Consider the following 57,671-nt stretch of genomic DNA (forward strand, 5'->3'; position numbering starts at 1 on the left):
GTTCCGGGCTCAACATCAAACCAGTTGCCCCACTCATCTACGGAAAGGCCAACCTTCTTCTCGGGATCGTACTTATCCATAATGGCAACGTGTCCCTTGATATACTGATCCATAAGATAAGCCTTGCCAAGGGTTGTATACCAGCAGTCCTCATCAAACTGTGTTGCGCTTCCCTTGTTGTTCCATCCGCCGGGGAATACGTAGTAGTGAAGGGAAATAAGATCCATGAAGCCGTGCTGCTCTTTCTGGCAGCGGTCAAAACAGGTCTTCATGACCTTGTCTGTCCAGTCATAGTCATCATTGTTGGGGCCGCAGGCAATCTTTCTAACGGGCTTTTCGGGATTGTACTGGCGGATATAGGTCTGATACTGACGGTACAGATGTCCGTAGTACTCAGGGTGCATGTTTCCGCCGCATCCCCAGTTCTCATTGCCCACAGCAAAGTAATCAACCTTAAAGGGCTTTTCTCTTCCGTTGGCCTTTCTAAGGTCAGCCATGGGAGATACTCCGTCAAAGGTCATGTACTCAACCCACTGGCTCATCTCCTGAACAGTGCCGCTTCCAAGGTTTCCGTTTACATAGGTCTTGCAGCCAAGCTGCTCGCACAGCTCCATAAACTCGTGGGTACCGAAGCTGTTGTCTTCCATAACTCCGCCCCAGTGAGTATTGATCATCTTCTTGCGCTTTGACTTCTCACCGATTCCATCCATCCAGTGATACTCATCAGCAAAGCATCCGCCGGGCCAGCGAAGCACCGGCACATTGATCTCCTTAAGGGCCTCCACCACATCTTTTCTCATGCCCTTAACATTGGGAATATCGGAATCCTCCCCGACATAAAGTCCCTCATATATGCATCTTCCCAGGTGCTCGGAAAAATGTCCGTAAACTTCAGGCTCTATCCTGCCAAGGGTGTGCTTTTCGTTAATTACCAGCTTCATCGCTGCTCTCCTTCCCGGCCATGTAGTGAACCGCCCATACAGAGTGGTTGTTGTCACCAACGGCGCTTATGCAAAATGTATTGTTTCCGGCTTCATCTGTCATATTTATCATAACACCCTTATAGGTTACTTCTCCGATCTTAAGGGTGATGAAATTCGTTCCGTCCTTAACCTCATAGGTTCCCGAGGCCCCTCCGGAAATGACACCATCAGCAAAATCGCACTCCACCGGCTCATTTACCAGATTGTTAACCTCAAGACCATGGTCCACAAGATAGAACTTTCCTGACACATCTAAAGCGCTGTAACCCTCTGTCAAAAGGCTCTCGCCACTTGTTGCAAAAGGGAAAATGCAGGGCCAGCCATCCTCATTCATGGCCATCTGATGAACCCTTACTGCATGAAACTCCCCGTTATTCTTGAATCTCTGATGATAGACAACATAGAGCTTACCGTCACGGTCCTCAAAGGTTGACTGTCCTCCGGGAGCCATGTAGGTAACATTGAGACTGGGCAGGGTATAATTGCCCATGAGCTTGGTACCGTAATCAGCAAAAGCATCGCAGTCTCCCTTTATTCCAAGGCTCTTGCCGGTAACATCGGTGTAGGTTCCGTCCGGCTTGTCGGATCTGAGAACCCTCATCTGGTATCCGCCGTCAGTCTGCAGATTTCCATAGGATAAAAAGAGATAGTAATATCCCGTATTCTTATCGTAGTGAATATACGGTCCCTCTATAGGATGATGGAAGCCGCCGATGAGGCGCTTTCCGTAGTACTTATCCACCTCATTCTCATCGTCGGTCTCAGGATGGATAGGCTCTCCCGTCTCCTGATCCAGTTCAAGTATGAAGATGCCCCCCGACCAGGATCCGTAAACCATCCAAAGTCTGTCATCGGCATCGTAAAACATTGCGGGATCTATGGCATTGGGCCAGAGCTGGTTATTGAATGCTCCGCCGGAGATGTAACGCTGTCTGGTCTTTACATCTTCTCCCATGATCTCCTCGAAGTTTGTGAGCTCTAAGTCCGACTTGGTAAATCCGGAATATATAATGGTCTTCTCGTAATGAAAAGGTCCGCCTATATTGTCCGATGTAGCAAGACAGATGTTTGACTTGATATATGAAGACGTAGTACAGAAGTACATCATGTACTTACCTGTCTTCTTGTTGTATATTACGCTGGGCGCCCATACAGAGTAGCCGTTCTGCTCATTCTTCCCCACAAAGGAAAAGGCATCGAAGGGCTCTTCCAACAGGTTGTCAAAGATCTTATTTGAGCTGTTGACCCCGTCCCCCCAGGTCTTCCATTTTATAAGATCCTGTGAAGTTGCCGCAGTCATGTGGGTTCCGTAGCAGTAATAGGTGCCGTCATCTCCCACAATAATCTGAGGATCATGAAGCGATCCGCTTGAACTAACCGATCCAACTGCAATTTCTTCCACCGAAACCTCCTTGGGAAGCGCCGATACAGCGGCAGCTTCGTCGTCTTTGTTTCCGCCATCCGTTCCGCAGGCGGAAACCACAAGTCCCAGCGCCATAAAAAGCGCTGTAACCCCTAGTAATCTCTTTTGCATGAAATACTCCTTAACCCCTTACTGATCATTCATAGGAAAAGACAGGTCGGCCCTGCGAATCCCATCTTACAGGCATAAGTCTTGCGTGCCTTCCCGGATTGTAAAGGGGATCACCTTCTATATTCTCCTCGCCTCTTGCGTGATAGACACAGATGTCGTTTCCGTTTTCATCAATGGTAAAGCTGTTGTGGCCGGGGCCGAATATCTCCCTGGACTCGTCACTGGCAAGAACCGGGTAACGCTCCTTGGTCCAGGACTTTGGATCCAGAAGATCACTGCCCTCATCCGCTGTCAGCATACCCATGCAGTAAGCCTTTCCGGTCTCACTGGCTGAGTATGTAAGGAATATCTTACCGCCATGCCTGATAACAGCAGGGCCCTCATTCACCCAAAAGCCCACTCTCTCCCAGTCGTAATCAGGGGTTGTGAGCATAACCTGAACTGTTGCCAGCTTCCATGGCTTCTCCATCCTTGCTATGTAAAGGTTGCTGATCTGTTTTCCAACACCAACCTTCTCAGCCCAGACGTAGTACCGTTCTCCATTGCTCTCAAAGACCGTTCCGTCAAGGGAGAAGGCCTCAAAAGAGAACTCGTCGTCATCGGCTCTTTGCATCTTGCCAAGCTCTCTCCAGGTTCCTGTGATGGGATCCTCATCTTTGCACTCAAGAACGTAGGGCCTTATATCCCAGATGGCATCCCTGTCTCCGCCGGCATAGTAGATATACCAGGCTCCGTCAAGGAAGTGGAGTTCCGGTGCCCAGATATGAATGCTCATAGGGCCGCTCTCATGCTTATGCCAGACCTCCGTCTCAGGCGCATCCTTAAGTCCCTGAAGGCTGTCGGCCTTCCTTATGCAGATACCGTCGTAAGCAGGGACGGAAGCTGTAAAATAGTAGGTCCCGTCTGTATGTCTGTACACGTAAGGATCTGCCCTTTGGGTTATCCAGGGCTCATTGTATTTGATATTTTCCATTCCACTCATAACATTTTCCCTCAGTCTATCAATATCATAAATAAATTTTATTGCCCTGAAAGTTGAGTGTCAACGAATATTTTAGTTTTAAATGAAGTATTTTAGATATTTGTATGATTGAACAAAAACAGAACATTTCTTTGTGCATATTTCTAAGGGTTTATCACAAAAAAAGAGCATCAATCATTGGTCATTCTGCCAACAATTTGATGCTCTTCAAAATCTCTTTAGATTTATCTATATGTTATTTCAGTCTCTCTATAAATCTCTCCAGACGCTCCATGGCTGCCTTGAGATTCTCAAGAGAATAGGCGTAGGAGATACGGATGTAACCCTCTCCGCAGTCGCCGAAAGCATTTCCCGGAACCACGGCAAGCTTTTCTTCCTTAAGAAGCCTGGTACAGAACTCGTCGCTGGTCATTCCGAACTGCTTGATGCTGGGGAACACATAGAAGGCTCCGAAGGGCTCAAAGCAGGTAAGTCCTATACGCTTAAATTCATTCAGAAGGTATCTTCTGCGGTGGTTGTACTGCTCCCTCATCATTGCAACATCATCATCGCCGTTCTTAAGGGCCTCAACAGCCGCATACTGGCTGGTGGTGGGAGCGCACATGATAGCAAACTGGTGTATCTTCACCATCTGCTCCATAATCTCCTTAGGTCCGCAGGCATAGCCCAGTCTCCATCCGGTCATGGCATAGGCCTTGGAGAAACCGTTGATAAGAATTGTCCTCTCCTTCATGCCGGGCAGAGATACGATGGACACGTGCTTGCCGCTGTAGGTGAGCTCGCTGTAGATTTCATCTGAAATGACATAGAGGTCTTTCTCTATGACAACCTTGGCGATGGCCTCCAGGTCCTCTTTCTCCATAACAGCCCCTGTGGGGTTGTTGGGGAAAGGAAGCACCAGAATCTTGGTCTTGTCAGTAACCTTATCAAGAACCTCCTGAGCTGTAAGCCTGAACTGATTCTCCTCTTTGAGTTCGATGATAACGGGCACTGCATCCGCAAGTATGGCGCAGGGCTCGTAGGAAACATAGCTTGGCTGAGGGATCAGAACCTCATCTCCCTCATCAACCATGGCGCGAAGAGCAAGGTCAATGGCCTCAGAACCGCCCACGGTTATAAATATCTCTTTTATCGGGTCGTAAGTAACGCCCTGTGTTCTGTTAATGTAGTTGGATACCTCCTGCCTAAGCTCCTTGAGTCCGGAGTTGGAGGTGTAGAAGGTTCTTCCCTTTTCCAGGGAGTAGATGCCCTCATCTCTTATGTGCCAGGGAGTGTCAAAATCCGGCTCGCCCACACCAAGGGATATGGCTCCTTCAGTCTCCTGAACGATGTCAAAGAACTTTCTGATCCCCGAAGGCTTGATATCCACTACTTTTTTGCCGATCGGATTTCTCATGGTGTGATTATCTCCCTTGTATCTTCATACTTCTTAGCCAGAATGGTGCCGTGATCCTTGTATTTCTTAAGGATGAAATGTGTTGCGGTTGAAAGCACCGTATCCAGTGTTGAGAGCTTGTTGCTGACAAATCCGGCAACCTCCTGCAGTGTCTTGCCCTCTAGAATTACCATGAGGTCAAAGCCGCCGCTCATAAGATATACGCTGGTAACCTCAGGATACTTGTAGATCCTCTCTGCTATGCTGTCAAAGCCAAGGCCTCTCTGAGGAGTAACCTTCACCTCAATAAGTGCGTTAACCTTCTCTATATCGGTCTTGGACCAGTCGATCATGGTATGGTAACCGCAGATTATTCCCTCTTCCTCCATGGCCTTAAGCTCATTGGCCACAACTATCTCTTCCGCCCCGAGAAGGACGCTGAGTTCATGAACGTCAATGCGGCTGTTCTTCTCAATGATATTAAGTATCTCTTGTCTTGTGCTCATACAGGTTCTCCCCTTCTATCTATCGCTTTACTTCGACATATTATATCTATGATATCACAATATTGCACCGGTTACCCGAGAATTCTCAGCACCTCGTCTGCCTGGGGCCTCTCCAGGAATCTGCTCTCATCGCCGTTTATGATGAGTCTGTCATTTCCCTTTTGGAACCGGCCTATGACTCCGGCATGAATTCCATCCTTCGCAAGAGTCTGCACAAACGCCTCGCCGTCTTTTGCAGCGCACATAAGAGCTCCGGAGGACAAAAGAAAATACGGGTTAACCTCAAAAAACTCGCAGACCTCGATAGTCTGCTGCTTTATCGGGATGCTCTTTAAATCTACCTGCATCCCGCATCCCGCTCGTTCAGCCATCTCCCACAAAGCAGCAAATATACCGCCAAAGGAGCAGTCGTGGATAGCTTCGGCTCCGGCCTCAATGGCCGCCCGTGATGCCTCTTTTACACTGACAAGGCTCCTGAAATTCTCCGCCTCCTCAACAAAAGGCACCGGATACCTCGTCGAAAGTTCGCCCTTTCTCTCCCGGGCCAGCATGGCGCTACCCTCAAGGGCAATGTGACCGGTCACCACAAGATCCGCTCCGGCAGAAGCCTTTTTATCAAACAGGGATACGCCTTCTGCCATGTGGCCAACAGCTGTGGCGGTGACAACGGCTCTTTTCACTGCGGTAGTAACCTCTGTGTGGCCGCCGGCGTAAACCGTCCCGGAAATCTTAGCACCTTCGATGGCTCCCTTTACAATCTCCTTAAGGAATGGCTCCTCCGCATCCTCCGGAAGAAGTATGGCCACCGTAACATGGTCAATTTCTATTCCCTGGGAAAAAAGTCCGTTGCAGGCATTTACAACACTGTAGTAGCCAAGGTCTGCCCCGCCAAGGCTCAGCGCCAGGGGCGAAGTTGCCGAAAAGACCTTTTCTTTTTCAGAAAAAGCGCAGTCTGACCCTACAGCTGCGCTTTTAACATTCTTAAATTCAGTTTTTATCTGCTTAAGCACGGAGCGCTTAAGAGCGTTCTCCGTAATCTTGCCGATTCTCATAGGCACTCCATATTCCGGCATCAGCCTGTGGTTATGGCCTCCGCATCGCCGCCCTCCTGGGGAGGTGCCGGCTGCTGTTGCTGCATGAGCTGGGCGTTGGCTGCATTAACCGCATCATTCACCGCCTGTCCGGCCGCTTCGGCACCCTCGGTACCCGCTGCAGCTCTGGCTGCTCCAAGAGCTCCGGCCACTGACTTAACGGTCGCCACATCCCCTGTAGCAATGGCAGTCTGAAGCTGTGCCATAGCTGTAGGATCCGCTCCTGCCGTTCCCACGGTAACAATCTTGGGAACCATCTTGTAAGTACTGCTGTTGACCTGCTCAGTGGTGCTCTGACCGTTCTCAGTCACAGTCTTCCAAAGCTGTGCCTTGTATCCAAGGTGCGCGGACTGAACACCCACGTATCCGATCCCCTGTGAAGGGTCTGTAACGAACTGATCTGCAGAAGCAGGTGTGGTCTCAAGTACCTTGCTCTCAAAGGAGATCTTTCTGCCTGCCGGTCTTGTCTCTACGCCATAAACAGTAAAGGTGATGTGCTTGTCGGAGGTGGTGTAGCCCTCGATATATATAGGTGATTCAAGGTTATTTACAAACTTGAAGTTCTTGCCGCCGGACTCTGCGATAGCCGCATCTGCCGAGGGCTCAACATAGGTAACGATCATTGAGTGGTTGTGCCTCTCGGTAACCTCCAGCTCTGCAAGAAGAACTGCGTTATAGAGGGTTGTGGAAACCTGACAGATACCGCCGCCGACGCTCTCAACAACCAGACCGTTAAGATAGGATCCCGCCGGAAAATATCCGTTGGCCTCTGTGAAAGGAGTGATGGTATCAAGAACTGAGAACTCCTCTCCGGGATAAATGGTAGCTCCGTTGATAAGGGAGCAGCCGTTGGCCACATTTGCACTTCTGGCCGCACCCGAAGACTTGTAGCTGGTGGTATAGGTGCCAAGGACATCCCTTACCTTTGAAAGCTCCTCAGCGCTTCCCTTAGGCGGGTCAGCCTTCACCGACAGATCAACGATATTGTCTCCGCCTCCCAGGCCCTCGCTCAAATAGCTCTTAATGATATTCACCGACTGAGCCTGATCCACAAGATATCCTGTCTGGCCCTCAGTAACCTGAAATCCGTCGGCAGTCTTTGTAAGCTTGCAGTTTATTGTTTCCTGGTCAAAAGAGTCAGCACATTTCGCCACGTATCCGGCAATGGCCTCCTCATCATATCCGTACACCAGATCAAAGGTGTGATTGTTGCGCTCAAGATCCTTGAGTTCCTTGTATCTCTTGATGATGTTTCCCTCATGGCCGAGAGCATATGCCTCTTCAACCACTCCGGTGTTGCTCCAGTAAAGGCCAAGATCAAGACCTGTTATCTCCATCTGCTTGTCAGGTCCTGCCGACAGCACAATGGTCTGTTGCTCAATCTCATTGACATAAGCAGTAACCGCATCTTCCGCTTCAGTCACTCCCATGCCGGAAACGTCTACAGGGCCAATGAAAACGCCCTTGGCAATCTGTCTTGAATCCGATGCCATAACCTTTGTTCCCGGGGCAATAACCGCCATGGAAAGGACCAGCATCAGTCCCACAAAAAATTTTTTCATAATGCTTCCTCTGTGCTATTATGTAAATAATAATCCACGATTTTCTGAAAGGATATTATAGATGATATTCCCCTTTTTAGCAACCTTCATACTGATAGCCGTTCTGTTCAACATCAGCAGTCGCCGGGTCTCCAGGAAGACCGAAGAAAGGGAGGAGAACTTCTGGAAAAAAGAGCTTGAGGCCAACAATGTCAGAAAGAAAAGCCTCGACACTCTTGAGTATATTCACATCCCCATCGACCTTTTACCCTTCGAAACCGCAGAAGATGACGAGTACCTTCAGACCTGTGAAAATGAGGTTCTCGCCCTCAAGGACGAGAAGATCGTAAATCTCACCGGAATCTCCAACACCGACCTCAAACTGGAGTACGGAACCGCCAATATCACGGCTCTTTCCCAGTATGATCAGAACTACACCGTCCTGGTGTGCGGGCTTCAAAAATGGGGCCAGGCACTTTACGACAGGGGCCGCTACGAAGATGCAGAAAAGGTCCTTGAGTTTGCTGCCAAAACCCGCTCCGACATAACCGCCACTTACAGGACACTGGCAGATCTTTACAGAACAAAGCTGGGTTACAGTGAAGACGAGATCAAAAAGAAGATCGACGGTCTCATCCCCATTGCAAAGAATTTAAATGCTCTGAGTAAATCGTCTATTCTCAAGATCTTAGAGCCTGAGCCAAAAGAAGAAACCCCGTGAATATCACAAGCCGGAAAGCAGATGCTTTCCGGCTTTTTACGTCAAAGTGTCGCAACGAATCTGTCGAAGGCTGCCTGTCCCTCAGGGGTGCGCTTATAAACACCTGCATCCTCAAGAACATGCATGAATACTTCTCCGATCTCATTCTGAACTATCTCGTCGATATTGTCCTTTGTAATACTGTCATACTTCTTGCTGAAGGCATCAACCCAGTCTGCGTGTTTCTCAAGAACCTCGTCGGCCCTTAAATCCCTGCCTGCAAGAATGGCATCCTTAAGCTGTGCCATCTCATCCTTAAGTCTTGCGGGAAGAACAGCAAGTCCCATAACCTCGATAAGGCCGATGTTCTCCTTCTTGATGTGATGAAGCTCTGCGTGGGGGTGATATACCCCGAGAGGGTGCTCATCGGTAGTGATATTGTTTCGAAGAACCAGATCCAGCTCGTAGTTGTCTCCCCGCTTTCTTGCAATGGGAGTTATGGTGTTATGAGGTGTTCCGTCAGTTTCTGCAAAGATGAAAGCAGCTTCGTCGGTGTAGCCTCTCCACTTCTCAAGGATAACATCAGCAAGGGCAATGATCCTGTCATAATCTGGAGCTGAGAGCCTTATTACGGACATGGGCCACTTAACAATGCCGCTTTCAACGTCCTCAAAGCCCTTTACTGTAAAGGTTCTCTCCACGGGAGCCTTGGCCATGGCAAAGGTGTAGTGTCCGCCCTGGAAATGATCATGACTTAAGATTGAGCCGCCAACAATGGGAAGGTCTGCGTTGGATCCCACAAAGTAGTGGGGGAACTGCTTTACAAAATCAAAGAGCTTGCAGAAGGTTCCGTGCTCAATCTTCATGGGAATGTGCCTGGAGTTGAAAACGATGCAGTGCTCATTGTAATAAACATAGGGTGAATACTGGAATCCCCACTTGGAATCCTGAATGGTAACAGGGATGATCCTGTGGTTCTCCCTTGCGGGATGGTCAACTCTTCCGGAGTATCCTTCATTCTCCCAGCAAAGCTGGCACTTGGGGTATCCGCTCTGCTTTGCATTTCTTGCGGCTGCGATAGCCTTAGGATCCTTCTCAGGCTTTGATAAGTTGATGGTGATATCAAGATCGCCATACTCTGTGGGAGCGATCCACTTCATATCCTTGGCAATCCTGTAACGCCTGATATAATCTGTATTCTTGGAGAAATTATAATAAAAGTCCGTGGCTGTTTCAGGGCTCTTTGCATACTCTTCGTTAAATCTTCCGATGATCTCACTCGGTCTTGCCACCATGGTTCCCATCAGCTTTGTATCAAAAAGATCTCTGTACACCACGCTGTCGTTCTCAATAAGACCGTTTGCAGCGGCGTAGTCATCAAGTTCTTTTAAAACAGACTCCAGGTAAGATGACAGCTCTTTTTCCTCTGTGGGAACTTCTTCTGCCAGCTTCTCGATGTCTACGGCTTCATACTCGGCTGCATCCAGGCCAAGCTGAATGAGAAGAGAGTTTACTGTGTAGATGATGTCCTCTTTCTCAATAAGGCCGGTACTAAGGCCATAGGCCACAAGTTTGTTGATTGCATTCATTAGATCACCTCCGGGCCGCCACCGATCTCTACTGTATAGAATGTGGCGTCGTAACCGATTTTCTTTTTGTAGTTCTCTCCAACAGTCTTCTTGAAGTTCTCGATAGCCTCGTCCTTTACGATGGAAACCGTGCATCCGCCGAATCCGCCGCCGGTCATTCTTGAGCCGATGACACCGGGGATCTTCCAGGCTTCCTCAGCCAGAGTATCCAGCTCAATGCCTGTAACATCATAGTCATCCCTCAGGGACTCGTGGGACTGTCTCATTAGCTTACCGAAGTGCTCAAGGTCGCCGTCCTTAAGTGCCTTAACCGCCTCGATGGTCCTCTGGTTCTCGTAAACGGCGTGTTTAGCCTTTCTCTGCATGTCGGGATCTGTGAGCTGATCCTTGATCTTCTCGAACTCCTCGATGGACAGGTCTCCAAGGCCCTTGATATCAGTGGTCTTCTGTAGTATTGCAAGCGCTGCCTCGCACATGCTGCGTCTTGCATTGTACTGGGAATCCGTGAGCTTATGCTTCTTGTTGGTATTTGCAATTATGATCTTGGCACCCTCGAGCTTAATAGGTGCATATTCAAAAGAAAGATCGGCAGTATCCAGGAAAATGGCATTGTTCTCCTTGCCCATGGCAACAGCGAACTGATCCATAATGCCGCAGTTGCAGCCGTTGAAGTTGTTCTCGGAATACTGTCCGATAAGTGCAAGGTTCTTATTGTCGGTATCAAATCCGTAAAGATCCCTCAATATAAAGCCTGTGAGCACCTCCAGGGATGCCGAGGATGAAAGGCCTGAACCGTTGGGGATATTGCCGTAGATCACCATATCAAAGCCCTTATCCAGCTTCATGCCTCTCTTTTCAAAGGCCCATACAACTCCCTTGGGGTAGTTGGTCCAACCAGCCTTGTCGCTGGGCTTTAAGTCATCCAGTGAACTCTCGATGACTCCCACTCTGTTCTGGTTAACGGAATAGAAACGAAGCTTGTTGTCGTCTCTTTTGGCTGCTGCGCCGTAAGTTCCGATGGTAAGGGCACAGGGGAAAACGTGTCCTCCGTTATAGTCTGTATGTTCACCTATAAGATTTACTCTTCCCGGTGCAAAATAGGCTTTTACATCATCTCTTTTTCCAAATGCCTTTTCGAAGTTCTCTAAAACCGCCTTCTTCATCTCCTGATCGATCATATAACCCTCCTAAATAAAAAACGAAACGTGTTATCTTGTGTATTAATCATAATAAAAGAGGCATGGATTTTCCATGCCTCTTTGTTTATATAACCTGTCAAAATGTTAAATCATTCCGAAATCAGTTCTTAGCTGCCTCAATGAGCTTATCCCTGAGCTGGGTCTCGATCTGAGCAAGTTCAGCCTCTGCCTCGCGGCGCTTCTGCTTACCTTCTGTCTGGATCTTAAGAACCTCGTCAAGAGTCGTGATAAGGGACTCGTTGGTGTGCTTCAGGGTCTCGATATCAACAATTCCTCTCTCAGCCTCTTTCGCACTCTCGATGGTTGCAACCTTAAGAGCATCGGCGTTCTTGCGAAGGAGCTTGTTGGTCATATCATTGACCTCACGCTCAGCCTTTGCAGCCTGTGTAGCGTGCTCAATGCCCATTGCGATAACCATCTGGTTCTTCCACAGAGGAATGGTGTTAACGATGGTTGACTGGATCTTCTCAGCCATTACTGTATCAGAGCTCTGTACCATACGGATCTGAGGACCTGTCTGCATTGCGATGGTCCTTGTAAGCTCAAGGTCATAGATCTTCTTCTCAAATCTGTCGCACTTGTTGGCAAAGTCCTTGGCTGCCTCTGCATCCTCGGGAAGTCCTGAAGCCTCGGCCTTTTTCTGAAGCTCTACCAGCGTTGTTGCGCGCTCCTCTTCAAGTCTTTTCTTGCCGGCAAGGATGTACATTGTCAGCTCCTTGAAATAGTTAAGGTTCAGCTCGTACATCTTGTCCAGAAGCTCAACGTCCTTAAGGAGAGTAACCTGGTGCTTCTCAAGCTCATTGCTGATGGTCTGTACATTGGTCTCTGCCTTGCTGTACTTAACCTTAAGAGCCTCAAGTCTGTTGGCGCTCTTCTTGAAAAGAGCCTTCAGACCCTTGTCGTCCTCGTCAATCTCAAAGCTCTTGAGCTGGGTAACAAGATCAGTGATCATGTCACCAACTTCGCCCATGTCCTTGGTCCTGACATTCTCAATGGCCTTCTCGGAGAAATCAGCCAGCTTCTTCTGAGTACCTACACCGTAGTTCATAACTCCGGCGGAGTTTGCAATATCGATCTGCTTACTGAACTCCTCAACCTGCTTGAGCTCTTCCTCTGTAAGCTGTGCCTCCATGGCGAGATTGCCGTTGTCCTTAGCTGCTTCAGGTGCTGCCTGCGCCTGTGGCTGAGCCTGTGCTGCCTCTGTTCCAAAGCTGAGTGTAGGTGCTGCGGGTGCTGCACCGAATTCTAAATCTACTCCCATAACGTCCTCCTGTATCATTTCTATTATTTAGGCTGTGTCTGAGTAGCCGCTGCCGCAGCTGCCGAGGCAAAACCCTGTCCCTCTTCTGTAAGTCCGTCCTGTGCCATCATAGTCTTCATAACCGAGATATCCGAAGAGATATCCCAGGCCATATCCTGGAAAAGACTGTCAAGGAGGTTCTCAAACGCTCCGTTGATGGTATCCATGGCCGCATCTATCTGTTCCTTGGTCTTTGTAATGTTATCTCCGACTTCCGGCTGCTTGTCCAGTTCCACATAGGCTCCCAGAAGCTTCTTGGTGGTCGGCAGATAATAGGTCATAAGCTTATGAAGATCGTCCGCACTGGAGGGATCTTTTTTGACCTGCATGAAGATCCTGTTCATGATCTCCTCAAGTCTGTAAAGCTTATTGGACATATCCTCCGTATCCGGGATCATATCATTGACCTGTCTTACATAGGTGACATATTCATCACCCTCAACAAGGATATCCCTAACCTTCTGAGGATACTGGGCATATGCTGCCTGTTTGGCCTTGTCTGCCTGCCTGATGGTCTGAGCAGCTTCCTTCTCCCTGGCCTCTCTGGCGATCCTGTCATTCTCAGCGCCTTCATACATCCTGTAGGCTTCGTCGGTGATCATACAGGTGGTCTCGGTCCGGTCAAGCCTTGCCCTTGGCAGGAATCCCCGGCTGATCATATCCTTGATATCCTTAAGAACTTCCTTGTCACTCTTAAGAAGCACCTTGGCAAGATCCGATATGGAGAAGTACTGAGCCTCCTTGAGAATGTTGCCGTACTGATAATATTTATTTGCAAGTTTGTATTTCCTGAGTCCGTTGAAAAAAGCCGCCGCACAAAGGGCTGAAATCACGCCCATCGCTATGGAGCCAGCAACCGAGCCGCTCACCAGAGCTCCCAAAAGAGCCATAATAAAGATCGCTCCAAGGGCTCCTCCGAAGAACATCTCCGGCACACCCAGATATCTGCTGACCTTCTTCTGCAAAAAAGGAATGAAAGCGGCTTTGGGTCTTCCTACCGGTCTTGCTGTTCCATTTATTGTCTGGGCCTGTCTGGCACTGGAGTAGGTGGTCCTTGGTGCCACGGAAACCGACTTGATAACCTTGGAGATATCCGCGCCAAGATGACTGTAATCGTTCTTGTCAATGGCGATGGTTACGCTGTCCAGTATCTCTTTTCCGGCCTTTATAAATTCATCTCTATCGTTAGCCAATTTGATCTGTTCCTTTCACATTTTGTACATTATACAAAATGCAACTTACATTTTACAGTAAAAATGGCGAAAAAACAATTATCCTAAGCCCCTAAAAACCGCGAATGATTGCACTTGAAATCCCCGTTAGCCGCATATTACAATTATTTTGTATAAAAAGAAGCGTCTTTGAGAGGTCAATTCATGGAAAAAGCCTATAAACTGCTGTTTAATACCGAGGAATCAGACGACCTGTATGTATACTGCTGCGGGCTCTCCCAGACTCTGCCGGGACACAGCTTCGGCCCTGCCCTTAAGCCCCATTTCATGATCCACTATGTGCTTAGTGGCAAAGGCTCTTTTAACATAGGAGGCAAAACCTACCCTCTGCGGGAAGGCTACGGCTTTCTTATCGTTCCCGACGAACTGGCCTACTACGTGGCTGATGATGCGGATCCCTGGACCTACGCCTGGGTTGGATTCGGCGGCAAAAGAGCTGAGGCCATCGTTTCACAGCTTGGCCTGTCCCTGGTACAGCCTGTTTTCAAAAGTGATGCACAGCAGACCATCTATGATCTCATCAAGGACATGATGGACCACAATACCTTCAGCGTAGAGGACGTTCTTAGGAGAAACGGCCTTCTTTCCATGTTCCTGTCAGTTATCGCATCAGGGATCAGCGTATCCCAAAGAAGCGACAGCGGCAGTGCCAACGACTATGTAAACAGAGCCCAGGCTTATATCCGCAGCAACTACTGCAATCCCATCAAGGTCACGGATATCGCCAACTATGTCTGCATCAACAGAAGCTACCTCTATACTCTTTTCCAAAAGACCCTTGGCATCTCTCCCCAGCAGTATCTGACCAGCTACCGCATCGCCAAGGCCACGGAGCTTTTGCAGCTCACCCAGCTCCCCATCGAATCCATAGCCATATCCTGTGGCTACTCGGATCCTTTGGTTTTCTCCAAGGCCTTTCGTCAGGAGAAAAAAATATCGCCCTCGGGATACAGAAAAACTCTGCCCAAGAGCGATACCAATGCCGGTAGTAAGGAGCATTTAAAGCAGGTGGAAAAGCTCATCGAGGAGCGTCACTTGGAATCCAACGATCCCAATTAAAGCTCAAGCTTATCCAAATGCCATACTTCATCCACGTATTCCTGGATGGTTCTGTCTGATGAGAACTTGCCGCAGCATGCGGTGTTCATCATGGACATCTTTGCCCAGCGCTTCTTGTCTGCGTAGGCGTCTGAAATCTTTCTCTGAGCCTCAAGATAGGCCTCGAAATCCTTAAGAATAAAGTACTGGTCTGCCTTGTTGGAATTTATTGTGTTAAGAAGGCAGTTATAAAGCGGTCTGAACAGCTCTCTGTCCTGAGAGAAGGTTCCGTCCACCAGTTTGTCAAGAACGGTCTTCACATTAGGATTGCTGTTGTAGATATCCATGGGATTATAGCCGCCGTGTTTCTCGAAGTCCATAACCTCCTGAGAGGTAAGACCGAAGATAAATGCGTTCTCCTCGCCAACCTCATTGACGATCTCCACATTGGCACCGTCCAGTGTTCCCAGTGTAACCGCACCGTTAAGCATCATCTTCATGTTTCCGGTTCCGGAAGCCTCTTTACTTGCTGTTGAGATCTGCTCGGAGATATCAGCTGCAGCAAAGATCAGCTCTGCGTTGGAAACCTTATAATCCTCGATAAATACAACCTTGAGCTTGCCGTTGATGTCGGGATCGTTGTTAACCACATCAGCCACAGAGTTAATGAGCTTGATGGTTAGCTTGGCTGTGAGATATCCGGCTGCTGCCTTTGCTCCGAAGATGTAGGTCTTGGGATAGAAGTCGTTGTCCGGATGTGTCTTGATCTCGTTGTACTTGTGGATAACCTGAAGTATGTTAAGGAGCTGTCTCTTGTACTCGTGAAGTCTCTTTACCTGTACATCGAAGATGGACTTGGGGTCAACCTCGACACCGTTGTGCTCAAGGATGTAGGCTGCAAGGCGCTTCTTGTTCTTAAGCTTTATTTCCATGAACTCAGCCTGAGCCTTCTTGTCGTCCACGAACTGTTTGAGCTTGCTCATCTCGGAGAGGTCTGTGATCCAGCCGTCGCCGATTTTCTCTGTAACCCAGTCTGCCAGAAGAGGATTTGCATGCATAAGGAATCTTCTCTGGGTGATACCGTTGGTCTTATTGTTGAACTTCTCGGGCATCATCTCGTAGAAATCCTTAAGCTCTCTCTTTTCCAGGATCTCTGTGTGAAGTCTTGCAACACCGTTTACGGAATGTCCGCCAACAATTGCAAGGTGAGCCATCTTCACCTGGTTATCATAGAGGATAGCCATGCTTCTGATCTTGGCCTGAACATCGATTCCTGCGGAGCCGGTGTACTGGCGCATGATCTGGTCAACAAATCTTCTGTTGATCTCATCTACGATCTGATAAATTCTGGGAAGCAGCCTCTGGAAAAGATCTACCGGCCACTTCTCAAGGGCTTCGGCCATGATGGTGTGGTTGGTGTAGCAGCAGGTCTTGGTTGTTACATCCCAGGCCTCGTCCCAGGTGAGGTAATATTCATCCATGAGAATGCGCATAAGCTCTGCAACAGCTACCGTAGGGTGGGTATCGTTGAGCTGGAATACTGCCTTCTCATAGAACTTTCTTATGTCGTCATGTTTCTTAAGATATCTCTTTATAGCGGTCTGAACAGAAGCGGAGATAAAGAAATACTGCTGTTTGAGTCTCAGCTCTTTTCCCGCGATATGATTGTCGTTGGGGTAGAGGACCTCGCAGAGCTGGCTTGCAAGATTCTCCTGCTCAACAGCCTTCTGATAGTCGCCCTTGTCAAAGGAATCCAGCTGGAAGCACTGAACAGGCTCCGCATCCCAGATCCTTAAGGTGTTTACCACGCCGTTGCCGTAGCCGATAACGGGAAGATCGTAGGGAATAGCCTTAACAACCTGATATCCCTCCTGCTTGAACACGGTTCTTCCGCGCTCGTCGGTATACATATTTACATAGCCGCCAAACTTAACTTCCTTGGCGTACTCATTTCTTCTAAGTTCAAAGGGGTTTCCGTTCTCAAGCCAGGTATCGGGAACCTCAACCTGGTAGCCGTCCTTGATCTTCTGGCGGAACATTCCGTATTTGTAACGGATTCCGCAGCCATAGGCCATATATCCCAGAGTTGAAAGGGAATCAAGGAAACATGCGGCAAGTCTTCCAAGACCACCGTTGCCAAGGGCGGGATCGGGCTCCTGATCCTCGATCATGTTTACATCTATTCCCAGCTCATCAAGGGCTTCCTTGACGGGTTTGTAGGCCTGAAGATTGATCAGGTTGTTGCCGAAGGCTCTTCCCATAAGGAATTCCATGGACATGTAGTACACGATCTTGGGATCCTGCTCCGCTGCTGCCTTCTGGGTTGTCATCCAGTGATCCACAATGGCGTCCTTGATTGCATAGGCTGCTGCCTGATACATCTCCTGGGGAGTAGCCTCATCCATGGTCTTTCTGTAAAGAGTCTTTACGTTGTACTGTACGCTTCTCTTAAACAGATCTTTGTCAAAAGATAGTTTTTTCTTCTTCATATATCCTCCTGGTGATTGGTTCACTCTCTGTTATTTCATAAAAAAAGAAAAGAACACTATTTCATTCTACCGCAAAATAGTGCACTTTTCTATAAACAATACGTAAATTAGCTCATTTCACGCGGTCTACAGCACTTTTTTACTGTAGAAGTGCAAGAACACCCTCATTTGTCTGGTTGGCCTGAGCCAGCATTGACTGTCCTGCCTGGGCCAGAATGTTATTGTTGGAGTATTTCACCATCTCTCTTGCCATATCCGTGTCACGGATCAGGGACTCTGCGCTTTGTGTGTTTTCAACAACGTTATCCAGATTCTTTATGGCATGCTCCATACGATTCTGATAGGCGCCGAATACGCCGCGCTGCTCATCCACAATCTGAGCAGCCTTTTTTACCTTATCAAGACCATCAATAGCATTATCTCTGGTAAGAGTATTAAGAGCGTTGATTCCCAGTGAATGGTTGTTGAGAACATCATAGATAAGGGGAATTATGTTGTCATCGCCGCTCTCGGAACCTGCCTGTATGTTCAGCTTCATTGTTCCTGCGTAGATGTTTGCTTCGAAATCGTTGGCGCTGTAATTGAGCATCTGCATGGAGTTCATGCTACTTCTGGTCATATCCGCACCGGAAATATTGGCTATTCTTGTAATGATATCTGCCGCAGTTTCAGACTCGTCAACATTCATGTGAAGGGTAAAACTTCCGATAGTGCCTGTTACATCCGTTCCGTCATTTGTATATTTCAGAGTATCCGAAGTGGTAAGTGCAAAATTTATATGAAGTTGTCCGCCTACAGTACTGGAGTTTATAAGCGAATTATTGGCTGTTGTTCCGTTGAGGGCATTGTTAATTGCTGTTTCGAGGTCGGCATTATTGAAAGACATATTTCTGGAGTATTTGTTCCCATTATAGTAATACCACCAGACCCCTTCTGTTTCTGCACTTCTCTCTCCTGATGATGTATATACGGAGCCGCTGTACTTTGCTGTAACATCAAAAGTAGCAGGGGTTGAGGGCTGTGTGTTTGCGTTTTTTCCAAAGTCGAAATCAAAACTCATCGTTGAAGTATCCGATGCGTTTTTTCTGTTGTCGGGGTCATTCCCGTCGGGATTGATATAATCTTCGCTCCCGTTTGCAGCGTTTCTGCTGATAATTCCGGCCGGGTAGGTCATACTTCCGGAAATACTTGAGCGGCTGTCGCCGCGGACCGTACCTGATAATGAATATCCTGAGCTGGTTCCTACAGCTTTATTGTTGAGCTCTGAAACCAGCTGTGCCATCGTGGCATCGCTGTCCAGGGTAAGCCGCAGATTGGGAGAAATGCCCTGAGCTGAAGGATAGGTTGAATAATCCATGGTAGAGCTGTCCAGTTTTATGGTAAATCCTTCTTTAAGGGCGTCCTCAGAAGGCCAGGCAATCTCGTTACTGGTGTAATTGATGCCGTCATAACCGTTCCACTTTACCTTTACTCCGCTGCCTGTTGCTTCAAAGCGGAATGCACCATCGCTGGGCCATGCAGCCTTATTTGTTTCGGTGACCGTGCCGCTGTACCAACTATTCTGAATTCCCCAGGTAAATATCGGTCTCTGCTCCGTTCCTATAGATTTCCTGTCTGTTGTATTCTCATCCCAGATAAGCTTTTCGTTGAAAGAAGTAGTATGGAAAGTTTTGTTACATTCAACCTTAAGCTGCTGTATCTCGGAATCGATATATTCTCTGTCTTCGGGGGTAAGGGTGTCGTTGGATGCCTTGACGCAGAGCTCCGTCATACGGGCAAGCATATCATCGATCTCTGCGAGAGCCGCATCCGCAACCTGGACATAAGAAACACCGTCCTGGACGTTCCTTGAAGCCTGATCCAGTCCGCGTATCTGTCTTCTCATTTTTTCACTGATAGCAAGACCTGCAGCATCATCTGCAGCACGATTGATTCTATAACCTGAAGACAGCTTTTCAGACGACTTGGCCTGGAGGCCAGTCGTTATTCCGAGCTGTCTGTTTGAATTCATCGCTAAGAGATTGTGCTGTATTACCATGGTAAAAGATCCTTCTTAAGTTGCCTGAAGTCCCTTGTCAGGCGGGGGTCTTAAAAGGCGTCCTTGCAGGTTATCAGCCACATCCCTTTGGCTATTATTTATATCGGCCTATTTACGCTATTCATTAAGACAATATTAAAAGCACCCCCATCTTTAGAGGATGGAGGTGCTCATCTATCGCATGATTTCAGTCATTTAGCTCTTTTGCGGGTCATCAGACTTTCTCAACACCGATGGTTACCTTCTCGCCGTTGATATCCCACTCTTTAGCATTGGCTACATCTGATCCGTAAACCACTTCGTTGGCCAGAACCTTGGTTGCAATGCTGTTTTCATTGGCCTTTACAATGCCGGCAAGCTTCTCATTGCCGTTAAGGGATACCTTGATGTGATCCATAACTTCAAAGCCGGAATCCTTACGCATGGTCTGAACCTTACTGATAACCTCAAGGACAAATCCCTCGTTGATAAGCTCCTCAGTGAGGTTGGTATCAAGGACAACAGTGATTCCCCAGTTCTCCTGTGATACGAAGCCTTCCTTCTGAGCCATCTCGATAAGAAGGTCTTCCTTAACAAGCTCAACATCAACATCATTTACTGTGAACCTGATGTTTCCGTTGGTATTAAGCTCGTCCATGGTGGCATTTCCGTCAAGTCCCTCAAGGTAAGCCTTGATGGCTCCGATATTCTTGCCGTACTTAGGTCCCAGAGTCTTAAGCTGAGGCTTGAAGCTGTAGCTTGTAAAGTCTCTTACATCATCTGTGAAGGCAACGTTCTTGACGTTGAGCTCCTCTCTGATGATATCTGTATAGAACTCGCCTACAGTCTGCTCAGCCTTTACATACATCTGGCCGATAGGCTGACGGTTCTTGATATTTGCTGCATTTCTTGCTGCTCTTCCAAGGACTACGATGTCGAGAACCTCTTCCATGTCCTTCTCAAGCTTAGTATCGATCATGGACTCATCCACAACAGGGAAGTCGCAAAGGTGGATACTCTCAGGAGCATCTGCAAAGCTGTTCCTTACAATATTCTGGTAGATCTCCTCTGTCATGAAAGGAACCATGGGAGCTGCTGCCTTGGCAACAGTAACAAGTGCTGTGTAAAGAGTCATGTAAGCAGAGATCTTGTCCTGCTCCATTCCCTTAGCCCAGAAACGCTCACGGGATCTTCTTACATACCAGTTGGACATCTCGTCAACGAAGTTGTCCAGAGCCTTACCTGCCTCAGGGATCCTGTAGTTATTAAGATTCTCATCAACGGCCTTTACGCAGCTGTTAAGCTTTGAAAGAAGCCACTTATCCATAACGGTAAGCTTATCTGTCTCAAGCTTGTAATTGGCGGCATCGAATCCGTCGATATTTGCGTAAAGTGTAAAGAACGCATATGTGTTCCAAAGTGTTCCCAGGAACTTGCGCTGTCCTTCCATAACCGCATCACCTGAGAATCTTGAAGGAAGCCAGGGTGCCGAGTTTGTGTAGAAGTACCATCTGATGGCATCTGCGCCGTATTTCTCAAGGGCCTCGAAAGGATCTACCGCGTTGCCCTTTGACTTACTCATCTTCTGTCCGTTCTCATCCTGCACAAGGCCGAGTACTATAACATTTTTGAATGCAGGCTTGTTGAAAAGAAGTGTTGCCTCTGCGTGAAGTGAGTAGAACCATCCTCTAGTCTGGTCTACAGCCTCAGAGATGAACTCTGCGGGGAACTGCTTCTCGAAGAGCTCCTTGTTCTCAAAAGGATAGTGGAGCTGTGCAAAAGGCATTGCTCCTGAGTCGAACCAGCAGTCGATAACCTCTTTTACCCTGTGCATCTTCTTGCCGCACTTAGGGCAGGTGATCTCATACTGATCGATATAAGGTCTGTGAAGCTCGCAGGTCTCTGCTGAAGGATCTCCGGAGAGCTCAGCAAGCTCTTTTCTTGAACCAACGGAGAGCTGGTGACCGCAGTCATCGCACTCCCAGATATTAAGAGGTGTTCCCCAGTATCTGTCACGGGAGATACCCCAGTCCTGGATATTCTCAAGCCAGTCGCCGAATCTTCCCTTACCGATGGACTCGGGAACCCAGTTGATCTCTTTGTTGTTGCGGATAAGGTCGTCTTTAACCTCTGTAACCTTGATGAACCATGAGGAACGAGCATAGTAAAGAAGGGGTGTTCCGCATCTCCAGCAGTGAGGATAATCATGCTCCATCTTAGGTGCTGAGAACAGAAGGCTTCTGCCATCGAGGTCCTTAAGTACCTCGGGATCCGCACTTACTGCGCCTTCATCCATTTCCTTCTGAGTGGGCTTACATCTGTAGCCCGCAAAAGGAGTCTCGGGTTTAAGTCTACCCTCTGAATCAACCATCTGTACAAGAGGAGCGTCATACTTACGACCAACTCTTGCGTCGTCTTCACCAAATGCAGGAGCGATATGTACGATACCGGTACCGTCTGACATGGTTACGTAGTTGTCGCAGTAGATGAAGAAGGCTTTCTTGTGCTGCTTGTCAGCCTCATCCTTGGCACACTGGTAAAGAGGCTCGTACTCCTTGTACTCGAGGTCTGTTCCCTTGTAGGTCTCAAGCACCTCGTAGGCTGCCTGTCCCTCTTCTTTTGCAAGAGAGCCAAGAACAGTGTCTGCAAGAGCCTGTGCCAGATAATATGTATAACCGTCTGCTGCCTTAACCTTTACATAAGTCTCGTCAGGGTTTACGCAGAGGCCGATGTTTGAAGGAAGTGTCCAGGGTGTGGTTGTCCATGCAAGGAAGTAAGCATCTTCACCAGCAACCTTGAAGCGAACAACGGCTGTGCGCTCTTTGAGAGTCTTATAGCCCTGTGCTACCTCGTGGGATGAAAGAGGAGTTCCGCAGCGAGGGCAGTAAGGAACTACCTTGAAGCCCTTGTAGAGAAGACCCTTCTTCCAGATCTCATTGAGAGCCCACCACTCGGACTCGATGAAATTGTCATCATAGGTGATGTAGGGGTGCTCCATATCAGCCCAGAAACCAACGGTTCCGGAGAAGTCCTCCCACATTCCCTTATATTTCCATACGGATTCCTTACACTTCTTGATGAAAGGCTCCATTCCGTACTCTTCGATCTGTTCCTTGCCGTCGAGACCAAGCATCTTCTCAACCTCAAGCTCAACAGGAAGACCGTGGGTATCCCAGCCTGCCTTACGGGGAACGGTATATCCCTTCATGGTGCGGTATCTGGGGATCATATCCTTGATGGCACGGGTTAAAACGTGTCCGATGTGAGGCTTGCCGTTAGCTGTGGGCGGGCCGTCATAGAACATATACATCTCACCCTGGCTGCGGGTATCAACACTCTTCTGGAAGATGTCTTCTTTTTTCCAGAACTCTTCGATCTTCTTTTCTCTTCCGACAAAGTTCATGTCGGTTTCGACTTTTTGGTACATTTTGGACTCCTTTCTTGATAAAAAAGAAGCCCCCGTCCTTTGTAAAAAGGACGAGGGCAAATAATATACACTCGTTATACCACCTGTTTACACATACGCGCCGGACAAGCATCCGGTTGAATACGCCTCCCTGTAACGCTGGGATTCACGTCAGGCTCTACTCACGTTTCCTTTTCGATCCTGAAGCTCGGAAGTGATTTTCGGTCATCTCTTACTCGCACTGCCTCTCACCAACCGGCAGCTCTCTGGGGCTTTCAAAAGAGCCTACTGTCTTCGTCATAGCTTTTTTATTCGATTTAATGCACACATTCTACTACCTTATCAGAAAATATGCAAGATGATTCTTTTCCGGGATCCATCTTATCCGCGAATGCCCTGCTTAGCTTATCTCTTACAGATATTTCATCAGTGTATCAAGTTCATCCCTTGTTGTGGCCCAGTCTGTGGCAAGCCTTATGACCGTGCGGTTGTCATCGTACTTCTCCCAGAAGCTGTATACCACATTTTCATCAAGCTCCTTGAGCTTGTCATTGTCTACAATGATGAACTGCTGGTTTGTGGGAGAATCCAGGAAAAATTCGTAGCCCTTGTCCTTAAGCCTTCCCTTGAGATCCTCAGCCATATCGATGGCATTTTTGCTGATGTTAAGGTACAGGTCATCGGTGAACAGCGTATCGAACTGCACTCCAAGAAGCCAGCCCTTTGCAAGAAGCGCGCCGTGCTGTTTGATGATGGGAACGTGGTGCTTTGGCTTTCCGCCCTTAGTGAACACCACAGCCTCGCCGAACATGGCTCCCACCTTGGTTCCTCCGATGTAAAAGACATCTGTCAGCTGCGCAATGTCACTCAGGGTAACGTCGGTTCTTTTACTCATAAGACCGTATCCCAGCCTTGCTCCGTCCAGGAAAAGAGGTATCTCATATTCCCTGCAGACTTCTGAAATGTCCGAAAGCTCCTTCTTTGTATAGAGGGTTCCGTACTCCGTGGGGTGTGAGATGTAAACAGCCCCCGGGAATACCATGTGCTCGTGATTGTCGTCTCCAAAGAAGGTGGCAAGATAAGCCTTAAGGTCTTTAGCGGAAATCTTTCCAATATTTGAGCCGTATTTCTCTGTGTCTGTCTCTTCACCGGTTGCGGGAAGTGTAAGGACCTTGTGTCCCGAAAATTCAACGGCTCCCGCCTCGTGGGCTGCTATGTGTCCTGTCCGGGCAGCAACAACGCCCTCGTAGGGCTTAAGTAGCATATCTATAATGGTCTGATTGGTCTGGGTTCCTCCCACCAGGAAGAACACCTCAGCCCCGGGGCAATCACAGGCCTTTTTGATCTTCCCTGCTGCGCTTTCGCAGATAGGATCGGTTCCGTAGCCAACGTTCTGCTCAAAGCCCATATCCGTCAGCCTCTTAAGAATGGCAGGATGAGCGTTTCTTGTATAATCACTGGAAAAAGATATTTTCTGTCCCATGTTATTCTCCGTTTCTGCGTTAGATTGTTTCAAGATCCATTGCTTCCTCAAGGGTACGTACAAACAGCTCAAGACCCTCCTTGTCAGCCTCATCAAACCTGTTAAGGCTCGGGCTGTCGATATCAAGAACTGCCACCACTTCGCTTCCTCTGTGTATGGGCACAACGATCTCTGAATTGGATGCACTGTCGCAGGCGATGTGTCCCGGGAATTCGTGGACATTTTTTACCAGCTGGGTCTTATCCTCAGCCACTGCGGTACCGCAGACACCCTTTCCCACCTCGATCCTGATGCAGGCAACCTTTCCCTGGAAGGGTCCCAGCATAAGTGAGCCCTTGTTCATAAGGTAGAAGCCGGCCCAGTTAAGGTCCTCCATGTTGTCATATAAAAGAGCGGACGCATTGGACATCACGGGAATGTAATTAGGCTCGTCCGCTGCCAGTGCTTTTATCTGTGCTGCAAGCAGCTTGTAATCTGTCATCATTCTGTTCTCCTATCGGGAACTGTTGCTCCCGCAATATAAAAATAGTTGATGCAGGCTCTTTTGCCCACATCAACTATACTATCACGCGTTTATCTTGCGTACAATCTATTTTTTCTATGTTACTGCAGCTTGGCACACTTCCCATACCAGCGACTTCTTTTGAAGCTCATACATATACGCATACTTTCCATCCAATTCCATAAGCTCGCTGTGGCAGCCTCTCTCTCTAATTTCCCCATGATCCAAAACGATTATTTCATCAGCGTTTTTGATATTTCTCAGAGTGTGGGCAATGACTATTACAGTTTTTCCGGCACACAAATTGGAAATTGCCTGATGTATCAGATACTCATTCCGGGTATCAAGGGCGGCAGTTGCTTCATCAAGGATAACTACCGGAGCATTTTTCAGGATCGCTCTGGCAATGCTCAGCCTCTGGCGTTCTCCCCCCGATAAAGAGCCTCCGTTTTCCGCAAGGACTGTATTGATTCCTTCAGGAAGGCGGTCAATAAATTCATCACAGCACGCCACTGTCGCAGCATGGCGCACTTCTTCCTCTGTGGCTTCAGGGTTTCCGATCCAGATATTGTTAAGGATAGTATCGTGAAACAGGATCACATCCTGAAAGACACAGGTGATACGGTTCAGATACCATTCCGGCTCTATTGTGCTGATATCCCGGCCATCAAGGCGAATTGTTCCTTTCCCGGGCTCCCAGAGCCTTGCCATAAGATTTGCGATGGTTGTCTTCCCGGATCCGCTTTCGCCTACCAGCGCAGTTACCTTCCCTGTCTTTGCGGTAAAAGATATATCTTTCAGCACCGGTCGGTCTGTGTACGCAAAATCAACGTGTTCAAACTCTATATCGCAGGATTTAAATTCCGGCTTATCACCCCCGGGCAGCGGAGCTTGTGCAAGAATTTCCTTAATGCGGTTGTCTGATGCATTTTTCTCATACACCAGTGATGGCAGAACAGTGATAAGCTCAGCCACCGGAATATAGATCCTCAGCGCAAATGCAAAGAAAAGAATCGGTATACGAACACTGATCCCGCCTTTATTCATGATCAGCATGCCTGTCAGGACCACAAGGCCGATCCCCATCTGAAGCAGGACTTCCGAAGCAGAAGTAAACACACCGGAGGTCAGTTCCATCTTCAGTGATGCCTTTTTTAGATCATCGATTGCTCTTCTTATCTTTATTCTCTCAATACCGTTCCGGGAATCTGAGCGAATCTGCTCCATTCCAAAAACATACTCCTGCAACTGCTCTTCTGCCTCATGCTTTACCTTCAGCTGATGAAAAACAAGTTTCTCCTGATACCCAAGAGAGCTTACCTGAATCAGAATACCTGCAACAACCGTTATGACCGATGCGATCCCCATTCGCACATCCAGGATAAAGGCAATGATGAAAGCTGCCGGAACGGTTACGCAGTATGCAAAAGTCACCGGTATAAGATTTGAGATAAGCTGCTCTGCATAGATGCAGTCATCCACAAGGCAAGCCACAATTTCAGCGATCTGCCTCTTTCCAAAAAATGAATAGGGAATACGATTTAATCTCTCGGTGACCTCAAGGCGCATTCTCTGGCACTCGCGGTAAGCCGGAATATTTGTGCGGTCGTACTGACGCCTGCGTATGTATGCCTCGATGAGCGAAAAAGCTATTCCAATGAAAAACGCTACTATAAGCTGCACCATGCCACTGTTTTCTTTTCCTACATCATCAGTAAGGCAGAATATCAGCCCCATCCCCACAATGAAGGATGAGGTTGAGAAAACCTGCAAAAGGATCGTCGCAAGGACAGCTCTTTTTATATCTTCTTCTCCTCTCTTTGAAAGAACAAGAAGTCGTCTTATCACCTTCATTTGAGAACCTCATTTCCCACAGACCATTCTATGTTTTTATTGCCAAGCTCCCAAAGGGTTGCGTATTTTCCACCTGCTTTCATGAGACTCTCATGAGTTCCGGATTCAGCCACCTGTCCGTTCTCCAAATAGTAGATTTTGTCTGCATTTTTTATGCTGTAAAGCCTGTGCGCGATCATGATGACAGTCTTTCCTCTGGCCAAAGCCTCAACCGCCTTTTGTATATGGTATTCGTTTTCCACATCAGAAGATGCCGTTGCTTCATCCAATATCAGTATCGGGGCATTTTTCAAAATCGCTCTGGCGATAGCGATCCTGCGCTGCTCTCCTCCGGACAGACATAATCCTTCCTCACCTATCACGGTGTCGTAACCCCTTGGCAGCTCCATTATAAAGTCGTGGCAGCACGCCTCTTTTGCTGCCTCCACAACTTCCTCATCAGTGGCTTCCGGGCGTGCACTTCGTATATTGTCCCTGATACTTGCTTTATATAAAAAGACATCCTGAAAAACGTAAGCAATATTTCTAAAGAGGTCCTCCTGCTTTATTTTCCCGGTATCAACCTCTCCGATTTTGATGGTTCCTGAATCAGGGTTATAAAAGCCTGCCAAAAGATATGCCAGCGTGCTCTTTCCGCCTCCGGAAGGGCCAACAATAGCAGTAACCCTGCCCTCTCTTGCAGTAAGGTCTATCCCGTGTATCTCTTCTTTCTGATCTCCATAGGAAAATCTGACCTGCTGAAACGATATCTCTTTTACCTCCTTGGGAAAAGAAACTGCGACATCCGGTTCACGGTCTTTTATAGCAACCATCTGCCTGATATGGCTATCGGCCATTATTGACCTGACGCTGTGATTTCCGATAGATGCAGCCTTTGGAATAATGGTCTTAAGTGAAGGGATCAGAATTATAAAGCAGGTAAGGTCTATGATCACATCCGCTGTCAATCCACCGCACAGCACCTCTATGGCTGCAATCGGGAAGATCACCAGATAAAGATTGGACATGATGGTGCAAAAAACGCAGTCATACTTTTCCCACACCTTTGTATAGGGTACACAGGCATCCGAATAGGCATGGATCTGCTTTTTCACATTGTTGCAGACGTTGTTATCATGTCCAAACACCTGAAAAACTTTATTCCCCCGGACATATTCCATTGCTGCATTCTGAAGGTTATCCAGGGCAGTCAGATAGATATCCATCATCTTTTTTCCGCCGCCTTCAGCGTATGAATAGGACATATAGTTGTAGTAATAAGCCACCACCAGCCCCAATCCGACTGCAATGGCATACCGGAAATTGACAGAAAGCATGATGGCAAATAGTACCACCGGAGACATAGCAGCAATAACAATATCTGTCAGCTTATGTGCCAGATAAGACTGTATATCATTTATGTTTCCGTACAGAGCATTATAGATCCTGCCGCTGCCCAGTCTTCTGTAATGCCCCGGCGGAACCTGTGACAATTCCTCTACCAGATCCATGCGCATGTCATATCCGATACGAAAGGCCCCAATATGTGCCAGAGAAAGCGCCGCATAAAAAAAGAGCACGTATAAAGCGCTGCCGGCAGCCGCTATCCCTCCTCGGATAAGCATGGAATTAATACTAACCCCCGATATTTCCCCCGTTCCAAAAAGAGTTTTAACTATACAGCAGATTTCATAATAGGGAACAAAGTACATAATACCGGCTGCCGTGGCAAACACGACAGCCGCAATAATTGGTAACGGATCTGTTTTTATCCAACTTATTATCTTTCTCAGGTCATTCATAGTTCTCTCGGTTTCTCAGCCCTTATCATGAACATAGGTGTATTGCCATAGATGCATTTTTCCTTGTCATCCCAAAGATCCTCGATGATATCTCTGTCGTAGTCCACATTGGCAAATCCGATACCATGCAAAAGACCTGCATCCCAGTCCGGGCGGATCTTGTCCTTAAGGACGTTATCCCATACTTCATTTTCATCCGGTGAGTGCTTTTTGAATCTTTCCAAAAGAGCTTCCTCATTGCCATCATAGATATTTCCCGAGAAGTCTGAGCCATATTTCTTCATACATTCAACGTATCTTCGAACAGATTCGTCATGCTCTGAATAACCGTATCTGCTAAGATGCCAGTTAGCATCAAAGATAAGCAGTACTCCGCCGGGTTTAAGAACTCTCATCCACTGGCTGTATACTGCCTTATGATCCCTCAATGTATGGGTCACATTTCTGCTGATGATAAGATCAAAACTGTTATCCTCGAAATCAAGCTCGTGGCAATCCATAAGTTTATAGTTCACTGACAGCCCCAGCTCTTTTGCTCTTTGAATGGCAAAAGACAGCATCAGCTCACTGCCATCGATACCGGTAACATGATGTCCTTCCTGCGCCATTATACAGGAGAAAAATCCCGGGCCGCAGCCACAGTCCAGTATCTCAAGCTCACCTTCAGTTTTAACCTGGCTCAGAATCTGTTTTTTCCACCCTGCGGATCTGAAACTGTTTATCTCATCATCAATGATCCTGTTATAATTCTTCGCCCCACGGGTCCACAATTCATTGATTTTTTCCTGATCCTTATTCACAACTCTTCTCCTTTTTCCTATTGCTTAACATATAATAGATCAGCATCTGTGCAGCAGTCAGAAACCATGTGACAGGATAAGACACGGCAATTGTTCTGACATCCGGACGGATCGGCACAAGGCTGATCAGGATGATACTTCGTATAATTGTAATGTTGATCATTATTATCACTGTGGGAGGCAGGGCCTTTCCCGATCCTTTAATGCTGTCCCCAAATACCTGCAAGAACACATACAGCCAATAAAACGGAAATGTGATACGTATTATCCTGTTTCCCAGGGCAACTACCGCAGCATCCCTGACGAATAGTCCAAACGCATAATCTCCTCCGATTATCAGAAGAAAGCTGGTAATTATCGTCAGTATGCAGCCCATTTTCAGACATATGCCGGTTCCCCTGCGGGCTCTTTGAGGATTACCTGCGCCAAGATTCTGCCCTACAAAAGTAGTTGCCGCCTGACCAAGAGCCACAATGGGAAGGTATATCGGTAATTCCACTTTGAAGTATGCCGTAAATGCAGCTATGGCATTTGTGCCAAGGGAGTTGATGAAATACTGCGCAACAACATTTGAAAGTGCTATTACCAACGTCTGAAGTCCCGATGGAATCCCTACCCGAAGGATGGATAACAGAATATCTCCCTGAATGGTTATTGATCTTAAATGTATGCGATATTCCTCGCTTATATGGGAAAAGAGATATATAACCGTGCAAACCGCTGCCGCTCCCTGAGAAAAAAAGGTTGCCCAGGCAACTCCGTTTATCCCCATATTCAATCCCCGAAGAAATACGGCATCCATAACAACATTTGTCACGCCACCGACAATTTGAAAAAGCAGCGGGACAAAAGATTCACCCATGCCCCGCATTACTCCGGCTCCCATATTATAGCTGACTATAAATATTGAGCTGAAAAAGTATATTCTCAGATAGCCTACTGCACTGTCTGCTATCTCTCCGGGTGTTCCTATAACATGAATAAAAGCAGGCGCAAAACTGTAACCTGCCAGAAATACAATGATTCCACTGATAATGCTCAGAGCCGCTGAGGTCTGTAGTATGTGCTTAACTTTGTCCCCGTCTTTGGCTCCAAATGCATTTGCAACAGCTACCGTCGCGCCAACAGAAAGGCCGCCGAAGAGCCCCACAAGACAGGTAACCATCATTGTACTGGCTCCCACTGCTGCGGATTCATTTTTACCGAGAAACTGCCCGATAAACAGAAGATCTGCAGTATTATACAGCAGCTGTACCAGACTTGATCCCAGAAGCGGTAAGGCAAACAGAATAATCTGCTTTACTATATCCCCTTGCGTTAAATCTACATTTTTTTGTTTTTTCATTTAAACCGATTCCAAATCTGCCTTATTTGTCAGCCTTTGTTCTATCACTCAATCAGATTAAGTATTGCAGCGTTAACAAGCTTCTTAGTGTATTCGTTTTCCGGATGCTCGTATAGCTGCTCCACGCTCCCCTGCTCCACAATAACTCCATCCTGCAAAACAAAGGCACGGTCACAAAAGCTTCGAACCAATTTGATATCATGGCTGATAAACAAAAAAGCCATGTTCATTTCTTCTTTTAGTTTCCTAAGGACCTCTATAAGCTGATCCTGAACTTCTGCATCCAGGGCGCTGGTAATTTCGTCGCAAAGAAGGAGCCTGGGTTTTATAAGAATCGCTCTGGCAATAGCGGCCCTCTGTGCCTCGCCTCCACTTACTTCAAAAACATATTTGTTCTTGTAGCTAAGTGGTAATCCCACCATTTCCATGGCTTCGTCTACCCTTTTTTCCTGTTCCTTGCGCGGCATGGAAGAAAGATAATTTAACCCTTCACGGATACCTCTTCCCAGCTTCATACGTGGACTGAATGAATTCATTGGATTCTGAAATACCATCTGCATGGTACTTCTGGCATTTTTTCCGCAGTTACGTGCAATAAGGGATTGACCGTCATAAACCACATCACCTGAGGTTGGCGTCACAAACCCTGCAACAATGTTAGCAATAGTGGTCTTTCCACTGCCGCTTTCGCCGATAAGCCCCACACACTCACCTGCTTCTACAGAAAAGCTCACATCATTAAGTGCCCGGAACAACTGATCATTGTTTCCCTGAAAGGTTTTATTAAGTTTCTCAACTTGCAGTAACGGCAAAGACATTTCCTCCCGCTTCCTCCAATTTTCCATTCCGGATATACCCGGTCCTGTCAGCCAAAGCCCCGGCTACTGCCATGTTATGAGTTACCAGCAGCACTGCCAGGTTGTCATTCTGTACAATTTCCTGGAGCTGTTTGATAAACTCTGCCTGGCTTGTTACATCCAACGCACTGGTGGGTTCATCCGCCAGAAGAAGTGTTGCTTTATTAGATAATGCCATGGCAACAGCCACACGCTGGCACATACCTCCACTGAGTTCATGAGGATACGAATTCCAAACTCTTTCCGGATCTGAAAAATGCAGTCTGGAAAGAATATTGAGGCCCTTGGTCCGGGCATCCTTTTTGCTTATTCGCTCACTTACCCGCATAACCTCTGTCATTTGGTTTCCGATGGTAAAGAGTGGGTCAAATGAGCTGTCCGGATGCTGTGAAATGGTAGCCAGTTCCTTACCTAAAACCTTTTTCAGGTATGGTGTATATCTGCCATTTTCAAAAATCGTATTTCCCAAAAGGCTGATAGTTCCGCCGGTGATCCTTCCGTTTTTTCCCAGCATTCCGCTTATGGCATTAAGGATCGTGCTTTTTCCGCATCCACTCTTGCCAATAATGCTGTAAATCTCACCACTCTCAACCGTAAGGGAAATATCCCTTACGATTGTGGTGTTTTCATATTCTATTGTCAGATTTTTTACTTCTAACATATTTTCCCGTCTTAATCTAAATCTACATTTGCATCAAGATAGTAGTAGTTTGAAGGGCAGGGCTTATAACCGCTGACACGACTGCTTGTAATATAGGTGTTGGTTCCGTTGCAATATACGATATAGCTGTTGTCATCGAGAAGCATCTGCTCCATCTGGAATACAAGCTCGTTACGAGCGTCATCGCCGAAGGTTTTATGCAGCTGCTCTGCGAGCTTGTCCAACTCAGGATTTGAGTATCCACCGTAGTTTGCACTTCCGCCGGTAATAACATCCTGATCAAAGAAGTAGCTCGCATCTCCTGTAGGAGTCATATATTTTCCGCTAAGTGACATATCCCAGTTAACACCGTTGTAGGTTTCGAAGGAATCCAGATTCAGATAGCTCTCGGTTCTCATCTCAACACCGATAGAGCGAAGATCGGAGGCAAGAACATCACAGAAATCTGTGCTGGCATTCTCAGTTACTGCCATAACAAGTGAAATAGGTGCACCGTTCATCTCACGAACACCATCATTGTCTGTATCTACATATCCGGCGTTATCCAGTACCTCTGCAGCCTTTTCAAGGTTCTGCTCTTTGATGTGAATATCAAGCTTTGAATTATCTCCGTATGAAAGAGTAGCAGGATAGATTCCCCAGTTAGCTCTCTTGGTTCCGTTACTGATTTTCTCATATCCTTCACGGTCTACCGTCCATGCGATTGCTTCACGTACTGCAGCATCCTTGGCAAAATCGCTGGCATTGAAGTTGAAGATGATCTTCTCTGCGCGGGATGTATCAATTGAAAGAACGTTGTAGCCGGTAGTCTCGTTGCATACAAGAACAGCACTGCTGGTTCCGTCGCAGATATCCAGCTCGCCGTTCTGCATAGCCATAACCATTGCATCATCATCACCGAAGGTCATAAGATGAGCTTCATCAATCTTCACTTCACCGCCCCAGTAGTTTTCATTCTTTAAAAGAACCATCTCTACTTCAGGTGTGAACTGGTCTACAACAAAAGGTCCTGTGCAGTGAGCGCCATTCTCATAATCCTCTGAATCACCTACATAGTAAACAGTAAGAAGCGGATCACAAAGTGAGTAAATAAAAGTGGGATCGGCGTAGGGTGTAACAATAGTAAGATCCTGCCCATCAGCAGACATACTCTCATATGCCAAAGTTGATTCACCACGATTATTTATTGAAAGTGTACGCTCAAAGCAATCAACAACCGACTGCGCTGTCATCTTTTCTCCGTTTGAGAAATATACATCGTCACGAAGATGGAATACCCATGTAACACCATCGGTAGGCTCGTCAAAGCTTTCTACCAGTGTCGGAATGGCATCATAAGCGTCATCCAGTTTAAAAAGTGTCTCAGCTACACCGGCAAATGATAAATACCAGCCGTTCCAGTCTGTAGCCGGATCCAGATTGGAAGCTCCAAACATACCGGCAGATGATCCGGCATGAAGTATCTTTCTTTCATTAGTGGCTTCAGCAGGTGCCTCTGCTGCAGCTTCCACAGCTTCTTCGGAAGCTTCTGTCTCAACAGCGACAGTCTCTTCTTTCGCAGTTTCTCCGCATCCAACCAAAAGACATGCTGTCATGGCCAATGCTATTCCCTTTTTCAGTAAATTTAACCTTTTCATTTCCTCTCCTTTATCATTCGTGGAATGATCCACGTTTATCGTAATAATTTCGCGCACAGTCGCTGCAGATGTTGAACAGGAAGACCATTATAAACAGCGCAATGCCCGGAATTACTATTAACGATGGGTTGGTCTGCAGGAAGCGCCTTGATTCGCTCATCATAGCTCCCCACTCTGCAGTAGGACGGGCCCCTCCAAGTCCCAGATACGAAAGTCCTGCCATACTCAGTACTACATTTCCTATATCCAATGCCGCAGTTACCAAAAGCGGCGGTACCATATTCGGAAGTATATATTTGATCAAAATGCTTACGCGTCCCGCCCCGCACATTCTTGCGGCACGAACGAAGGTGTTATTCTTAAGATTCAGCACAAGAGATCTTGAGTATCTGGCATAAGTTGTCCAATATACCAGTATCAGGGCAATCATTCCGTTTCCTTTTCCGGGTCCCAGAATTCCAGCAATGGCAACTGCCAGAACAAATCCGGGGAAAGCCTGAAATACGGTAGTGATCTTGGTGATCACCGAATCAATTGCACCTCCGCTGTATCCTGCGAGCATTCCCATTATGGATCCAAAGGCCAGCACCACCGCTACAACTATCATGGATGAGTATATGGTCTGTTGCCCTCCCGCAATGATCCTGCACGCAATGCATCGGCCAAGCTGATCCGTTCCCAAAAGATATCCTTCTTCTCCTGCCGGAATAAATGCATCCGAAAGATTTGTCGCGTAGGGATCATGCTTCAGAAAAAAGCCGGCCACAAGCATGAATACAAGTAAAACAAGCAGAAACGCCAGTGATAAAAAATAGGCGATTTTAGTTTTCTTATTTTGCATTCTTCATTTTCTCCTCAGGATATTCTGGGATCCAGTTTCCTGCCCGCAACATCAACCAGATAATTGACAAGCAGGTACAGTGCCGCCATCCACGCAGCATAGGCCTGAATAAACGGGTAATCTCTCGATGTGACCGCTGATACTGCAAGGGCTCCAACGCCCTTCACGGAAAAGATGGATTCCGTGATAGCAGATCCTCCAAGCATTCCGCCGATTGACACCCCCAGGAGAGTTATAACAGGAAGCATGCAGTTTTTAAGTACATGTTTCCAGAGAATCCTCTGCCTGCTTATTCCTCTGCTGTAGAGAGAATAAACATACTGGGAGCTTAACTGTTCCAATGCAATAGCCCGTATTTGTCTGATATACCACGACGAAAGAGATACTCCGGTAACCAGCGCCGGAAGAATGAATCCCCTGATTCCCGGTTCGGCCATAACTTTGAACAGGTTCCATTTAATACACGCATAGTACAGAACAATAAGCGAAATAAAGAAAGATGGCAGCGACGAGAAGAAATAGGAAAACAGTCGCATTACTGAATCCAGCCATCCATTGGGATGATATGCACACAATATTCCTATCGGAAGGGATATTATCAAAGTGACCATCAAAGACAGAAATGTCAGTTTTAACGTATTAGGAAGCGCGGCAAGCATCATATCTGTTATATTTTCGCTTGTTCTGTAAGACTTTCCAAAATCCAGACGGATCACATTTTTCATCCAGTCCAGGTACTGTTCCAGAAAGGGACGATCCAGTCCCATTTCCTCACGGGTCTTATCCAGCATTTCCTGAGTATACCCCGTGCCCATGGAAGAAAGCTTTACTACCGCAGCATCATCCGGTGAAAGATAAGATAAGAGAAATGTAAGAAATGTTACGCCAAGGACTATCACAAGCGCAGATAATAATTTTTTACCCCATTTTTTAATACTGTTTTTTTTCACTGTAAACTCCCGCTCCCCACTTTTCAGCTATTCTTTTATAAATCTATCAGCCAGCCCCCGCAAGCCCCCCTAGGGGTTATTTCTCTAAATTTTTTCACGAAAAAAAAGCATCTCCTTCAATGTGATCAATTCATTGAAGGAAATGCTCTAAATATTTGTCCGAGATTCAAATATGCAAAAGGCAATTACAAAACATGTTCCCTGACAACTCTGGCCCCAAAAGGACTGAGTGCAACCTTGGCTATCTTAAAATACTGCTTGCCCCACGGAATGCCTACAATTGTAATGCAAAGGATACAGCCCAAAAGGAAGTTGCCAAGAGCAAGTTCCCATCCGGAAATGATAAACCAGATAACATTAAGTATGAAAGAACCGGCGCCGCCATCGTTGACAATCTCCTTACCAAAGGGATTGAGCGAAATTGATGCCAGCTTGAAACACTGTACACCTACAGGAATACCCACAACAGTGATACACCAGAGGCAGCCTGCTGCCACCCAGCCGAGAGCGCTTAAAAGCCCACCACATATGATCCATAAAATATTCAGAATGATCCTCAAAACTTCCTCCTCACTTCGCGCTTATATTTTTCATTCACAATATAGATTATAGTCCGCATTACTGCAGCAGAGTATTAAATAACCATAAAATTTTAAACGTTTTCGAAAACATGCACAAAGGGTCTTGATGCCGGTCTTTTGGTCTTTTCCAGCGATTTTCTTAAGTTTCTGGCCAATTCGTTCTCTTCCCCGGTGGGCTCTGACTCTTTTCCCGTGCTGTAGAGCACCCGGTAAGCGGCAGCAAAGACTGCCTCAAGGTCATCCTGAAACTCCGCCGGTGCAAAAGAAACATAGTCCGACAGAATCCCGCGGTCATCTATCCCGCTCCCGGTCAGCCTTGAAAGACTTCTTTTTATCATCTCCACATCAGAAAGAAGCTGCTGCGATGGTGTAGAGAGACGGTACCTCACAGCCTTGTAAGCCCGCGTTCCCGCAAAAAGAAGAAGCACGATAAGCACTGCTGAAGCGGCAAAGGGCCATATTACCTTTAAAGCCAGAAGAAGGGATTCGGCAAAAAAGGTATCCTCCTCAGGAAGTGGCTGTACATCCGCATTATCAGAAACTGCCGCGGGTTTGGGCGGTTTATATCCGTTTTCGGTTTCGCTTCTTTTCCTGTGCCAGGAGTTCCCTGTCAGAGTGTAATAACCGGAAGTTGGCTCGAAGGGAATCCAACCTGCCCCTTCAATGTAGGCCTCGGGCCAGGTGTGGGCGCAGTTGCTTCCGACCTTGTACTGCTCAGCCTTTTCAAAAGGGAAGGTATAGCGATAGCCCGTTGCTGCTCTGGCGGGAATCCCCGACAATCTAAGGAGCATCACCATGGATGAGGTGAAATGAACACAGTACCCCCTTCCGGTATCAAAAAGGAACCTGCCCGCAATGTCCGCCATTCCCCTGCTGCTTCCCATATCTGAGTCAGGATCGTACCTGCCAACAGCATTGGTGTCATAGGTATACTGGCGAAGATAACTCTCTATCTGCCTGCACCTGTCATAGTCCGTGTCGCTTCCCCGGGTGATTTCTTCGGCAAGGGCCCTCAGCTTTTCGTCCGCCCCGGTAACATCAAGGTAGTTATTATCCGGCTCCGCTTCCGACCCGGACAGCTCTTTTCTCGCTGCCTCGTATTCTTCTAAAGAAAGAGCCCCTGTAAGCTCTATGCCCCACAGATCCTTAGCGTAGCTGCAGGCAGTCTCATAGTCGGGAACGCTCCGGCCACCTTCGGATCTTAGCAGCTCCGCCAGATACGGGCTTCCGTAGTCGATGTCCAGGTACCTTGCCTTTGTCCTGTAGCCCTTCCTGTGAAGGGAATCGCTCCTTCCGCCTGAAACCTTCTCGTCCCACTGTGTCAGAAGAAACGCCGTAGATGGCGCTATCTCGTCGTGGGTATCAAGGTAAGCGTACTCTATGTCAACTTCCTCAATGTTTGAGAAAAGTGATGCCTCTTCACTGTCCACGCCGTTTTCGTAAAGGTATCCCAAAAAGCCCACAAACCAGGCTTCATCCACGCCCCTTCCCCCGGTGAGATACAGGGTCTTTCGCATGCTTAAAGTCTCTCCCGTTTCCTCATCCGTGAAGGTGTGATAGGGCTGGGCCTTCATCTCCAGTATCAGCTGCACCTTCTCTGAACCCTCGACCTTACCGCCTTTTGAGGAAAAAGAGCTGTATCCGGCCACATAGTTATCTCCAAGAGGCGAAGCAAAGTAGTAGGACAGGTTCTCAGCCGCAGTCTCGATTCCGGAGGCAATCTTCTCTCCGGCTCTGACCACCGGCGACCAGTCAATGGGTTTTTCTCCCATTGGAAAAAATGCAGCTACTGCGCCAAGACACAGAAAAAGATGTATTGGATAAAGCTCTTTTCCCTTTTCAAAAAGAGCCTGAACTGCCCACATGGAAAGGATCACAAGACAGATGCACAAAAGCTTTGCGATAATGTCTTTGCCATGGAAGCTCCCCTGGTAAAAATACAGATACAAGGTGACCGCATCCAGGATCAGCACCGTAAATATGAGAAGTTTCCTTCCCTGCTGCAAAAAGCCGATTAAGAGCCTTAAGGCAGCTCCAAGAATAACTGCGCTCGCCGCACCTTTAAGGACGCTGCTGCCCCTCATCACAAGAATAAGTACCAGCGGCGGCAGCAGGGAGAAAAGAGCTGCGATCCTGCTGCTGACAAATATCGAAAATATCTGCTCTAAGATGCAGCAGACAAAGAAAGCCCCCAGAGCAAAAAAGGGCATAAAGGCGCCGGGAATCCGTTCTGCCTCTCCGCCAAAGATCCCATAGATCTCATAGAATATCGCAGCAAAACAAAAGGCCAGAAGATGCCCCACCGCTTCACTCATAAATCTCGATGAAATTGTCCTTGTCCTTTGGTTGCTCATTGATTGTGATCCAGGTGTCTGTGTTATTTCCGTTTTCCCTGTGGATGGTTATCAGTTCCTGAAGCTTCCTGTATTCCGCCTCGGATGAGTAGAACAGTCCCTCCGAAACGCTCTCATAGAATGTATTAAAGCTGTCCCGGGAGTCGATCCTTGCTTCAACGATCTTCCCCGCGGGATAGATTATGGTCACGGGAATTCCCTGGTCGGAAAAGTGCCTTGCGGCGGATACCACGAACTCCAAAAAGAAGTCACGGCCTTTAAGAAACTCCGTATCCCACTCCCTTTCGGGGATGTTGCAGGTGTTCATGATGATGGTGACTGTCCTCTTCTCCATTCTGTCGGGAAGTCTCACCATCAGCTCCGAGAGCCTGGCGGAAACCTTCCAGTTTACAGAAGAGATGGCATCTCCCTTCTGATAAACCCTGAGGTCATTCCCCGGAGTGTCCTCGTATAGTCGGTAGCTCTTTTGCCCGGTGCTGTTAATGAGGTTCTCCAGGTCCAGAGCCTTTCCTGCGATGTCCGTTATCCTGGGCTTGACCAGAGCCCGGAAGGAATAGGAGACATCAAAAGTCATTTCAAGGATATGAAAGGGATCGGAAAATGTGAGGGTTTCGACGCCAATGTAATATGCCCCGGCAAAGAGACAGTTTATTCCGGAAAACAGCTCTTTTTTCTCGTGGGCATCAAGGCTGATGCGGGTGCCTTCCGGTATCTCATATAGATTACAGCGGTCCTTGTAGATTCCCACTGCCATGTTGTGTATGGGAAAAATGCCGGCGTTTTCGAAAACCGCCCGGTACTTGTGAACTTCACCTTTGGTGAGTTTGTGAACCTCAATCTCCTGATAGACTCTAAGGAGCTTGAAGGAAACAAGAATATAAATGACGGAAACCGGCAGAAAAAGCAATAGAGCTGCCAGAGGCGCATAGGCCACCGGGCCGCCATAGAAGCTTGCAAATACGATGCCGGCAATAAGTGCTGCAAGATAGATTAAAAGATTCTTTGTGGCAAATGATACTTTCATTGCACCCTGATCTTTCTTAAAATGCCTTCCAGAAGTTCGGCTCCTGTCATGCGGCTTAGTCTCGCTTCGCCTGTAAGAATCAGCCTGTGGGGGATTGTCAGCTTTGCTGCCTCAAGGATGTCCTCCGGAATACAGAAATCTCTATCCGCCAGGTATGCGATGGCCTGGGCGCAGCGGATCATGGACAAAAGAGCTCTCGGAGATGCCCCAACGGATATCTCGGATCTTTTGCGGGTCTCATCCACAATGGCTGCCCCGTAGGAAAGGAGGTTGTCGTGAACAGCGATGGAGCTGACTTCCCGTTTCATGTCAGTGATGTCACCGCCGGTAAGAACCGGCTCTGTCTTATCATGAAGGCTGCCCTCAAGGAATCTTTTGGCCATATCCTCTGAAGCGCTCATTTCGGGATAGCCCCGGAGAGCTTCATCATAAAGCGGTCAAGCTGCGACTCCGGAAGGGGATAGGTTCCGGCCATCTCAGACGGATTCTGGGTTCCAAGGACCATAAAGGGCTCTGGAACAGGGTATGAAGTTCCGTCTATGGTAACCCTGTGCTCCTCCATTACCTCTAAAAGAGCCGACTGGGTCTTGGGGGAAGTGCGGTTTAGTTCGTCCGCCAGAACTATATTGCTCATGACAGGTCCCGGCATTACTGAAAAAGTCCCCTTTTCCTTATCATAGACAGAGATACCGGTAATATCCGATGGCATGGTATCAGGAGTGCACTGCACCCTTGCAAAGGAAAGAGACACAGAATCAGCCAGGGCCTTTGCCAGGGTGGTCTTGCCAACACCGGGCACGTCCTCCAAAAGCACATGCCCCTCTGCCAAAAGAGCTATGATTATCCTGTCGATAACCTCGCCCTTTCCCACAATTCTCTTTTCCATGTTTTCTTTGAGTTTAAGGATCCTCTCGTTCATGACTCTTCTGCTCCCCTAAAGTCCTGCCCTCTTGCTCTATGGCCGGGACAGTTGCTCTGACAAATAGTCACATCTCATCCACAACCTGGAAGATCACAAATTTCAGATAGTAAGATGCTGCTCCGCCCCAGAGAATAGGATGGTCAGCGGCCTGCTGCCTGAATTCCACCTGCTTGAGGCGCTTGTGTGCGTCCCGGGCAGCGTCGGCTATGGTCTTAAGGAACAGCTCCTCATCCATAAAATGTGAGCAGGAACAGGTGGCAAGGTAGCCGCCGTCCTTCACAAGACGCATGCCGCGGAGGTTGATCTCCTTGTAGCCGGTGACAGCCTTCTTGATGGAAGCTCTGGACTTGGTAAATGCCGGGGGATCAAGGATAACGACGTCAAATTTCTCGCCCTTCTTCTCAAGGTCCGGAAGGAGCTCAAATACATCAGCACATTGGAAAGAAGCTATGTTCTCAAGGCCGTTAAGCGCAGCATTCTCCCTGGCCTGTTCACAGCCAAGGTCTGATGCGTCCACTCCAAGGACGGATGCCGCCCCGCCTGCTGCCGCATTTAAGGCAAAAGAGCCGGTGTGGGTAAAGCAGTCCAGCACCTTAGCGCCCTTGCACAGGCCTCTTATGGCCTGCCTGTTGAACTTCTGGTCAAGGAAAAATCCGGTCTTCTGGCCGTTTTCCACATCTACGTAATACTTAACTCCGTTCTCTTCTATAAGAACCTTTGTATCGAAGGGTTCTCCAATAAAGCCCTTGGTCCTTTCAAGGCCTTCAAGCTCACGAACCTTGGCGTCGCTCCTCTCGTATATTCCACGGATCTTAACTCCGTCTTCTAAAAAGACATTCCTGCAGGCATCAAGGATTATGTTCTTCATCCTGTCGGTGCCAAGGGCCAATGACTCGATAACAAGAACATCTGCAAATTTGTCTATGGTAATTCCGGGAAGGAAGTCCGCCTCTCCGAAGATCAGTCTGCAGGAAAGCCGTGTAAGCCGGTCAGCAGAAGGCTCTTTTCCCCGGGAATTGGCATCCCCGGGAGCAAGATACTGTGCCATATATCCCGCCATTACGGCCTTTCTGTGGTTCCAGGCGTCGCGAACCCTGCGCTCTATGAGCTCCTCGTTTACGGGATGGTCCTTTTTCCTGGACATAATGCGGATCCTGATCTTTGAATTGGTATTTATGAAACCGTAGCCCAGAAAATATCCGTCGAAATCGTGGAGCTCTATCACGTCTCCGTTGTCAAAAGAGCCTTCGACCCTGTCCACTTCATTGTCATAGATCCAGGCGCCGCCCGCCTTGAACTCGCGGCCCTGTCCCTTCTTAAGATATGCCTTTGCATCAGCAACTGTAATCTGCCTTGAATCTTCCATGTATTAAAACCTCGCTTTGTGAATTCCCAAAATCCATGAGTGGTGAAAATCAAAAATATATGTTGACAATACATTAATTATATTCTAAAATCAATTCGTTGTCGCAGTTATTATAAGTGACTTCAAATGCGATAGTGGCGTAGTTGGTAACGCGCGACCTTGCCAAGGTCGAGACCGCGGGTTCGAGCCCCGTCTATCGCTCTACAAAAAGGACATCCCATCGGATGTCCTTTTTGTTGTCTTTAGGCCATTATAAACATCGTGCGAGAAAACCCCTTCCGATGAAGTCGGTTGTGGGATGAATCGCACTAGCTTTTCTTTTTGTATTTCCCCGTCTTAATGTATTTACGTTTGTGTTCTTCTGTTCGCTGATCTTCAATGTATTTCTTGACAGTATCAAGAGAAACACTTCCGGTAGTGGCACAGAAGTAACTTGCACTCCAGAAGGGTGAATCTCCCCAGAGGTATTTCTCAACGTGTGTTCTATATGTATTTCTCACTTCTTTGGAAAGCTGTGATTTTAGCGAGTTGATGAGTTTTACAGGTGCAACATCAGGTGGCATGGAGATCAGCAGATGCATGTGATCGACATCTGTCTCTGCTGAAATGAGTTCGCTGTTCATGCGTCCGCAGAGGTAAGCTGCGTAATCCTTCATGAAATCACCGATCTCATCTGTGATCACTTTCTTTCTGTACTTAGTCACAAAGATCACATGGTAAGTAAGCTTGTATACGGAATGTGAACCTCTTCTATAGTCGTCAAGGTTTTCTGATCTTGATACTGATTTCTCCATAAAATTTCCCTTCATCTAAAAAGAACAGATGTTTGCCTATTCCTGAAATATATGCTATAATACATACTATAGAATACTACTAAGGAATTTTCAACCGTGTACAGGACAAGGCAATACAGGATAAGCAAAAACCACATACTCTATGACTACTGCAGGGATATCTGCAGATCATCAGCCGTTCTGTATAACAGGGCAAATTTCATCTTAAGGCAGTATTCGTCATCGGTTGATTCAATGGCTGAGTTCAAGCCTCTTTTCCCAAATCAGATGATGGTTTACAGGCTCGTAAGAGATAATCTTTCAGGGACTAAATATCTTGGTGACAGTAAGTGGCTCTCATACAATGGTCTGGACTATCTGCTAAAGGTTACAAGGGATAAGGCGTACTATGCCCTTCCGGCTCAGGCTAATCAGCAGATACTGAAACTCCTCCTTCGGGACTATAAGTCTTTCTTTGAAGCTGTAAAAGCATATGGAAGGAATCATGAAGCTTTCACGGGTCGCCCCAAGATGCCGGGATATATGTCACAGGGCTCGTTCAAAACAGCCATCCTGACAAATCAGATCTGCAGGATCAATAATGGCTGTCTTAAGTTTCCCGGTACCAGGGATAGGCTGTCTCTTGGCCAGCTCCATGAAGAAGTATGCCTTAAGGAAGTGCGTATAAAGCCCTGTGGAAACAGCTTTGTCCTGGATGTAGTCCTAGCTGTTCCTGATATGGGGATGATCCCAATGGCTGATAAAGATATCCTCGCTGACCTGTCAGATGTAGTGGATCTGAAAGATTTGAGGGTGATGGCCATAGATCCCGGGACAGACAATATCGCCGCTGTAGCAAACACTTTTGGTGCAAGGCCATTTGTGATAAAGGGAGGAGTGATCAAATCAATCAACCAGCTTTACAACAAAGAGATGAAAAGACTCTCTTCCTGTGCCATGACATGTAATAAGAGGTACAGGACAAGAAAGATGAATGCTCTTACTGAAAAGAGGAACAGAAGGATAAAGGATCAGTTTCATAAGGTGAGCAGACAGCTTGCAGACTATGCAAGGGATAACCATGTAGATGTAGTAGTGATGGGGCATAATACATACCAGAAACAGAAAATAGGGATAGGACATGTTAATAACCAGAACTTTGTGCAGATACCAATGCTGATATTTGCAGACATGGTCAGATACAAACTTGCTGAATATGGTATAAGGTTTGTCCTTACAGAAGAAAGCTACACATCAAAGGCAGACTTTCTTGCAAAAGACTATATCCCTGTGTATAAAAAGAACTGTTCAGGAAAATACTTTTTCTCAGGAAAGAGGATACAGAGAGGACTTTACAGGCACTACGATGGTACAATAACAAATGCAGACATAAATGGGGCTGCAAACATCTTAAGGAAAGTATTCCCAAAGGTAAGCCAATGGGATAGGGGCATCGTGGACATGCCCTGTTCTGCAGGATGCATAGAGCATCCTGCAGGTTCATGCCGCCATGCGGCATAACAGAAACCCTTTCCGACGTGGAGTCGGTGAGGGTAGTTCATTTGCTGACAACTCTGTTTCTTCCTGATTCTTTGGCAATGTACAGCCGCTCGTCGGCTCTTTGGATGAACTTATCCAGATTCAGGCTTTCTTCATAATCAGCAGCCCCCATGGATGCTGTCACCTTAATGAGCTGTCCCTCTGACGAGATCTCAAGGCTTTGGATGTCTTCCCTCAGATTGTTCAGAAGTTCCGCAAATTCCTCATAGGAATAGGTTTCCGGTGAGATCAAAAGAAATTCCTCCCCGCCCCATCTTCCGTATAAAAGCCCCTTTTCCTGATAACGCCTGAAGCAGGACGTAACCGCAACCAGAACCTCATCCCCGGCCTGATGTCCGTAGGTATCATTGACTTTTTTAAAGAAATCGATATCCAGAATGGCTACTGCGAGCCTTTCTCCGGTAGTTTCTTTCTGCCTTTGGATCTCAGCCTCAAGAATGCTCTGCGTCTTTTTCCTGTTAAATATCCCCGTAAGCCCGTCATGGTCGGCCACATACTGCAGCTCCCGGTTTTTCGCACTCATTCGCTGATTATAGATTGAGGTATAGATCATAATGGAGATAAAGCCCAGAGCAGCATTGATGTAATACAGGGTGGAAGCCAGCTTATCACCTACCTGATATTCAGTCGGCAGAAGATCGTGTCTGTCCAATAATACCAGCGTCTCAAAGCCGACTACAATACAAACAGCGTATATTCCAATGGCAGCTTTCGGCCTTTTACTTAAGTTTGGAATAAAGAACGGAAGAAAGATACTGGAAAAAGTTCCGAAGAGCCACAGCTGATATCCGCATCTAAGGCCCATGAAAATGCAGGCAAATATCACATGCCAGAAGATCTCCCCCTCCATCAGCCAGACTGTCACCAATTGATGTCCCTTGGAAATCAGCAGAGCGCTGAGTACATAGATCATGATACTTGCGATATTGATAAAGACCATTGGGGTGCAGCCGGTCCAGATATAGAACAATTCCATAAAAGAATGCGTCACAAAAAGAGACACCGCTACCACCATGTACTGTCTGCTATCCAGGTAGTCACCGTCGTATGTCTCCTGATATGTTCTGTCTCTTAAGTTTTCCTTATCCTTTTTTCTCCTCATGGCATAATTGTAATTCCGTTTTATTTTTAATTCAAATAAAGAAACAATTAAAAAAGCCAATGAGCCGGAGCTCATTGGCTAAAATAATCACTTTCTGAAAATGGTCCCTTGACTTAAGTCCCCAGGGGCTCATTTTTGAATCTTCTTCATTGCGAACAGAGTGCCAAGCATAAGAACAATGCCTATAGGCAAGCAGATCAGCCAGTTCCTGAAGAAGCCGGAAATGATATATGCTGCAAAAGAAACTGCGGCTGCCGTTATGGCGTATGGAAGCTGAGTGGATACGTGCTTGATGTGGTCACACTGGGCGCCTGCACTGGCCATGATGGTTGTATCGGAGATAGGCGAGCAGTGGTCACCGCAAACAGCACCTGCCATACATGCGGAGATGGCGATTATCATCAGCTCGTTGTTCATGTTGGAGCCGAATACGTTAACAACGATAGGTATCAGGATACCAAAGGTTCCCCAGGAAGTTCCTGTGGCAAAAGCCAGGAAAGTGGCAATTATGAATACCACTGCGGGGATAAGGCTCATGATAGCGCCGTTATCCGCAAAGCTCTCAAATATTCCCGCAACATAGTTGGCTGCGCCAAGAGAGTCTGTCATGGACTTAAGTGTCCAGGCAAAGGTAAGCACCAGAATAGCGGGAACCATGCTCTTAAATCCCTCAGGGATAGAGTTCATGCATTCCTTGAAGCTAAGAACACCTGTCAGCAGGAAAAAGATAATTGTAAGAATCAGCGCTGCTACAGAGCCGTATACAAGTCCAACGGAAGCATCGGATCCGGAGAAAGCATCAACGAAATTGGTTCCTTCGAAGAAGCCGCCGGTATAGATCATTCCGATAACGCAGCAGATGATAAGTGTCACAATGGGGAATATAAGGTGAATAACCTTTCCCTTTGAAGAAACAGGAGGTGTGGGCTGGTCACTTGCACCAAGAAGTCCTTCACCGTCTCCGAAAGAAGTCACTATTTCTTTTACCTTGATATGTTCTTCAGCCTGTCTCATGGGACCGTAGTCAAAATTCATGGCGGTCAATCCAAACATCATTACGATGGTCAGAAGCGCATAGAAGTTATAGGGAATGGCGCGAACAAAAAGTGTAAGGCCGTTAACCCCGTCAACAAAGCCCGTAACAGCTGCTGCCCAGGACGAGATGGGAGCGATGATACAGATGGGAGCTGCCGTTGCATCGATAAGGTAAGCAAGCTTTTCTCTGGAGATCTTGTGTTTGTCCGTCACGGGACGCATAACCGAACCCACGGTAAGGCAGTTAAAATAGTCATCGATGAAGATCAGCATTCCAAGAACAATGGTAGCCACCTGTGCACCGGCCTTGGTCTTAACGTGGGAAACAGCCCACTTACCGAAGGCAGCCGAGCCGCCGGCCCTGTTCATGAGCATTACCATGGTTCCAAGAACCACCAGGAATATCAGGATTCCTACATTCCAGGGATCAGAGAGCTGACCTATCATTCCCTCAACGAAAACGTGATTGATCATCCCCGTGAAGCTGAAGCTTGAGTACAGAAGTCCTCCCACTACAATTCCGATAAACAGGGATGAGTAAACCTCTTTGGTGATGAGTGCCAGGGCAATGGCAATGATTGCCGGTAGCAATGACCAGAAAGTGTCGATAAACATAGAATTCTCCTCCGCATTAACGTGATAAAGTATTTCTTTATTATTTTGCGGAAATGCGCCTGTTGTCAATACTTCCCGACTATTTTTTGATGTTTTATTTTCAGTTCAAATTTTGATTGAATGAATAGTTAAATTCCACATGTAAAAGTAAATTCCATACTGAAGACTAAATTCAGCTTTTTAGAGGGTTTGACATATTTTGTCAGACCCTTTATTGTGGAATTTAGCCACTTATGCATTTGCTAAAATAAAAAAGAGTATGCGGTCGCTGACAACTGGAATTGGGTTCTGCAAGACTAAATTCCACTTATCTCGTGGTGAACATATGGTGGTCTCGTCCGCAGATTTCTTTCAAATTTTGTAATGCTTAGTGGCTTTTGTATTTATGTATTGGCACCGTCCGCCACCCTTGACAGGCACCTGAAGAAACGCTTCGCAGCCGTTGCCGACGATGAGGAACTCAGGAACAGCTTCAATAGCTTCATCGTCGGAATGAGCATTGTAGCGTTTCTTCAGGCACCTATCAAGGGCACAGCCTCGCAGGAGCGAGGTGGCTGCTTTAACTGCCTCTGACTCAGAATCTAGGAACAGCTTCTGAGCTTTAAACCTCGATTTTTCCTTTTAAAAGCGCGGGAGTGAGGATTACTTCGTCAGAGGGTATTTCCCACAAGCCAAAGTGTTTTAAGAGCTTTTTAGGAAGCATCATCTTGGCTAGTTTAAATGGTGTGAGCCCTCCAAGGCTTTCACGGTTTGCACTGTTTATGTGACTCATCATGAGATTGACATCATCCTGGGTAAGTCTGTCGAAGGTAGTTGTTGTCTGAGGGCATATCTTGCGGATGTATTCATGATTCTTTTCACAGTGAGGCTTCTGCCATGAAGCCATAGGATCACAGTAATAGATGCTTGTTCTCAATACGTTATCTATTCCACACTCAAGAGCTTCAGGATGCTTGAATTCTCTTCCGCGGTCTGTGACGATCAGAGGCATGGTTTTGCAGAACAGCTCAGTGCCTATAGCTCTATTGATATCATCAAATGTATTCTCAACGCCGATGGCTTCTTTTGAATTAAGCAGATATGCCATCATAAAGTCAGCATTGCAGAAGTGAAGTGTCAGGAGCACCTTATGACTTCCTTCCGGACCTATGACTGTATCCATCTCGGTTATCTTTGTGTCAGGGAATTCCTTGATAAATGCCTCATAATCCTTGTAGGATCTTCCTTCAAATATGCCGGTATCATCGATTTCTGAGGCATGAGCTTTACGAGGTTTGTACTTGACCAGCTTCGGGAGGTCAAGGTTACTGACAGATAAAGCTCCCTGATCAATGTAGTTGTAGATGGTTTTCTCACACTGGGATATCTCCGGGTGATTCTGAAGTATCATGTAAGGTGACTGCCCGTTAAGGATCAGAGGGCTTACAGTTGCATCAAGTGTTGCGAGATCCTCCTCGGTTATGTTTATGCCACGCCTTGCTTCAACAAGGATTGCCTTGTATTCACTCTGAGCTCTAACAGCGCGATAGAAGTACTTGTCTAACCGGCAGCCTCTCTTCTTATCGCAGCCATTGCATACAAAGGGGGCTTTATCTGTCAAAGGGCAGTGATAATCATAGGGAACATAGTCCTTACAATAGCTGTGACATTTATTGCAGCGTTTACATTCACGGTTGCAGAAAGGCACTGTTGTGCATACATGTTTTCTATGACAGTCTTTTGCATTGGCACATTTAAATAGCTTCTCATTGAATGTATTATGCATCTGGAACACACGGTGTTTTTTGACTTCCTTAGCTATAGTTGTTGGATCTTTTCCCAGTTCTATACCGATGGCTCTGAAAGATACTGATGCATCCAACCTCTTCTCAATAACAACACGGTTATCCTGATTCATATGCTTCTGATTGGTTTCTATTTTCTTAGACATGATTCCTCTTTCTACTGCGAAAGAGACCTGTATTAGAATACCTATATATGAACCAGAGTGTAAGACTTAATTCCGTATAATGTGGAATTTACTTTTTTATTCAATGCAGTTCAAATTTTTTATAAAAACCTGTTGACAATAATTATAAAATACTATATTATTTATTTTGCTGTCGCGAAAGCGACTTTACATATATGCGATAGTGGCGTAGTTGGTAACGCGCGACCTTGCCAAGGTCGAGACCGCGGGTTCGAGCCCCGTCTATCGCTCTCAAAAAAGGACATCCCATCGGATGTCCTTTTTGTTGTCTTTGTCTATATTGGTCCCTGCCGTGACTTGGCCCCATTTTGATCCCCGGGGATGGAGTCAGTGGACCATTCGCCTGATTTCTTCATCTCACAGTATTGTAACCTTATTCTTACCGGCTTCCTTGGAGTAGTACATGGCTTTATCGATGCGGTCAAAGGCCTCTTCGAAGTTGTCCTTCTCTGTAAGCCTGCTGATACCGATGGAACCGGTGATATGTCCGGCTTCGCCATAGTCCGCCTCTGCTATGGCCTTCCTTAGTCCCTCTGCATAGACAAAGGCCTCATCATCAGCCATTCCCTTAAGGATGAGCACAAATTCCTCGCCGCCCCAGCGGCCGAGAGAAACCTGTTTTCCCGCCACATACAGCTTAAGCACTTCCGCCAAAGTCCTAAGGGCTGCGTCTCCAGCAGAGTGTCCGTAGGTATCGTTGACGCTCTTAAAATCATCAAGGTCTATCATCATCAAAGAAACCGGATCCTTGGTGCGCTTAAAGTCATCGATGGCATTCTGGATCTCCCGCGTGATCCCGCCGTGATTATACAGTCCCGTAAGCGGATCCGTCAGGACAAGTCCCTCGTATTTCTTGAGGGTAGCCATACGCTCTTTTACCTCATCATTGATGTCCTGGACCATGAAAACGAACCTGAAATCGTCGTCACTGACCGCCTGGGATCTGGTAAAGATCAGTTTCACCCAGATATAAGTTCCCTCCAGATTCTTCATCATACAGTCAAAAGAGGTGGTGCCGCCGGGCGCTAAGTTGGCCTTAAGATACTCCGGGTCCGTGATCTTGGTGAACCTGGCCTGGCTGTCCGGCCAGATCATGTTTACCGTCACCTTCCTCCACTGGGAGTAGCTGATATTGGTCTTCACCGTCTCATCCGAAATCTCAGTCACGCTGATGCTGCTGGTGGTGTCGTTTATAAGATCCACGAACATGGAGAACAGATAGGTGTTCTGAATGGTCTTAACCTTCCTGGTGGTCATGAACTCTTCGATATACTCCTCATCGTCAAGGGCGTCCATGGCGAACACGTACTTGTTGGCCTCCTTGATGGGATAAACCGTCATCTGTACGACCCTCGGAGTTTCACTATCACGGGTAAAGACCTTGATCCTTCTGCTGTACTTGCCGTTGAACTTGCCGTAATAGGGAATAAATGCCTTATAGTCGTCGCTGATCTCCTCCGGAGAATCGCTCATATGAAACCAAAGCTTTTCAATAAGGTCCTTGTAATCCCCGGTCTCGTCCAATAGATCCACAAACAGCCCTCTCCTGGCGATGGAGCGATAGGTATTGCTGACGGTATCCACCATAACAATGGCGTCCACGGTCACTTTAAAAACCTCGAATAAATCCTCTTCCGTATATTCTTCAAGCGGTTTGTCCTGCATAACTATATGTCCCCTTTTCTTTAGCAAAAAAGACAGCTAAACGTTATAAACTATGATATTCCTCTTTTTTTTAATTAGAAATATCAGATTTTAACAAAATCCTGCATTTGTCTTTTTACTTGCAAAAGCCTGACTTTTCACATATAATAGCTTGGTCGGTATATCGCTGACGCATATCGAGGCGTGGCTCAGTTTGGTAGAGCGCTGCGTTCGGGACGCAGAGGTCGCAGGTTCGAATCCTGTCGCCTCGACTGAATATTTAAGCGGGTTTGAGAATTTGATATGTACCCAGAATCCTGGACACATATTTATGAACTAGGCTGAACACATGGATGCTATCCTGTATTGTACAGGTGGCATCCATTTTGTTTTTGCCTGAATTCTTTTGTTATTGTAGTAATCTATATATTCTTCAACAGCGTTTGAGAATTCTTCGAAAGAAGCATACTCTTTCTCATAGCCATAATACATCTCATTTTTTAATCTTCCAAAGAATGTTTCCATAATACAATTATCATAGCAGTTACCTTTTCGTGACATAGATTGGATAATGCCATGTTCTTGTAAAGCATTTCTATAATAAGCATGTTGATACTGCCAGCCTTGATCAGAATGTAATATAAGGCCTTCAATTGAAGGAAATTTACCAAAAGCTTTATTTAACATTCTCTCTATCTGCTCAAGATTAGGACTCATAGATAAATCATATGAAATGATTTCATTTGTATTCATATCTAGAACTGGCGATATATAACACTTTCCCCATGAAAAGTTAAATTGGGATACATCTGTCGTCCATTTTTGTAAAGGCGCAGTTGTACTAAAATCTCTATTTATTATGTTATCAGCAATCTTACCCACCTCACCCTTATAAGAGTGATATTTCTCTTTCGGTCGCTTACCAGCCAATCCAGATTCATGCATGAGACGCTGAACACGTTTATGATTTACTTGGTATCCACGATTTATCAATTCCTGATGGATTCGCCTGACACCATATCTGCGTTTATTCGATTCAAAAATACTTTTTATTTCTTTCAGTATATCTTGATTGCGTTCAGCCACAAGGTCTTCCTTACCAATCTCAAAATAGTAAGTCGATCTAGCTATATGCATAGCTTTAAGTAGATGCTTTAGTTTGTATCCGTTTTCCCTGAGCTCTTTGATGATTGCTGCTTTTTCGCCTTGAGTCGCGCAGCTTCCTTTTCTTCTCTCAAGGCGATCTCTTTTTTTATTACTTCGATTTCAGCTTTCATGTATTCGTTTTCAGCTCTTAACCGAATTAGCTCTTCGTACTCAGATTCATTGGGTTTTGGAGGTTTTCGCGTTCCTACTTTTTTCATATATGGGTTCTTTGATTTACGACCTTTCTGTTTTGGTATAAGACCATTATAACCATATATCTTATACTTGCGGACCCATTGATAAAGCTGTCCATCAGAAATACCAGCTGAAAAAGCAACACTTTTGTTAGACTCACCAGCCAAAACACGTGCAACTAAGGCATAACGTTCCTCTGGAGTCCATTCCTTATTATGATTTTTATGTCTTAAAGCATCTGAACCACACGCTTCTTCAATTCTAACCCATTCTCGTATCTTATCATGAAATCTTGCAGTCCCTATTCCATCTGGGGTGTCAGGATATTCACCACGATAATACATTTCCACACATTTTCTTTTGAATTCGTAACTATAGCGCATAAAAATACCCTCCTTACTGTTTTGTCCAGTAAAGAGGGTACATATCAATTTCTCAAGCCCGCTTTTTAATGCAATTCTTCATTAAATGGTCCCTTGACTTAAGAAGCCGTTATTTGGCCTCGCTGCCGTAGACCTCTATCTGTGTCAGCGCAGGGAAGGGGCTGGGGTCATCGGCCTTGATGAGCTCGCCCAGCTTAAGCCACTCTATCCCGCACTTTTTTATCTCAAATACATGAGGCTCCTGAACCTTTTTGTCCATTTCAAGAACCTGCCTTGTCCCATCGGAAAAAGAGATTGTGGCTTTTACCCACCAGTTATCGTGGGGAAAGTCCGCTCTGGTATACAGGACCACTTTGTCTATGTCCACACGCCTTCCGAAATCCAAGGTAAATTCGGCGTCGTCCTGACGATTGATGCCCCAGGACTCGTAGGGCCACTCTCCGTGGGAGAGGGTTGCTTTTACTCCGTCAATGGCATTTCGTGCTGCAAAGACTGCCTCGCCTCTGGTCTCCACATTAGCGCTGGCATGGGGATAGACTCCCGCATACTCGTGCTGATCGAAGGGATTAAGGGCAAGGTTTCTGTAGCTTGAAACTTCGTAATCCGCAGCCTTTCTGATAGTCACTATATGTCTGTTCCCTACAAAGGACAGGGGATTGTAGCTGGTTTTTTTCTCGTAGAAGGGCACGGTATAAAGAACCGCCTCCTCCTTTATCAGCACCAGAGAAGGGTCTATAGTGGCATCCACCTTTACCACATAGAACTCTCCCGGTGTAATCCCGGAAAACTCTATGATATCCCCTTTTCTGTACTCTCCGTCCCAGGCAAGGACCACCTCATCTTCGCCTGCAGCCTCTGCCTTGGGCGCATGGTCCCAGTCATTATATACACTGATCTTCATACATTTCTCCCTTCACACCGAAAATCTTCCCTCAACTCCGTAGAAATCCACAGTCCGCACTTCTCCGCTCTTTAAGAAAATCTTCACCGGTCCGTAACCGCCGCAGCCCTGAGGATCGGTGTATTCTATCTTCGATATAGGGAATATCTCATCCTCCGAAAAGTCCTCCAAAGACTCCTTGGTAATGACCTGAGATATAAGGAAGTAGGGCTCATACCCGTACTGCTTGGTCCTTGCTGTCTTTGCATATATCACCACGGACCTTTTGCTGTCGGGATTCGTCCCTTCAGAGTCAATGCGCTCAAGGCTGTCCCATCCCGCGAATACGGTAAAGGCCATCTGCTTCTCTTTTCCCATGTGGTCATGGCCCTTGAGCACTGCGGCTCTGCAGCCCTCCTTCTCCAAAAACTCGACACTTGTCCCGTTATCGGGGAAGCCAAAGGCTCCCAGTGTGATCTCCAGCGGCCTTCTGTACATCCTTATTTTGTCCGCTCTTATTATTCCATAGGGCACCGCAAAGTCCGCCAGGTCCATGGCTGTCTTCCAGTGGCACTCGCTCTCCATCTCATAGTCAAAGAACTGTCTTCTGTAGAGCACGCCTTCCTTCTGCCCTGCCCAGTAGGTGACATTGCCCCTAAGCACCACGTCCTCGTCGGTATATCTCACAACATACTGCTGCGACTCCACAGCCCTTGAAACCGTGGCCTCCCAGGGGAATTTAGTGTTGTAGACAAGCTTGGAATAGTTGTTCATTCCGTGAAGGTCGCTCTTATTCTTCACTATCTTGCCTGAACGAAGCTCCGTTATGCCGTTGGCTTCATGGTTTGCCATACAAAGCCCGGGGCCGTCCAAAACCCACTCCCTGGTCTCGTTCTTCTTAAGCTCTTCCCACAGCCCACCGCTCTCCTTCGCAGTCCAGAAGGGATGGTCCTTTGGAAGATGCAGGCACAAAAGAGCCTTCGCAAGCCAGAAGGGTGACTCAGCGCAGGAGTAGCTCTGAAGCTGAGGCGCAAAAGGCCCGTAGAAGCCCAAAGTAGGAACTCCCTTCCACAAAAAATCGTCTCTTGTAAGGAACTGCAAAAGCGACCCCGAGCATATCCTTCTTGCCAGTCCCGGATCCACTGAAGAGTTCCTCATCATAAGATTTCCGTCAAAAGAGCTGGTGGCTGCGTTTCTGTAAATCCCGCTCCTGCCCCACATATTTGTAAACCCGTCCCGGTCAAAGAAATAGGGGTAGGTCTTCATCAGCTCGTTTGAGTTCTCCTCAAACCTTGTTGCAATATACGGCTCTTTTTCATAGCCGTACCAATTGTTCCAGATGCCGGTGTACATGTTGAAGGCCCAGCAGGAATAGTAGTCAAAGGAGTGTCCGTCCCGGTACCACCCGTCTCCCACGTAGTAATTAAGGATCACCTGGGCGTGGTCCCTCATGATGTCCTCGTCTATCTCGTAGCCGTTCATATAGAGGAAGGCCAGATCCAGCATGTTAAAGAGCCTCCAGTTCTGAGGCACCGTGTTGGCATGGGCAAAATCCGACAGAAAAGCTGCGATCCTGTCCTTCTCTTCTTTGGTATACCTATCCCAGATCTCCTCCTTCGAAAGCCAAAGGCAGATCACAAGGGCCGCCGTCTCCACGGTCTGCTGATAGGCAGGGAAAAGATTTCCCGAAGTATCCGCCTTTTTCATATCCGTGTAGTTAAGAACGTAGTTCGCCTCCCCGGGGGTCACTGCGCACAAAACCTGCTTTGCATAATAATCCCGCACGTTTATGCCGTTTAAGCTAAGCTCCGGATCGATGTGCACCAGGGGCGCCGCGATAAAGAAGGACCTTGCAAGTCCCTCGAAAATCTCCGCCTTAAACCGCCATATGGGGTGATCCGGCTGAGGATAGGTTATATCCTTCTCGTATCTTGGCATCACCACCGGGTCCTCGATAGAACCCAGGTTATCAAATACTCCGGTCAAAAGATATTTCGCAGCCTCCACCCAGCTGTCATAGGTAAGCCCGGTATAGGGGCTTAAGTTATAATCCGTACTCTTTGGTGTAAATACCATTTCTCTCTCCCGCCTATGAAAATCAGAATATTCTAAGGGCCTTTCCCGCAAGGCTCATCACTGCCTCAATAAAGTAATAGTCTCCGTAGATAATGGACATGTTGTGGCCGTCACCGTGATAATCCACCGCACAGTTGTTAAGAATGTTGTCGGTCTCGGTGCCCCAGCTGCAGCGCTTTTCATCCAGGGTCATAAGGAGCTTTAAAGCCGCATCAAGGTATTTGTCAGCGTCCTCTGGAAGCTGGGTTGCCAGCTCAATAAGTCCCGATGCTGTGATGGCAGCTGCCGTTGAGTCCTCAAGATTAACTTCCTTAGGCTGCCTGTAGTCAATGGGAACAAGGTAATTTTCAGGGATTGCGGAAAGAACGTAGTCCGCGATCTTCTTTGAAGTATCAAGAAATCTCTTTTCCCCGGTGTAATGGTAAGACAAAGCAAAGCCGTAGATTCCCCAGCTCTGGCCTCTGGTCCAGGATGAGCCTTCGCCGTATCCCTGTCCTCCAAGGCTTCCCAGTACATCTCCGGTAAAGGGATCAAATACCACGATGTGGTTGACGGAGCCATCCTCCCTTACAAAGGTCTGCCTTGCAGCATCGGCGTGGGCCCTGGCAATCAGCTTAAATCTCGGGTCCGTGGTCTCCTCGGAAGCCCAGTACAAAAGAGGCAGATTCATCATGCAGTCGATGATGGCAAACCCTCTCCTGTCCACCTCGTCCCAGTTGTTCCAGGCCCTTATGAAGTTGCCGGCGATGTTGAATCTTCCGGCCATATTGTTGGCTGCCAGCAGCGCGCGGTTCAAGGACTCCTTGTTTCTCTCCCTCTTGTATCTCACAACGGAAGTGGGAAGCCACTTAAATCCATTGTCGTGGTCCAGCCCTTGGGCATTCATAAGATTGTAATCAAGCTTCTCCTCAACTCCAATTGCTTCCTGCCTGAACATTTCATTGCCGGTAAGGACATATAGCTGCCACAGGATTCCACCCCAAAAGCCGTTGGTCCACCAGCAGGGATCGTCCTTACTCTTATCGTCAAACCTGCCGTCAACCGTGGTATAGGGAATGATCCCTCTGTTCCTGTCAACAACAACTGTCATTTTCTCCCTGATCTTTTTAACAGTCTCTTCGACCCATTTCTTCTCCTCTGCACTAAGCTGTCTCATGCTGTTTCCCCTCTCTTCCTTTTAATCTTGCCAAATACCGGGGTTTCCGGCTTAACTTATCCTGACCGTCACTTCTTTTGCATCATCCATATAAGCCAGGATCCTGTAAACCTGATGCTTCCAGGAGATCTTAAGCCGCTCGTCCTCAATGGGACATACTTCAGTCTCCACCTTGCAAACTCCCGTCAGTTCTATCTTTGAAAGCTCACCGACCTTCAGGTGGCACACGCCGCTAACAGTGACCTCCTCAATTACCGGCTCCTCATAGGTCATCAGTGTAAGCACGCACTCCGGGTCCCCTTCATACCGGTCCTTCACCCATATCTCTTTTCCCTTAATGAGTGAAACCTCCCTATTGTAGCTTTCTATCCTCTCATCATTATAGGCACCGGCTATATTCATTTGGAGTGAACTTATTTCATTTCCGTCATCTTTTTTCCCAAGAAAACATTTAACATCCGATGCCCCATACTCCTTCCCGGGCTCTTGCAGGATCTTTTCCTCTTCCCCAAAGGTCGGAACATTGTGGTAGTCGGAGCGCATGGTCCATATATCATACCTTCTGTCGCTGAAGGTCTCCCGGGTATAGGTCCCAACTCCCAGGTCAATGATCAGGGGCTTTCCGTTTTTGTATACGGTAAAAGAGCCAACGTCGTTGTGGTTGTGACTGTCCCCGTTATTTCCTGCCTTTGCCGCCAGCACGTAGGTCCCATCCCTTGCCACCATAAGCCCCGTGCTCTCAAAAAAGGCATCCGGGCAGAGCAGTAAACTTTCTGGATATCCTTCCATCTCCTCATAATTCAGGGCCTGCACAATATGGTAAAAGAGATTGATCTCCTCCGAAAGAAGCCTGTCGCTCTCCTTGGCCTTCCTGAAATCTGCTGCCGCAAAGGAAGCAAGTACCTCATCCCTGCAGAGCTTTCCAAACAAAAACTCCCTGGCCGTGCGCCTTGGACATCTGGCGGCGCAGTCCGCAAAATTCACGTACAGATTGTCCGTGACATTCATCTTCACTATATAGTTTGCGATATTCCTTATAAGGGGCTCCCTGAATATTCCTTCAAACTCGCCGCCCTCAAGGACGTTGTTCATAATATAAAGAGCTCCAAAAAGGCAGAGCCCCGCGTGGGAGTAGTACTGAGCCCCTTCGTTACAGGCCCCGTCCTCTCCGTATTCATCCAGGAAAAAATCCAGCGA

46 protein-coding genes, 3 tRNA genes, 1 pseudogene and 1 other annotated feature (2 of these 51 running past the window's edge) are annotated in these 57,671 nt (G+C 47.2%); of the genes and pseudogenes, 7 read left to right on the forward strand and 43 right to left on the reverse strand.

The window, feature by feature from the left end; translation table 11 throughout:
- The 7 genes from T456_RS0109670 to T456_RS0109700 form a co-directional block, all read right to left on the reverse strand.
- Positions 1–941, reverse strand: partial view of an alpha-N-arabinofuranosidase gene (locus T456_RS0109670; protein WP_024865974.1) — the 5' portion only. Its footprint begins 562 nt before the window's first position; 941 of the gene's 1,503 nt are visible here — the first part of the coding sequence; its start codon is at positions 939–941; its stop codon lies off the left edge, out of view.
- On the reverse strand, positions 925–2,517 hold the full coding sequence (locus T456_RS0109675; protein WP_035801746.1) for a glycoside hydrolase family 43 protein: 1,593 nt from the start codon (positions 2,515–2,517) through the stop codon (positions 925–927). Before T456_RS0109675 ends, T456_RS0109670 begins: the two co-directional genes overlap by 17 nt.
- A 25-nt stretch (positions 2,518–2,542) precedes the next feature.
- Positions 2,543–3,499 carry a glycoside hydrolase family 43 protein gene (locus T456_RS0109680; RefSeq protein WP_035801750.1) on the reverse strand — a complete coding sequence of 319 codons (957 nt, stop codon included), beginning with the start codon at positions 3,497–3,499 and terminating at the stop codon, positions 2,543–2,545.
- A gap of 235 nt (positions 3,500–3,734) precedes the next feature.
- Entirely contained in the window at positions 3,735–4,895 is a 1,161-nt protein-coding gene (locus T456_RS0109685) for an aminotransferase class I/II-fold pyridoxal phosphate-dependent enzyme (protein WP_024865977.1), read from the reverse strand.
- On the reverse strand, positions 4,892–5,380 hold the full coding sequence (locus T456_RS0109690) for an Lrp/AsnC family transcriptional regulator (protein WP_024865978.1): 489 nt from the start codon (positions 5,378–5,380) through the stop codon (positions 4,892–4,894). Before T456_RS0109690 ends, T456_RS0109685 begins: the two co-directional genes overlap by 4 nt.
- Positions 5,381–5,451: 71 nt before the next feature.
- The gene (locus T456_RS0109695) at positions 5,452–6,432 is read right to left on the reverse strand and encodes an AIR synthase-related protein (RefSeq protein WP_024865979.1); all 981 of its coding nucleotides are present in this window, start codon (positions 6,430–6,432) and stop codon (positions 5,452–5,454) included.
- A 20-nt stretch (positions 6,433–6,452) separates the two neighbouring features.
- Positions 6,453–8,033 (reverse strand): VanW family protein, encoded by a 1,581-nt coding sequence (locus T456_RS0109700; RefSeq protein ID WP_024865980.1) that lies wholly within the window; start codon positions 8,031–8,033, stop codon positions 6,453–6,455.
- A gap of 61 nt (positions 8,034–8,094) precedes the next feature.
- Here T456_RS0109700 and T456_RS0109705 point away from each other — a divergent pair, with 61 nt between their 5' ends.
- A complete protein-coding gene (locus tag T456_RS0109705; protein ID WP_024865981.1) occupies positions 8,095–8,733 on the forward strand; it encodes a hypothetical protein in 639 nt (212 codons plus the stop codon).
- 41 nt (positions 8,734–8,774) lie between these two features.
- Here T456_RS0109705 and galT read toward each other — a convergent pair whose 3' ends face one another.
- From galT to T456_RS21290, 4 genes are all read right to left on the reverse strand, one after another.
- Entirely contained in the window at positions 8,775–10,301 is a 1,527-nt protein-coding gene (gene galT, locus T456_RS0109710) for a UDP-glucose--hexose-1-phosphate uridylyltransferase (protein WP_024865982.1), read from the reverse strand.
- The gene (locus T456_RS0109715) at positions 10,301–11,464 is read right to left on the reverse strand and encodes a galactokinase (RefSeq protein ID WP_024865983.1); all 1,164 of its coding nucleotides are present in this window, start codon (positions 11,462–11,464) and stop codon (positions 10,301–10,303) included. The genes galT and T456_RS0109715 overlap by 1 nt, the downstream gene beginning before the upstream one ends.
- A gap of 136 nt (positions 11,465–11,600) precedes the next feature.
- Entirely contained in the window at positions 11,601–12,761 is a 1,161-nt protein-coding gene (locus T456_RS0109720) for a toxic anion resistance protein (protein WP_024865984.1), read from the reverse strand.
- 23 nt (positions 12,762–12,784) lie between these two features.
- Complete coding sequence (locus T456_RS21290) at positions 12,785–13,993, reverse strand: 5-bromo-4-chloroindolyl phosphate hydrolysis family protein (protein ID WP_024865985.1); 1,209 nt, start codon at positions 13,991–13,993, stop codon at positions 12,785–12,787.
- 183 nt (positions 13,994–14,176) lie between these two features.
- Here T456_RS21290 and T456_RS19710 point away from each other — a divergent pair, with 183 nt between their 5' ends.
- Positions 14,177–15,091 (forward strand): AraC family transcriptional regulator, encoded by a 915-nt coding sequence (locus T456_RS19710; RefSeq protein WP_035801754.1) that lies wholly within the window; start codon positions 14,177–14,179, stop codon positions 15,089–15,091.
- Here T456_RS19710 and T456_RS19715 read toward each other — a convergent pair.
- The 21 genes and pseudogenes from T456_RS19715 to T456_RS0109830 all read right to left on the reverse strand — a co-directional run bounded on the left by T456_RS19715 (position 15,088) and on the right by T456_RS0109830 (position 41,940).
- Entirely contained in the window at positions 15,088–17,559 is a 2,472-nt protein-coding gene (locus T456_RS19715; protein ID WP_035801757.1) for a glycogen/starch/alpha-glucan phosphorylase, read from the reverse strand. The genes T456_RS19710 and T456_RS19715 overlap by 4 nt on opposite strands.
- A 139-nt stretch (positions 17,560–17,698) precedes the next feature.
- On the reverse strand, positions 17,699–18,916 hold the full coding sequence (locus T456_RS24320; protein WP_155838071.1) for a flagellin: 1,218 nt from the start codon (positions 18,914–18,916) through the stop codon (positions 17,699–17,701).
- Positions 18,917–19,240: 324 nt separating this feature from the next.
- Positions 19,241–19,597, reverse strand: a pseudogene (locus tag T456_RS24325) (flagellin); the annotation flags it as partial.
- A gap of 214 nt (positions 19,598–19,811) precedes the next feature.
- Entirely contained in the window at positions 19,812–23,003 is a 3,192-nt protein-coding gene (ileS, locus tag T456_RS0109750; protein WP_024865986.1) for an isoleucine--tRNA ligase, read from the reverse strand.
- A gap of 43 nt (positions 23,004–23,046) precedes the next feature.
- Positions 23,047–23,292: a binding site (T-box leader), on the reverse strand.
- Positions 23,293–23,394: 102 nt separating this feature from the next.
- A complete protein-coding gene (locus tag T456_RS0109755) occupies positions 23,395–24,465 on the reverse strand; it encodes a threonine aldolase family protein (RefSeq protein ID WP_035801760.1) in 1,071 nt (356 codons plus the stop codon).
- Positions 24,466–24,484: 19 nt separating this feature from the next.
- On the reverse strand, positions 24,485–24,946 hold the full coding sequence (locus T456_RS0109760; protein WP_155838072.1) for a GAF domain-containing protein: 462 nt from the start codon (positions 24,944–24,946) through the stop codon (positions 24,485–24,487).
- A 117-nt stretch (positions 24,947–25,063) separates the two neighbouring features.
- Positions 25,064–26,821, reverse strand: coding sequence for an ABC transporter ATP-binding protein (locus tag T456_RS0109765; protein WP_024865989.1), 1,758 nt, complete (start codon positions 26,819–26,821; stop codon positions 25,064–25,066).
- Entirely contained in the window at positions 26,818–28,602 is a 1,785-nt protein-coding gene (locus T456_RS0109770; protein ID WP_024865990.1) for an ABC transporter ATP-binding protein, read from the reverse strand. Before T456_RS0109770 ends, T456_RS0109765 begins: the two co-directional genes overlap by 4 nt.
- Positions 28,599–29,402 carry a class I SAM-dependent methyltransferase gene (locus T456_RS0109775; protein WP_024865991.1) on the reverse strand — a complete coding sequence of 268 codons (804 nt, stop codon included), beginning with the start codon at positions 29,400–29,402 and terminating at the stop codon, positions 28,599–28,601. Before T456_RS0109775 ends, T456_RS0109770 begins: the two co-directional genes overlap by 4 nt.
- Positions 29,395–30,747, reverse strand: coding sequence for an MATE family efflux transporter (locus T456_RS0109780; protein ID WP_024865992.1), 1,353 nt, complete (start codon positions 30,745–30,747; stop codon positions 29,395–29,397). Before T456_RS0109780 ends, T456_RS0109775 begins: the two co-directional genes overlap by 8 nt.
- 44 nt (positions 30,748–30,791) lie before the next feature.
- A complete protein-coding gene (locus T456_RS0109785; RefSeq protein WP_051465014.1) occupies positions 30,792–31,559 on the reverse strand; it encodes an ABC transporter ATP-binding protein in 768 nt (255 codons plus the stop codon).
- On the reverse strand, positions 31,540–32,265 hold the full coding sequence (locus T456_RS0109790; RefSeq protein ID WP_024865994.1) for an ATP-binding cassette domain-containing protein: 726 nt from the start codon (positions 32,263–32,265) through the stop codon (positions 31,540–31,542). The genes T456_RS0109785 and T456_RS0109790 overlap by 20 nt, the downstream gene beginning before the upstream one ends.
- Positions 32,266–32,276: 11 nt before the next feature.
- A complete protein-coding gene (locus tag T456_RS0109795) occupies positions 32,277–33,902 on the reverse strand; it encodes an ABC transporter substrate-binding protein (RefSeq protein WP_024865995.1) in 1,626 nt (541 codons plus the stop codon).
- Positions 33,903–33,915: 13 nt separating this feature from the next.
- Entirely contained in the window at positions 33,916–34,743 is an 828-nt protein-coding gene (locus T456_RS0109800; RefSeq protein ID WP_024865996.1) for an ABC transporter permease, read from the reverse strand.
- Between the two features lie 14 nt (positions 34,744–34,757).
- Positions 34,758–35,693 carry an ABC transporter permease gene (locus tag T456_RS0109805; RefSeq protein ID WP_081749056.1) on the reverse strand — a complete coding sequence of 312 codons (936 nt, stop codon included), beginning with the start codon at positions 35,691–35,693 and terminating at the stop codon, positions 34,758–34,760.
- 185 nt (positions 35,694–35,878) lie between these two features.
- Complete coding sequence (locus T456_RS0109810; RefSeq protein ID WP_024865998.1) at positions 35,879–36,253, reverse strand: YccF domain-containing protein; 375 nt, start codon at positions 36,251–36,253, stop codon at positions 35,879–35,881.
- Between the two features lie 92 nt (positions 36,254–36,345).
- Positions 36,346–38,628, reverse strand: a complete 2,283-nt coding sequence (locus T456_RS0109815; protein WP_081749057.1) for a transglutaminase-like domain-containing protein — start codon at positions 38,626–38,628, stop codon at positions 36,346–36,348.
- Positions 38,582–39,652: a DUF58 domain-containing protein gene (locus T456_RS0109820; RefSeq protein WP_024866000.1), complete on the reverse strand. Its 1,071-nt coding sequence runs from the start codon at positions 39,650–39,652 to the stop codon at positions 38,582–38,584. Before T456_RS0109820 ends, T456_RS0109815 begins: the two co-directional genes overlap by 47 nt.
- The gene (locus T456_RS23095) at positions 39,649–40,053 is read right to left on the reverse strand and encodes an AAA family ATPase (protein ID WP_242835914.1); all 405 of its coding nucleotides are present in this window, start codon (positions 40,051–40,053) and stop codon (positions 39,649–39,651) included. The genes T456_RS0109820 and T456_RS23095 overlap by 4 nt, the downstream gene beginning before the upstream one ends.
- On the reverse strand, positions 40,050–40,571 hold the full coding sequence (locus T456_RS23100; protein WP_242835916.1) for an AAA family ATPase: 522 nt from the start codon (positions 40,569–40,571) through the stop codon (positions 40,050–40,052). The genes T456_RS23095 and T456_RS23100 overlap by 4 nt, the downstream gene beginning before the upstream one ends.
- Before the next feature lie 67 nt (positions 40,572–40,638).
- Positions 40,639–41,940: a class I SAM-dependent rRNA methyltransferase gene (locus T456_RS0109830; RefSeq protein WP_024866001.1), complete on the reverse strand. Its 1,302-nt coding sequence runs from the start codon at positions 41,938–41,940 to the stop codon at positions 40,639–40,641.
- Positions 41,941–42,068: 128 nt separating this feature from the next.
- Here T456_RS0109830 and T456_RS0109835 point away from each other — a divergent pair.
- Positions 42,069–42,141 (forward strand) — tRNA-Gly (locus tag T456_RS0109835).
- A 107-nt stretch (positions 42,142–42,248) separates the two neighbouring features.
- Here T456_RS0109835 and tnpA read toward each other — a convergent pair.
- Positions 42,249–42,734: an IS200/IS605 family transposase gene (tnpA, locus tag T456_RS0109840; RefSeq protein WP_051465015.1), complete on the reverse strand. Its 486-nt coding sequence runs from the start codon at positions 42,732–42,734 to the stop codon at positions 42,249–42,251.
- Between the two features lie 96 nt (positions 42,735–42,830).
- On the opposite strand from tnpA, the gene T456_RS0109845 reads away from it, so the two are divergent.
- A complete protein-coding gene (locus tag T456_RS0109845; RefSeq protein ID WP_024866003.1) occupies positions 42,831–44,234 on the forward strand; it encodes an RNA-guided endonuclease InsQ/TnpB family protein in 1,404 nt (467 codons plus the stop codon).
- 37 nt (positions 44,235–44,271) lie between these two features.
- Here T456_RS0109845 and T456_RS21300 read toward each other — a convergent pair whose 3' ends face one another.
- On the reverse strand, positions 44,272–45,375 hold the full coding sequence (locus tag T456_RS21300; RefSeq protein WP_024866004.1) for a GGDEF domain-containing protein: 1,104 nt from the start codon (positions 45,373–45,375) through the stop codon (positions 44,272–44,274).
- A 129-nt stretch (positions 45,376–45,504) separates the two neighbouring features.
- Entirely contained in the window at positions 45,505–47,025 is a 1,521-nt protein-coding gene (locus T456_RS0109855) for a Na+/H+ antiporter NhaC family protein (RefSeq protein ID WP_024866005.1), read from the reverse strand.
- Between the two features lie 390 nt (positions 47,026–47,415).
- On the opposite strand from T456_RS0109855, the gene T456_RS22455 reads away from it, so the two are divergent.
- On the forward strand, positions 47,416–47,598 hold the full coding sequence (locus T456_RS22455; RefSeq protein ID WP_155837996.1) for a hypothetical protein: 183 nt from the start codon (positions 47,416–47,418) through the stop codon (positions 47,596–47,598).
- A gap of 28 nt (positions 47,599–47,626) precedes the next feature.
- Here the strand turns inward: T456_RS22455 and T456_RS0109865 are convergent, their stop codons facing one another.
- On the reverse strand, positions 47,627–48,955 hold the full coding sequence (locus tag T456_RS0109865) for an IS30 family transposase (RefSeq protein WP_024864491.1): 1,329 nt from the start codon (positions 48,953–48,955) through the stop codon (positions 47,627–47,629).
- A gap of 196 nt (positions 48,956–49,151) precedes the next feature.
- Between T456_RS0109865 and T456_RS0109870 the strand changes: the two genes are divergently transcribed.
- Positions 49,152–49,224 (forward strand) — tRNA-Gly (locus T456_RS0109870).
- A 127-nt stretch (positions 49,225–49,351) separates the two neighbouring features.
- Here the strand turns inward: T456_RS0109870 and T456_RS0109875 are convergent.
- Positions 49,352–50,659 (reverse strand): GGDEF domain-containing protein, encoded by a 1,308-nt coding sequence (locus T456_RS0109875; protein WP_024866006.1) that lies wholly within the window; start codon positions 50,657–50,659, stop codon positions 49,352–49,354.
- A gap of 177 nt (positions 50,660–50,836) precedes the next feature.
- Here T456_RS0109875 and T456_RS0109880 point away from each other — a divergent pair.
- Positions 50,837–50,910: transfer RNA gene (locus T456_RS0109880), tRNA-Pro, on the forward strand.
- Between the two features lie 64 nt (positions 50,911–50,974).
- On the opposite strand, the gene T456_RS0109885 is transcribed toward T456_RS0109880, so the two are convergent.
- The 6 genes from T456_RS0109885 to T456_RS0109910 all read right to left on the reverse strand — a co-directional run.
- A complete protein-coding gene (locus T456_RS0109885) occupies positions 50,975–51,829 on the reverse strand; it encodes an IS3 family transposase (protein WP_330369715.1) in 855 nt (284 codons plus the stop codon).
- Positions 51,793–52,362 (reverse strand): helix-turn-helix domain-containing protein, encoded by a 570-nt coding sequence (locus T456_RS0109890; RefSeq protein WP_024865598.1) that lies wholly within the window; start codon positions 52,360–52,362, stop codon positions 51,793–51,795. Before T456_RS0109890 ends, T456_RS0109885 begins: the two co-directional genes overlap by 37 nt.
- A 109-nt stretch (positions 52,363–52,471) precedes the next feature.
- The gene (locus tag T456_RS0109895) at positions 52,472–53,263 is read right to left on the reverse strand and encodes a carbohydrate-binding protein (protein WP_024866007.1); all 792 of its coding nucleotides are present in this window, start codon (positions 53,261–53,263) and stop codon (positions 52,472–52,474) included.
- Between the two features lie 12 nt (positions 53,264–53,275).
- Positions 53,276–55,318, reverse strand: coding sequence for a DUF2264 domain-containing protein (locus T456_RS0109900; protein ID WP_024866008.1), 2,043 nt, complete (start codon positions 55,316–55,318; stop codon positions 53,276–53,278).
- 22 nt (positions 55,319–55,340) lie between these two features.
- Positions 55,341–56,474 (reverse strand): glycoside hydrolase family 88 protein, encoded by a 1,134-nt coding sequence (locus T456_RS0109905; RefSeq protein WP_024866009.1) that lies wholly within the window; start codon positions 56,472–56,474, stop codon positions 55,341–55,343.
- Positions 56,475–56,525: 51 nt separating this feature from the next.
- Positions 56,526–57,671: the 3' portion of a heparinase II/III domain-containing protein gene (locus tag T456_RS0109910; RefSeq protein ID WP_035801764.1), read on the reverse strand. It continues 732 nt past the right edge of the window; only the last 1,146 of its 1,878 coding nucleotides appear in the window; its start codon lies off the right edge, out of view — the gene reads right to left on this strand; its stop codon occupies positions 56,526–56,528.

Origin of the sequence: Butyrivibrio sp. FCS014 (assembly GCF_000526935.1) — a bacterium.
In the GTDB taxonomy this organism is placed as follows: Bacteria; Bacillota; Clostridia; order Lachnospirales; family Lachnospiraceae; genus Butyrivibrio.

Excerpts from the sequence above, each read along its gene's own strand:
- T456_RS23095 (WP_242835914.1), bottom strand. The coding sequence starts at position 40,053 with ATGAGCGCTTCAGAGGATATGGCCAAAAGATTCCTTGAGGGCAGCCTT.
- T456_RS0109675 (WP_035801746.1), bottom strand. The coding sequence starts at position 2,517 with ATGCAAAAGAGATTACTAGGGGTTACAGCGCTTTTTATGGCGCTGGGA.
- T456_RS0109800 (WP_024865996.1), bottom strand. The coding sequence starts at position 34,743 with ATGCAAAATAAGAAAACTAAAATCGCCTATTTTTTATCACTGGCGTTT.
- T456_RS0109900 (WP_024866008.1), bottom strand. The coding sequence starts at position 55,318 with ATGGTATTTACACCAAAGAGTACGGATTATAACTTAAGCCCCTATACC.
- T456_RS0109680 (WP_035801750.1), bottom strand. The coding sequence starts at position 3,499 with ATGAGTGGAATGGAAAATATCAAATACAATGAGCCCTGGATAACCCAA.
- T456_RS0109760 (WP_155838072.1), bottom strand. The coding sequence starts at position 24,946 with ATGACAGATTACAAGCTGCTTGCAGCACAGATAAAAGCACTGGCAGCG.
- T456_RS0109780 (WP_024865992.1), bottom strand. The coding sequence starts at position 30,747 with ATGAAAAAACAAAAAAATGTAGATTTAACGCAAGGGGATATAGTAAAG.
- T456_RS0109815 (WP_081749057.1), bottom strand. The coding sequence starts at position 38,628 with ATGAGCAACCAAAGGACAAGGACAATTTCATCGAGATTTATGAGTGAA.
- T456_RS19715 (WP_035801757.1), bottom strand. The coding sequence starts at position 17,559 with ATGAAGAAGAAAAAACTATCTTTTGACAAAGATCTGTTTAAGAGAAGC.
- T456_RS0109795 (WP_024865995.1), bottom strand. The coding sequence starts at position 33,902 with ATGAAAAGGTTAAATTTACTGAAAAAGGGAATAGCATTGGCCATGACA.
- T456_RS24320 (WP_155838071.1), bottom strand. The coding sequence starts at position 18,916 with ATGGATTATTCAACCTATCCTTCAGCTCAGGGCATTTCTCCCAATCTG.
- T456_RS0109895 (WP_024866007.1), bottom strand. The coding sequence starts at position 53,263 with ATGAAGATCAGTGTATATAATGACTGGGACCATGCGCCCAAGGCAGAG.
- T456_RS0109685 (WP_024865977.1), bottom strand. The coding sequence starts at position 4,895 with ATGAGAAATCCGATCGGCAAAAAAGTAGTGGATATCAAGCCTTCGGGG.
- T456_RS0109765 (WP_024865989.1), bottom strand. The coding sequence starts at position 26,821 with ATGAAGGTGATAAGACGACTTCTTGTTCTTTCAAAGAGAGGAGAAGAA.
- T456_RS0109905 (WP_024866009.1), bottom strand. The coding sequence starts at position 56,474 with ATGAGACAGCTTAGTGCAGAGGAGAAGAAATGGGTCGAAGAGACTGTT.
- T456_RS0109875 (WP_024866006.1), bottom strand. The coding sequence starts at position 50,659 with ATGCAGGACAAACCGCTTGAAGAATATACGGAAGAGGATTTATTCGAG.
- T456_RS0109790 (WP_024865994.1), bottom strand. The coding sequence starts at position 32,265 with ATGTTAGAAGTAAAAAATCTGACAATAGAATATGAAAACACCACAATC.
- T456_RS0109770 (WP_024865990.1), bottom strand. The coding sequence starts at position 28,602 with ATGAATGACCTGAGAAAGATAATAAGTTGGATAAAAACAGATCCGTTA.
- ileS (WP_024865986.1), bottom strand. The coding sequence starts at position 23,003 with ATGTACCAAAAAGTCGAAACCGACATGAACTTTGTCGGAAGAGAAAAG.
- T456_RS19710 (WP_035801754.1), top strand. The coding sequence starts at position 14,177 with ATGGAAAAAGCCTATAAACTGCTGTTTAATACCGAGGAATCAGACGAC.
- galT (WP_024865982.1), bottom strand. The coding sequence starts at position 10,301 with ATGAATGCAATCAACAAACTTGTGGCCTATGGCCTTAGTACCGGCCTT.
- tnpA (WP_051465015.1), bottom strand. The coding sequence starts at position 42,734 with ATGGAGAAATCAGTATCAAGATCAGAAAACCTTGACGACTATAGAAGA.
- T456_RS21300 (WP_024866004.1), bottom strand. The coding sequence starts at position 45,375 with ATGAGGAGAAAAAAGGATAAGGAAAACTTAAGAGACAGAACATATCAG.
- T456_RS0109830 (WP_024866001.1), bottom strand. The coding sequence starts at position 41,940 with ATGGAAGATTCAAGGCAGATTACAGTTGCTGATGCAAAGGCATATCTT.
- T456_RS0109705 (WP_024865981.1), top strand. The coding sequence starts at position 8,095 with ATGATATTCCCCTTTTTAGCAACCTTCATACTGATAGCCGTTCTGTTC.
- T456_RS0109865 (WP_024864491.1), bottom strand. The coding sequence starts at position 48,955 with ATGTCTAAGAAAATAGAAACCAATCAGAAGCATATGAATCAGGATAAC.
- T456_RS0109715 (WP_024865983.1), bottom strand. The coding sequence starts at position 11,464 with ATGAAGAAGGCGGTTTTAGAGAACTTCGAAAAGGCATTTGGAAAAAGA.
- T456_RS0109755 (WP_035801760.1), bottom strand. The coding sequence starts at position 24,465 with ATGGGACAGAAAATATCTTTTTCCAGTGATTATACAAGAAACGCTCAT.
- T456_RS0109690 (WP_024865978.1), bottom strand. The coding sequence starts at position 5,380 with ATGAGCACAAGACAAGAGATACTTAATATCATTGAGAAGAACAGCCGC.
- T456_RS0109695 (WP_024865979.1), bottom strand. The coding sequence starts at position 6,432 with ATGAGAATCGGCAAGATTACGGAGAACGCTCTTAAGCGCTCCGTGCTT.
- T456_RS23100 (WP_242835916.1), bottom strand. The coding sequence starts at position 40,571 with ATGAACGAGAGGATCCTTAAACTCAAAGAAAACATGGAAAAGAGAATT.
- T456_RS0109720 (WP_024865984.1), bottom strand. The coding sequence starts at position 12,761 with ATGGGAGTAGATTTAGAATTCGGTGCAGCACCCGCAGCACCTACACTC.
- T456_RS0109700 (WP_024865980.1), bottom strand. The coding sequence starts at position 8,033 with ATGAAAAAATTTTTTGTGGGACTGATGCTGGTCCTTTCCATGGCGGTT.
- T456_RS0109855 (WP_024866005.1), bottom strand. The coding sequence starts at position 47,025 with ATGTTTATCGACACTTTCTGGTCATTGCTACCGGCAATCATTGCCATT.
- T456_RS0109820 (WP_024866000.1), bottom strand. The coding sequence starts at position 39,652 with ATGAAAGTATCATTTGCCACAAAGAATCTTTTAATCTATCTTGCAGCA.
- T456_RS0109890 (WP_024865598.1), bottom strand. The coding sequence starts at position 52,362 with ATGCGCTATAGTTACGAATTCAAAAGAAAATGTGTGGAAATGTATTAT.